Below are 57671 nucleotides of genomic sequence, written 5' to 3'. Positions count from 1 at the left end.
ACACCTACAATTTCAATATCTGTGATATTTCTTTCACGTAATAGGCTATCTAAAGGCGTACCGTAGAAAGAATCATAGCGACGTTTATCTAGATAATGAACATTCTCGCATTCTTTAAAATTATCATAAAATGTTTTAACCTTACCATACAGGTCGCGCCCTGATGTGCCCTCAATATTATGAGGAGGGAATAACTGCGTCTCAGGGTGGTAAGGATCATTTTCATAGTGTAAATCCATCATAAAGAAAATATCTTGGTCATGTGACTGAAACGTTTCAAGACGGTTTAGGATAAACGTTTCGATATCTTGACCAGGTTTACCACATGTTAAGCGGCCATCATCTGCAATAAAATCATAAGAATAATCTACAACGATAAGTGCTTTTTTAGTCATGAGCTATCATCCTCTCGAATAAATGTTTGAGGTATTTAAAAATTGTATAATTATATAGAAACGATTAAATGATTACCTCATTAATCATTACATATATTATAGCTAATCCCATTCTAAAATGGTACATAGCCTATAGATTTAAAGATTGGAAAGTTGAGATAGGGGATACGATATGTTAATTAATGCTCAAGATTATGGACTAAAAGGACATAATAAACGCAAAGACACGAAAGCAATACAGCGCGCATTGAATAAAGCAAGATATGGTGAACACACTGTGTTTATACCGAGTGGTACGTATCATATTTCGAAAGCACTCATTATTTACGGCGCAACGACACTATTACTTGAAGATGATACCACATTGCTAAGATGTGGTAAGGATGCCCTTTTAAAAAACGGACATCGCTTTGGCTTTTATAAAGGATATCAAGGAAATGGTCAGATTTATATTAAAGGTGGAACATTTGATATGAATGGTGGTCAATTTCCGTATAATAATACTGCAATGTCAATTGGACATGCGGAAGACATTCAACTGATTGGTGTTACGGTATTAAATGTCGTAGGTGGACATGCTTTAGATGCCTGTGGTATTAATGGCTTATATATCAAGAACTGTCATTTTAAGGGATTTAATGATTTTGATGGCGACCGCTCATTTTCAGAAGCGATTCAATTGGATATACAAGTCCCAGGTGCATTCCCTAAATTTGGCACGACAGATGGAACCATTACTAAAAACGTTGTTATCGAGAATTGTTATTTCGGTGATTCTGAAGACCAACACATGCGCCCATGGAATAGAGCGATTGGCTCGCACACAAGTAGATATAATAAATTCTATGACAATGTGCATATTAAAGATAATTGTTTTGATGGAATGGAAGATTATGCATTAACACCTCTTAAAGCTAAAAACATGATTATATCACGCAATGAATTCAAAAATTGTAAAGGTGGTATTCGATTTTTAGGTGTGAAAGATGGAAAGAATGCTGCTGACCCTAACACAGGCTTAGTTATGCCATCTCAAGCAGGTGAAAACTTCAGTGTAATTAGTAATCATTTTAGTGGAAAAATGAAAAAAGATGCCATTCATATTAGAAGTTATAATGATGTAAAACATCAGCAAGTATTTATTGCAGGGAATACGTTTGATGATGCATCACAAACGATACATTTAGAGGATATAGCTGACCTGACTTTAAATCAGGATGAGGACATCACAATTAGGAAAATAAATATAGAATAAAACAGTTTGCAAGTAGGACAAAATGGGAGTGGGACAGAATTCTTTTAAATTCGTCGTAACCCCAACTTGCTTAGCTTGTAAAATCACTTTCGTGATTTTTTGTGTTGGGGCCCCGACTCCCAGCTTGCTTTGCTTGTAGAATTTCTTAGTGAAATTCTCTTTGTTGGGGCCCCGACCCCCGCAAGGATGACTAGAACTGAAAAAAGCTTGATTTAAGCGCATTTTCAGTTCAGTCAGCTACTGCGAATTTGCAAAATAGCATCATCATATTATTTATGTCCCAGGCTCACGCCTAATTTCTATTGGCGATTGAATGCGCCTATAATTTTAACGCTGAAGTCCAATGTTTCTAAAATTGAAATAACTTTATCAAGTTCTTCACTTTTACCTATATCGGTTTGAACAAAGAAACGATACATTCCTAGTTGTGTCTTAAGCGGTCTAGATTCTATCCATGACAAATTAATATCAAATAATGCAAAAGTATTGAGTATACTAGCTAACAGGCCAGCTTTGTCATGTTTCGGTGTGATTAATAACAACGTGCTAGTAGCTGTTTCACTATAGTGTTCATCACTTTTAACAACTAAAAAACGCGTAACATTATGCGGATAGTCTTGAATGTGTGCATCAATTGGTTCGAAACCATACGCTTCGCCACTACCTAGTGGCGCAATAGCAGCAACATGTGTATCGATTTTCTCCAAACTTTGTATTGTACTGTCGACATAATCATATAAGAAATGATGTCGGTGTATATATTGGCTCGTCTGACTAATCGCAGGTGCGATAGAATATACCTTTTCAATGTCCTCCAGTGAAGTGCCTTTAAGCGCGTATAGGCCAAAATTTATATCTAAATGAATTTCACCATGAGCATAAATGTCTTCTTGCGCAAGCGCGTCTGCAACAATATTAATTGTTCCTTCAATTGAATTTTCAATAGGGACGATACCCACAGCATTGCTATGACTGTTAACTGCTTTAATTACCTCATAGAGATTGGATTTAGGAGAATATGTAACCTCTTCCTCTGATAAATAAGTTTTAGCTGCTAAGTATGAAAAAGTCTCTTTAGGGCCTAAATAATATAAACGCATCTTTGTTCATCACCTCGAATAATTGAACACTAGTGGAACGGACACTTCATTGACTGTGATGTCTTATAGTGAAAATTAGGATCCTTGATTTCATTATTATAACCATGATGATAGTTTGAAGTTAGGGTTGGTGAAAGTGGTGGTGCTAACCATGACCATTTTCCTGTAACATCACGATGATGTGCGTGTTCTTTTTCTTCAAATAATTGAAATTGTTTAGATGCAGTTAGATGATCTACAATTGAGACACCTTGAGATTTGAATGAATGATACACTGCATAATTTAATTCAACTAGCGTTCGATCTTTATTAAAAGAATTATTCTTAAGTGTACCAAATTCAAACGCTTCTGCAACACTTTCAAGTAAATTATAGCGGTAACGGTCTGTGAAATTGCGCACTGCAATTTCAGTTACCATATACCACCCATTAAATGGAGCAGTTGGATACGTGATACCACCAATTTTTAAATCCATATTCGAAATAATAGGAACACCGTACCATTTTAAATTTAGTTGTTTCAATTTTGGGTACTGATCATGTTCTATATTAACTTCTTTTACTAATTCATGGGGTAACTCATATAGTTTAATTGAATCATTAGGTAACTGGTATATGAGTGGTAGTACATCAAAGTCTGTGCCTGCACCTTTCCATCCTAAATGTTCGGCCAATTGTGTTACTTCTCGTTCAGATGGATCACCACAATGTTCATAGCCTGCATACCTAATAAGTTGATTATTAAATATACGTGGTGCTTGATCAGGTGAAAAAATCGTTATATAAGGTTTGATTTTACCATCATTCGTTGCATATTTTAGATGATGGTTGATAGCATTAATAAAATCATGCTCATTGTCAACATTTCTTGCATCTTCTACATGGAGAGAATCCCAGAATAAGCGCCCAATACAACGATTAGAATTACGCCAAGCAAGTTTTGCACCATACGCTAATTCGTCAAACGTATGTGTATATGTGCCTGTATGTTGGATCTCTTCTTCTATTTCTTTTAATCTATTATCCCGTTGCGATGCATTGTAATTAAGTTCGTGATACATCGTTTCGATAAAACGTCTCGCTTCTTCTAATAACATAAGACCACCTCGGTTCATATTATAATCTAGACAATCAATTAACTCATTCAATTACATATATTGTCACGAATTTGTCTAATTGATATATTTTTTATTTTAAAAGTATCAATAAGATGTGAATACGCACTTCTAATGAATTATGATAAAATGTACTAAAACATCGTTAGGAGAGATTATGGTGTATCGATACGAAGATGACAGTTTAATGTTACATAATGACTTGTATCAAATTAATATGGCAGAAAGCTATTGGAATGATGGTATTCACGAACGAAATGCAGTATTTGACTTGTATTTTAGAAATATGCCTTTTGAGAGTGGCTATGCAGTATTTAATGGATTAAAAAGAGTAATTCAATTTATAGAACATTTTCATTTTAGTGATTCTGATATTGCGTATTTACAGTCGATTGGTTATAAAAATGATTTCTTGAACTATCTAAAGAACTTAAAGTTCACTGGTAATATACGTTCAATGCAAGAAGGTGAATTGTGCTTCGGTAATGAGCCATTACTTCGAGTAGAAGCACCATTAATTCAAGCACAACTTATAGAAACAGTATTATTAAACATAATTAACTTCCATACGTTAATTTCAACTAAAGCAAGTCGAATCCGTCAAGTTGCACCTGATGATACTTTAATGGAATTCGGAACACGACGTGCACAAGAAATGGATGCAGCACTATGGGGGGCACGTGCTGCCTATATTGGCGGTTTTGATTCTACGAGTAATGTGCGATCAGGTAAATTATTTGGTATACCTGTTTCTGGTACGCATGCACATGCACTCGTTCAGACATATGGTGATGAGTATAAGGCGTTTAAAATCTATGCAGAACGTCATAAAAACTGCGTATTCTTAGTAGATACGTTCCATACACTGAAATCTGGTGTGCCTACCGCAATTAAAGTAGCTAAGGAATTAGGGGATAAAATCAATTTCATTGGGATACGTTTAGATTCTGGTGATATTGCTTATTTATCTAAAGAAGCGCGTAGAATGTTAGATGAAGCGGGATTCAAAGATGCTAAAATTATTGCATCTAATGACTTAGATGAACAAACAATTATGAGTTTAAAATCTCAAGGTGCTAAAGTTGATTCATGGGGTGTAGGCACTAAATTGATTACCGGTTATGATCAACCCGCTTTAGGTGCAGTGTATAAGCTTGTAGCAGTTGAAGATGATAACGGTCAATATATTGATCGAATCAAACTTTCTAACAATGCTGAGAAAGTAACTACACCAGGTAAGAAAAAGGTTTATCGCATCATTAATACAAAAACAGGTAAAGCTGAAGGCGACTATATTACGCTAGAACATGAAAATCCTAATACAGAGAAGCCTTTAAAAATGTTCCATCCAGTTCACACATACAAAATGAAACATATTAAACACTTTGAGGCGATCGATTTACATCACTCAATTTTTGAAAATGGTAAATTGGTTTATCAATTACCGAGTGAAAAAGAAGCACAAGACTATTCTAAGCATGCGCTATCTAAATTGTGGGATGAAAATAAACGCTATTTAAATCCTCAAGAATATCCGGTTGATTTAAGTACTGCTTGTTGGGATAACAAGCATAAACGTATATTCGAAGTTGCAGAACACGTGAAAGAAATGGAGGAGGACAATGACTAATTTACAAGATATCGTAGTCAAAGAAATGAAAGTGAAACCAACGATTGATAGTGAACAAGAGACGCGTGACATTATACAATTCATAAAAAATTATGTACAATCACATTCATTTATTAAATCTTTAGTATTAGGCATTTCCGGTGGTCAAGATTCAACGTTGACTGGTAAATTGGCACAGATAGCGGTTGAGGAATTACGTAAAGAAGGGCGAGCGTGTGAATTTATCGCTGTGAAATTACCTTATGGTGTTCAAAAAGATGCTGAAGAGGTCGAAGACGCGCTAGATTTTATTCATCCTGATGAAATCATAACCGTTAACATTAAACCAGCTGTTGATCAAAGTGTGCAATCGTTAAGCGAAGCCGGCATTACATTAACAGATTTTCAACGTGGTAATGAAAAAGCCCGTGAACGTATGAAAGTTCAATTTTCAATTGCATCGAATCGAAGTGGCATCGTCATAGGAACTGATCATTCAGCTGAAAATATTACCGGATTCTATACGAAGTATGGTGATGGTGCTGCCGATATTGCACCAATCTTCGGTCTGAATAAAAGACAGGGAAGACAATTATTGAAATATTTAGATGCACCAAAACATTTATACGAAAAAATCCCTACAGCAGATTTAGAGGATGATAAACCTCAACTACCTGATGAAGAAGCATTGGGTGTTACGTATGATGAAATAGATGATTATTTAGAAGGCAAGCACGTGTCAAGCGAAGCACGTGATACGATTGAAAATCATTATATCAAAAATGCCCATAAACGTGAATTAGCATATACACGTTACACTTGGCCTAAAAATTAAAAAACATTTTCTAGTGACAAAATAAACATTCACTGATAAAATTATTTCGATTTTAGATATCCATGTAAGAAAAGGGGATTAATATGTCAGTGATAACTTCAAATCCATGGTCAATGGTATTAGCGATATTCGTTATCAACGTTTTCTACGTCACATTTTTAACTATGCGTACGATATTAACGTTAAAAGGGTATCGTTATATGGCGGCGGCAGTCAGCTTCCTTGAAGTATTAGTATATGTAGTTGGTCTTGGTATGGTTATGTCTAGTTTAGACCAAATTCAAAATATTTTTGCTTATGCGTTTGGTTTCTCTATAGGGATTTTAGTTGGTATGAAAATTGAAGAAAAACTCGCTTTGGGTTATACAGTAGTAAACGTGACATCATCGGAGTATGAGATTGATTTACCAAATGAATTGAGAAATTTAGGTTATGGTGTTACACACTACGCAGCACACGGTCGTGATGGTAGTCGAATGGTAATGCAAATATTAACGCCAAGACGTTATGAACGTAAATTAATGGAAACAGTGCGCAATTTAGATGCGAAAGCATTCATCATAGCGTATGAACCAAGAGCGATTCATGGTGGCTTCTGGACGAAAGGTGTTCGTACTCGAAAAGTTAAAGCATATGAAGTTGAAGAAATTGAAAGTGTTGTGGAACATGATGAAATTCAAAGTAAATGACAATGAAACCATCTCAGAATGTCTATCACGTATGCGTGAAGAAGGGTATATGCCAGTTAAACGAATTGAAAAACCGATATATACTGAAGATGAAGAGGGTAATATCGTTGTTCTAAGACAAGATATTCAATTTGTTGGTAAGAAGCTTTAATATTAAAAATTAATGAAATATAGCTTGAATAAGAGTGAAAAGAAGGGTGTTCAAAACTTCTTTTCACTCTTTTCACTCTTTTTATAATTCTATTGTTAATAGAAGAGTGTATTATTTAAAAGAAATCTATTATACTAAGTTTGTAAAAAAAGATTTATACATTTGATATATAATCTGTTAAACTAAAATTGAAGTCTTAAAGACGAACTATTTTAGATAATTTACGTTTAATGTACAGTTTTGAATTATAAATTTTATACATAGAATAGGAGATTAGAAATGATTGATCGTTATTCAAGAGAAGAAATGGCAAATATTTGGACTGATCAAAACAGATACGAAGCTTGGTTAGAGGTTGAAATCTTAGCTTGTGAAGCTTGGAGTGAATTAGGCCACATTCCTAAAGAAGATGTACAAAAGATAAGACAGAACGCTAAAGTTGATGTGCAACGCGCACAAGAAATTGAACAAGAAACACGTCACGATGTTGTTGCTTTTACAAGACAAGTTTCAGAAACTTTAGGTGAAGAACGTAAATGGGTACACTATGGTTTAACTTCAACAGATGTCGTTGATACAGCACTAAGCTATGTAATTAAACAAGCTAACGAAATTATTGAAAAAGATATTGAGCGTTTCATAGATGTTTTAGAACAAAAAGCGAAAAAATATAAATATACATTGATGATGGGGCGTACTCACGGTGTACACGCTGAACCAACGACGTTCGGTGTGAAAATGGCATTGTGGTACACTGAAATGAAACGAAATTTAAAACGATTCAAAGAAGTTCGAAAAGAAATTGAAGTGGGTAAAATGAGTGGTGCAGTTGGTACATTTGCTAATATTCCCCCTGAAATAGAACACTATGTATGTGAGCACTTAGGTATTGATACAGCACCAGTTTCAACACAAACATTACAACGTGATCGTCATGCATATTATATCGCTACGTTAGCTTTAATAGCTACATCACTTGAAAAATTTGCTGTTGAAATTCGTAATTTACAAAAAACTGAAACACGAGAAGTTGAAGAAGCATTTGCAAAGGGCCAAAAAGGTTCATCAGCGATGCCTCATAAACGTAATCCTATTGGTTCAGAAAATATCACAGGTATTTCTAGAGTAATCAGAGGGTATATTACAACTGCATACGAGAATGTGCCATTATGGCATGAACGTGATATCTCTCACTCTTCAGCTGAACGTATCATGTTACCAGATGTTACAATTGCGTTGAATTATGCATTAAATCGTTTTACAAACATTGTAGATAGATTGACTGTGTATGAAGATAATATGAGAAATAACATCGATAAAACATTCGGATTAATCTTCTCACAACGAGTATTATTAGCATTAATCAATAAAGGCATGGTTCGTGAAGAAGCTTATGATAAAGTACAACCTAAAGCAATGGAATCTTGGGAAACGAAAACACCTTTCCGTCAATTGTTAGAGAAAGATGAAACGATCACAAATGTACTTTCTAAAGAAGAATTAGATGAATGTTTCAACCCTGAACACCATTTAAATCAAGTTGATACTATTTTCAAACGTGCAGGATTAGAATAATAAGTGACTGTTTTCATTTAAAATACTACACTTTAACTATTTAATGCGTTAAAATGAGAGTATATTGAAAACGGATTATAGGGGTTGTTTGAGATGCAAATAGAGAAATTACGAGGTCAAGCGTTAGATGAACTTTTTGATGCAATTCTTACACTTGAAAATAGAGAAGAATGTTATCAATTCTTTGATGATTTATGCACTGTTAATGAACTTCAATCGTTATCTCAAAGACTACAAGTTGCTAAGATGATTAAACAGGGCTATACCTATGCTACTATCGAAAAGGAATCTGGTGCCTCAACAGCAACAATTTCCAGAGTGAAGCGTTCATTACAATGGGGTAATGATGCGTATACGATGATTTTGGAACGACTAAATATAGAAACGAAAAAATAATATATTATAACGTTAAACGCTAAGTTATAACGTGAATTGCTCCCTTCGAAATGGTCATTCATTTGAATGTTTTGGAGGGAGCATTTTATCTGTACGTTCAATGCGAAGGGATAACTGTTTATAAATATAGGTTTAAAATTAATTTTTTTCACAAGTATATCTGCAAATAATTATAATTTGTTTTCCTTATAACCTGTATAAATTCCAATGATTCTATTTAGAATTGGCACCCTAAAAATGATATAATTTGGTGTATGTTAAAAAAAGGAGTTAAAGGATTATGTATGACATTAAAGCGTGGCAACATGTGTTCAAATTAGATCCTGCAAAAGAAATTAGTGATAACGATTTAGATACACTATGTATGTCAAATACAGATGCTATCATGATTGGTGGCACAGATAATGTTACTGAAGATAATGTCATTCATTTGATGAGTAGAGTAAGAAGATATCCATTACCATTAGTTCTTGAAATATCTAATATTGAAAGTATTATTCCGGGCTTTGATTTTTATTTTGTACCTACAGTGCTAAATAGTCAGGATACGACATATCATAACGGGATAATGCATCAAGCCTTGAAGCAATTCGGTTTTATGGTTAATTTTGACGAAGTCGTGTTAGAAGGTTATCTCGTACTTAATCCAGATAGTAAAGTAGCACAACTAACACAGGCTAATACGAATTTAGATATTGAAGATGTAGAGGCATATGCACAAATGGTAAATGAGATGTATAAATTGCCAATGATGTACATTGAATATAGTGGAAAATATGGTGATGTTGCGACGGTTGAAGCTGCATCACGTTTATTAACGAATACGCAATTGGTGTATGGCGGTGGTATTACGTCTATTGAACAAGCTAGAGAAATGTCACAACATGCAGACACTATTGTAGTAGGTAATATTATTTATGAAGACATTAAAAAAGCGATAAAAACAGTAAAAATAAAAAAGGAGTCTAATAAATGAATTCATTAGTTGATCATATGAATAAAGAGCAAAGTGAAGCGGTAAGAACGACAGAAGGTCCATTGTTAATTATGGCCGGCGCTGGTTCAGGTAAAACGAGAGTGTTAACACATCGTATCGCCTATTTATTAGATGAAAAAGACGTTTCTCCTTACAATATATTAGCGATTACTTTTACTAATAAAGCCGCTAAAGAAATGAAAGAACGTGTTGAACAATTAGTAGGTGAAGAGGCACAAGTGATTTGGATGTCTACCTTCCACTCTATGTGCGTAAGAATATTGCGACGTGATGCAGATAGAATAGGCATTGAACGTAATTTTACAATTATTGATCCAACCGATCAAAAATCTGTCATTAAAGATGTCCTTAAAAATGAAAATATCGACAGTAAACGTTTTGAACCAAGAATGTTTATTGGTGCAATTAGTAATTTGAAGAATGAACTCAAAACACCTGAAGATGCAATTAATGAGGCGAATGACTTTCATTCACAAATGGTTGCTACGGTTTATAGTGGGTATCAACGTCAATTGACGCGTAATGAAGCACTTGATTTTGATGATTTGATTATGAAGACAATTCAGCTATTTGAACGTATTCCAGATGCACTTGAATACTATCAGAACAAATTCCAATACATTCATGTAGACGAATACCAAGATACGAACAAAGCGCAATATACTTTAGTGAAGTTATTAGCTAGTAAATTCAAAAATCTTTGCGTAGTTGGTGACTCAGATCAGTCTATTTATGGTTGGAGAGGTGCAGATATTCAAAATATCTTATCATTTGAAGAAGATTATCCTAATGCTAAAACAATATTTTTAGAACAAAATTATCGTTCGACTAAGACGATTTTAACTGCAGCCAATGAGGTCATCAAACATAATTCAGAGAGAAAACCAAAAGGGTTATGGACAGCAAATACAGGTGGCGAAAAAATCAAATACTATGAAGCAATGACAGAACGTGATGAAGCTGAATATGTAGTTAGAGAAATTATGAAGCACCGTAAAGCTGGAAAAGATTATAGTGATATGGCAATACTTTATCGAACAAATGCGCAATCACGTGTCTTAGAGGAAACGTTTATGAAATCTAATCTTCCTTACACGATGGTTGGTGGTCAAAAGTTCTATGACCGTAAAGAAATCAAAGACTTACTAAGTTATTTAAGAATAGTTGCCAATAGTAATGACGATATCAGCTTACAACGTGTCATTAATGTGCCTAAACGCGGCATTGGCCCTTCATCTGTTGAGAAAATTCAACGCTATGCGATGGATAATAATATTAGTATGTTTGATGCTTTGGCAGAAGTAGACTTTATTGGTCTTTCGAAAAAGGTAACGCAAGAATGTATTAAGTTTTATGAACTGATTCAAAACTTAATCAAAGAACAGGAATTTCTAGAAGTAAGTGAAATTGTTGTTGAAATCTTAGATAAATCAGGATATAGAGACATGCTTGAACGTGAACAAACGATAGAGTCACGTAGTAGATTAGAGAATATCGATGAGTTTATGTCCGTACCAAAAGATTATGAAGAGAATACTCCTTTAGAAGAACAATCACTTATTAACTTTTTAACAGATTTATCATTAGTGGCGGATATTGATGAAGCGCAAATTGAAAATGGCGTAACACTTATGACAATGCACTCAGCGAAAGGGTTAGAATTCCCAGTCGTATTCTTAATGGGAATGGAAGAATCACTATTTCCTCATATTCGTGCAATTAAGAGTGATGATGACCATGAAATGGAGGAAGAACGTCGTATTTGTTATGTAGCCATAACTAGAGCTGAAGAAGTATTATATATTACGCATGCGACATCTCGTATGTTGTATGGTCGTTCACAATCTAATATGCCTTCAAGATTCTTACGTGAAATTCCTGAAGATTTATTAGAAACGCCAGCTAAGCAACAACGTCAAACGATTACGCCTAAAACATCAAAACAACCTAAACGCGGATTTAGCAAACGCACTACATCATCAAAAAAACAAGTTTCAGCTTCTGACTGGAATGTCGGAGATAAAGTGACTCATAAAGCATGGGGCGAAGGCATGGTAAGCAATGTCAATGAGAAAAATGGTTCTGTTGAATTGGACATTATATTTAAATCAGAGGGGCCTAAACGTCTCTTAGCACAATTTGCACCAATCGAGAAAAAGGAGGATTAATGTATGGACAATATCCAAAATCGTGTGAAAGCGTTACATGATTTATTAAATCAATATGGCTATGAATACTATGTACAAGATAATCCTTCTGTACCTGATAGTGAATACGATAAATTATTACGTGAATTAATTGATATTGAAGAAGCACACCCTGAATTAAAATCACCTGATTCACCTACCGTTCGTGTAGGTGGAGAGGTGCAATCATCGTTCGAGAAAGTGAACCATGATACACCAATGTTAAGTTTAGGTAATGCTTTCAATGAGCAAGAGTTGCGTCGATTTGATCAACGTATTCGTGAACAAGTTGGTAAAGTTGAATATATGTGTGAATTGAAAATAGATGGTCTAGCTGTATCACTCAAATATGTGGATGGTCGTTTCGTTCAAGGTTTGACACGAGGCGATGGAACGACGGGGGAAGACATCACTGAAAATTTACGTACCATACATGCGATTCCATTGAAAATTAATGAGCCACTTAGTTTTGAAGTGCGTGGTGAAGCTTATATGCCACGTAGTTCTTTCATAAGACTCAATGAAGAAAAAGAAAAAAATGATGAACAACCATTTGCGAATCCACGTAATGCTGCAGCAGGTTCATTAAGACAACTCGATCCGAAATTAGCTGCTAAACGTAAATTGAGCGTATTTTTATACAGTGTTAATGATTTTACAGATTTTAAAGCAACCACACAAAGTGGTGCGTTAGATGAGTTAGATCGCTTAGGATTTAAGACAAATCATGAACGTGCACGTGTTGATGATATTGAAGGTGTATTAGCATACATTGAGAAATGGACAAATCAACGTGAACAACTACCTTATGATATTGATGGTATTGTAATAAAAGTAAATGACATAGAGCAACAAGATGAAATGGGATACACACAGAAATCTCCAAGATGGGCTATTGCATATAAGTTCCCAGCTGAAGAAGTCGTTACAACGCTACAAGATATTGAGTTAAGTATTGGTAGAACAGGCGTTGTGACCCCAACGGCAATTCTCAATCCAGTACGAGTTGCTGGAACAACAGTTTCTAGAGCATCATTACATAATGAAGATTTAATACGTGAACGTGATATTAGAATTGGAGATAGCGTCGTAGTTAAAAAAGCTGGTGACATCATTCCAGAAGTTGTAAGAAGTATCACGGAGCGTCGTCCAGAAGGTACATTACCTTATTCTATGCCTACGCATTGTCCAAGTTGTGGTCATGAATTGGTAAGAATCGAGGGTGAAGTTGCATTACGTTGTATTAATCCAAAGTGTCAAGCACAACTAGTTGAAGGGTTAATTCACTTTGTATCACGTCAGGCAATGAATATAGACGGTTTAGGCACAAAAATAATCCAACAACTCTATCATCATGAAGTGATTAAAGATGTGGCTGACATTTTCTACTTAACTGAAGATGATTTATTACCACTAGAGCGCATGGGTTCTAAAAAAGTAGACAATTTACTTAAAGCTATTGATGATGCTAAAGCCAATTCATTAGAGCATTTGCTATTTGGTTTAGGTATTCGCCATCTGGGTGTAAAAGCGAGTCAAGTTTTAGCTGAGAAATATGAAACAATGGATCGTTTACTTGAAGTGACCGAAGAGGAACTTGTTAGTATACATGACATTGGTGATAAATTAGCACAATCAGTAGTGACTTACTTAGAAAATGAAGATATAAAAGCACTGATTGAAAAATTAAAAAACAAAGATGTCAATATGGTTTATAATGGAATTAAGACGTCGGACATAGAAGGTCACCCTGATTTTAAAGATAAAACCATCGTTTTAACAGGGAAATTACAACAGTTAACACGTAAAGAAGCATCCGCTTGGTTAGAATTACAAGGTGCGAAAGTTACAAGTAGTGTGACAAAAAATACGGATTTAGTAATTGCGGGTGAAGATGCTGGTTCTAAATTAACTAAGGCTGAAAAGTTTGGTACTGAAATTTGGACAGAAGAACAATTTGTGGCAAAACAAAATGAAATATCAAGTTAGAGGAGAACGGCAATGAAGCGGACCCTATTTTTAATTTTAACGTCGCTTGTGCTGTTAGCGGCATGTGGCAATGACAATGATAATAAAAATAATCAATCTGTAAATAAGCAAGAATCAAAATCAGACTCAAATAATGTTAAGACAATAGCAACAGATAAAAATGTACAAGGTGATAATTACCGTACGATTCTGCCATTTAAAGAAAGCAAGGCGCGTGGCGTATTACAAGATAATATGGCAAATAGCTACAATGGTGATGATTTTGAAAGTGGTTTATTGAAATTAAGTAAAGATGTCTTTCCAACTGACGACTATCTATATCAAGATGGTCAATATTTAGATAAAGATACGATTAATAGTTACTTAAATCCTAAATACACTAAAAAAGAAATAGATAAGATGAGTGATAAAGAGAAGGAATCAAACAATGCGAGTGAAAATTTAGGTTTGAATCCATCACATAAAGGTGAGGATGATCCGGAAAAAATCGCAGAACAATCACCTGCGTATTTATCTAACATACTTGAACAAGATTTCTATGATAGTGGTGATACTAAAGGTAAAAATATAAAAGGTATGACAATTGGTTTAGCCATGAATAGTGTCTATTACTATCAAAAAGAAAAAGATGGAGAGACTTATAGTAAGGAACTTGATGATAAGGAAATTGAAAAACAAGGTAAACAAATGGCTTCCGAAATCTTAACGAGATTAAGAGCCAATGATGACCTTAAAGATATTCCTATTCATTTTGCGATTTATAAACAATCAGATCAAAATTCAATTACTCCAGGTGAATTCATCGCCAATACTACAGTGGATGATGACCAAACTAAAATTAATAAATGGAATAAAATTGATCAAGTTTCAGCACTCTTACCTTCATCAACAGCTGAAAAGTATAATGAGAATTTAAATAATAATTTCAAGCAATTCAATAATAATCTACAATCTTACTTTACTAATTTTACGCAAGCAGTAGGTAAAGTGAAATTTGAAGGTAAGAAACCAACTCAATTAACAATAGACTTACCGATTGATTACTATGGTCAAGCTGAGACGATTGGTATTACGCAGTATGTTACAGAACAAGCGCAGAAATACTTTGATAATATCGATAGTTATGAAATTCGCATTAAAGATGGCAATACGCCAAGAGCTCTAATTAGTAAATCTAAAGAGGATAAAGAACCTCAAGTTCATATTTATAATAATTAATTAAAAAACTACGGATAATGCCTAAATGATAGGCTATCCGTAGTTTTTAATATAATCATGCTATTTTTCACGAACAATTGATTTAACTTTTTCAATGTCTCGTTCAACAAAGTCACCAGGATGTTGCGTTAACAAACTAACAACATAGGTAACAATAACACTAACTAAGAAACCTGGAATGATTTCATACATGCCAAAAATTTCATTGATACCAGCTAGAGGTTTAATCCATACAATCCATATTATGACCACGAGCGCACCAGCTACCATACCACTAATCGCACCAGCTCGAGTTAACTTCTTCCAGTAAAGTGAGAATAATACTAATGGACTGAAAGATGCGCCAAAGCCTGCCCAAGCATTACCAACCAAATTCAGAATCGTGTCATTAGGAGACCATGCAATTGCGATAGCAACAATGGCAACGGCTAATACAGAAAGTCTACCAACCAATACGAATTCTTTTTGATGTGATTTTGCGCGTTCTTCACCACGAATTAATTTATAGAAGTCTTCTGTTAAGGAACTTGAAGTAACCAATAATTGTGATGAAATCGTGCTCATAATTGCTGCAAGAATGGCAGCTAATAAGAAACCACCTACTAACGGGTGAAATAAAATTTGACTCATAATAATGAATAATGTTTCAGGATCATCCATCTTAACGTGATTGTCTGGTATAAACGCAATACCAGTTAAACCAACGCCTACAGCACCTAGTAGGCCAACTGTCATCCAACTAATACCTAATCGACGTGCTTTAGGTAACATTTTATGTGACTTTATAGACATAAATCTTACAATGATGTGAGGTTGACCAAAATAACCTAAACCCCAAGCAAATAGAGAAATAATACCAAGTGTAGTCGTACCTCTAAATAAGTCCATATTCGTTGGTTTCATTTCAGCTACTCGAGAAAAAGTATCCCAACCATTAAGTTGCAACATAGCAACGATAGGAACCATAACCATCGCGATTAACATAATGACGCCTTGGAAGAAATCGGTAATCGATACAGCCAAGTAACCTCCGAAGAAAGTATAGGCAATCACGATGACAGCAACGAGTAGTAATCCAAAGTGATAGTTTAATCCAAATGCACTTTCAAACAGCTTACCACCCGATACAAAGCCAGAGTGAGTATATAATGTGAAGAATACTACAATGATTAAACCAGAAATAATTTTAATAATATTTTCTTTATCATTAAGTCGATTTTTGAAGAAATCAGGAAGGGTGATTGCATCGCCTGCCACTTCTGTATACACTCTCAATCTTGGTGCCACAATAAGATAGTTGACATAGGCACCTAATGTAAGTCCGATCGTTATCCAAATTGCTGATAGGCCTGTGCTATAGACTGAACCTGGAAGCCCCATAATCATCCAACCGCTCATGTCTGATGCACCGGCAGACAATGCTGTAATATATGGTCCGATATTTCGACCACCAAGCATATATTCACTTAAGTTACCCGTAGCTTGTTTGTAGCCGTAATAACCAATAATAAGCAAAATAATAAAATAAATCGCAATCATTATGTATGTTTGCCAATTGGTATTCACTTGACTAGGCAAGCTTGCTCCTAAAATAAGCATATAGAAATACCCCCTTTGATTTTAACGAAGTAGATACATAGATGTTTAATAAACTTTGATAAATTTTAAATACATATGTATGCAACCTTTTTAATTAATTTAGTTACATGTAATATTATACAATGTGATGAATGGTTTAGAGAAGTGTTAATTTTTATTTTTAAAAAGAAAAACACTTTAAACACTTAATAATAAAGGGTTTTTAAAAAGTGAAATTTAACAATCTTATTGTGTGTGATGTGAATATTTAAATGTTTAATGTCCTTAAATGCAAATTATAGACCACATATATGTCAAAAATTATAATTGAGTTACATCAATTGTGGTGCAAAAAGATCTTTTTTTCTATCAATTAACCATTCACAATGCTTTACCGTTGTGTTGATTCAATAAATATTTAGATTTTTAGGTGAAAATTTGATACAATTTTATGATGAATGAGTAATAAGGAGGCTTTTAATAAATGACTAAAGTTACACGCGAAGAGGTTGAACATATAGCACATTTAGCAAGACTTCAAATTTCTGAAGAAGAAACTGAAGAAATGGCTAATACACTTGAAAGTATCTTAGATTTTGCTAAGCAAAATGATACAGCAGATACAGAAGGTATTGAACCAACGTATCACGTATTAGATTTACAAAATGTGTTACGTGATGATGAAGCAATCGAGGGCATTCCTCAAGAACTTGCATTAAAAAATGCTAAAGAGACAGAAAATGGTCAATTCAAAGTACCAGCTATCATGAATGAGGAGGAAGCTTAAGATGAGTATTCGTTATGAATCAGTTGAAAAATTATCAGAAATGATTAAAAACAATGAGATTAAGCCTTCAGAAGTTGTCAAAGACATCTATGATGCAATTGAAGAAACGGATCCTACAATTAAATCATTTTTAGCATTAGATAAAGATAATGCAATTAAAAAAGCTAAAGAATTAGATGAATTACAAGCAAAAGGCCAAATGGAAGGTAAATTGTTTGGTATTCCAATGGGAATCAAAGACAACATTATTACTAAAGACGTGGAAACAACATGTGCAAGTAAAATGTTAGAAGGATTTGTTCCTATTTATGAATCAACTGTAATGAATAAATTACATGATGAAAATGCTATTTTAATCGGTAAACTTAACATGGATGAGTTTGCTATGGGTGGTTCTACAGAAACATCATACTTTAAACAAACAGTTAATCCATTCGATCATAAAGCTGTACCAGGTGGTTCATCTGGTGGTTCTGCAGCAGCAGTTGCAGCGGGATTAGTACCGTTTAGTTTAGGGTCAGATACTGGTGGCTCAATTCGTCAACCAGCAGCATATTGTGGTGTCGTAGGAATGAAACCAACCTATGGACGTGTTTCACGTTTCGGATTAGTTGCATTTGCGTCATCACTAGATCAAATAGGACCAATTACACGTAATGTTAAAGATAACGCTATCGTGTTAGAAACGATTTCTGGCGTTGATAGAAATGACTCTACAAGTGCACCAGTTGAAGACGTTGACTTCACATCAGATATTGGTAAAGATATTAAAGGTTTAAGAGTAGCGTTACCAAAAGAGTATTTAGGTGAAGGTATCAATGAAGATGTTAAAGAAGCTGTTAAGAATGCAGTTGAGACACTTAAATCTTTAGGTGCAGAAGTTGAAGAAGTTTCACTTCCAAATACTAAATATGGTATTCCATCATATTATGTTATTGCGTCATCTGAAGCATCAGCAAACTTAGCTCGCTTTGATGGTATTCGTTATGGTTACCATTCTAAAGAAGCTCAAACATTAGAAGAATTATATAAAATGTCTAGATCTGAAGGTTTTGGCGCTGAAGTTAAACGCCGTATCTTCTTAGGTACTTTCGCGTTAAGTTCTGGATATTATGATGCATACTATAAAAAATCACAAAAAGTTAGAACATTGATTAAAAATGACTTTGATAAAGTATTTGAAAACTATGACGTAGTTGTAGGACCAACAGCACCAACGACTGCATTTAACTTAGGTGATGAAATTGATGATCCTTTAACTATGTATGCTAATGACTTATTAACTACACCTGTTAACTTAGCTGGTTTACCAGGTATTTCTGTTCCTTGTGGGCAATCAAACGGTAGACCAATCGGCTTACAATTTATCGGTAAACCTTTTGATGAAAAGACGTTATATCGTGTGGCATATCAATATGAAACACAATTCAACTTACATGACGCATATGAAAAATTATAAGGAGTGGAAATAATGCATTTTGAAACAGTTATCGGACTTGAAGTTCACGTTGAGCTAAAAACAGACTCAAAAATGTTCTCTCCATCACCAGCACATTTTGGAGCTGAACCTAACTCAAATACAAATGTTATTGACTTAGCATATCCTGGTGTATTACCAGTCGTTAATAGACGTGCTGTAGACTGGGCTATGCGTGCATCAATGGCTTTAAATATGGACATTGCGACAAATTCTAAATTTGACCGTAAAAACTATTTCTATCCAGACAATCCAAAGGCATATCAAATTTCTCAATTTGATCAACCTATCGGTCAAAATGGATATATTGATATCGAGGTAGATGGTGAAACAAAACGTATTGGAATCACACGTCTTCACATGGAAGAAGATGCTGGTAAATCAACACATAAAGATGGTTATTCATTAGTTGACTTAAACCGTCAAGGTACACCATTAATCGAAATTGTTTCTGAACCGGATATCAGATCTCCAAAAGAAGCATATGCTTACCTAGAAAAATTACGTTCAATCATCCAATACACTGGCGTATCTGACTGTAAAATGGAAGAAGGCTCATTACGTTGTGATGCCAACATTTCATTACGTCCTTATGGACAAAAAGAATTCGGTACTAAAACTGAATTGAAAAACCTTAACTCATTTAACTATGTAAGAAAAGGTTTAGAATATGAAGAAAAACGCCAAGAGGAAGAATTATTAAACGGTGGTACTATTGGACAAGAGACACGACGTTTCGATGAATCAACTGGCAAAACAATCTTAATGCGTGTTAAAGAGGGTTCAGATGACTATCGTTACTTCCCTGAACCTGATATCGTACCTTTATACGTTGATGATGAATGGAAAGCACGCGTACGTGAAACAATTCCTGAATTACCAGACGAACGTAAAGCGAAATACGTTAATGATTTAGGATTACCAGAATACGATGCCCACGTCTTAACACTTACTAAAGAAATGTCAGATTTCTTTGAAGATGCTATAGACCAAGGTGCCGATGTTAAATTAACATCTAACTGGTTAATGGGTGGCGTTAATGAATATTTAAATAAAAATCAAGTTGAGTTACAAGATACTCAATTAACGCCAGAAAACCTTGCTGGTATGATTAAACTTATTGAAGACGGTACAATGAGTAGTAAAATCGCTAAAAAAGTTTTCCCAGAGTTAGCTGAAAATGGTGGAGATGCTAAACAAATTATGGAAGACAAAGGTTTAGTACAAATCTCTGATGAGGCTACTTTAACTCAATTTGTTACAGAGGCGTTAGACAATAATCCACAATCAGTTGAAGATTATAAAAATGGTAAAGGCAAAGCGATGGGCTTCTTAGTTGGTCAAATTATGAAAGCATCTAAAGGCCAAGCTAACCCTCAAAAAGTAAACCAAATTTTAAAACAAGAATTAGATAAACGCTAATTAAATGATGCATTTGTATGTCATTCAATGATTAATTAACAGTCTGGGAAAAAATAATATAATAATGCTATTTTGCAAATTCGCAGTAGCTGACTGAACTGAGAAGGCGCTTAAATCAAGCTTTTCTCAGTTCTAGTCATCCTTGCGGGGGTGGGACGACGAATTCAAAAGAATTCTGTCCCGCTCCTTTTTAATTTTGGTACATTTTAAGCGCTAGCACCCGGTGTAATATAAGATTTACAATCACTATATGACTGAAAATATAGAGGATGTATTTTAAAGTTTATTGATTTAAATACTTCCAACTCTCTTATAAATCATTTAATATAAGAATATGTATAAAAAGATGAGGGATAATTTATGAGAAAACGTGCAAGAATCATTTATAATCCAACTTCTGGAAAGGAACTCTTCAAAAGAACTTTACCAGATGTTTTAATAAAATTAGAACGTGCCGGTTACGAAACAAGTGCTTATGCAACAGAGCGTGAAGGAGACGCAACACTTGAAGCGGAACGTGCACTTAAAAGAGATTATGATATTATCATAGCTGCTGGTGGAGATGGCACGCTTAATGAAGTGGTAAATGGTATCGCGGAGCAACCTAATCGCCCAAAATTAGGCATTATTCCTATGGGGACGGTGAATGATTTCGGTAGAGCCTTACATCTACCAAGCGATATTATGGGGGCGGTTGATGTCATCATTGATAATCATACAACGAAAGTTGATATTGGTAAGATGAATAACCGCTACTTTATCAATTTAGCAGCCGGCGGACAATTAACGCAAGTGTCCTATGAAACGCCAAGTCGCTTAAAGTCTATCGTGGGTCCTTTCGCGTATTACATCAAAGGTTTTGAAATGTTACCTCAAATGAAAGCGGTAGATTTAAGAATAGAATATGATAATCAAGTCTTTCAAGGTGAAGCATTATTATTCTTATTAGGACTTACAAACTCTATGGCGGGATTTGAGAAATTAGTTCCAGACGCGAAATTAGACGATGGTCATTTTACATTGATTATTGTTGAAAAGGCTAACTTGGCTGAATTAGGACATATCATGACATTAGCGTCTCGTGGAGAACACATCAAACATCCAAAAGTCATCTATGAAAAGGCAACATCTATTAATATTTCATCATTTACAGAAATGCAATTGAATGTAGATGGTGAATATGGCGGTAAATTACCAGCCAATTTCTTGAATTTAAAGCGTCATATCGAAGTATGCACACCAAAGGATATATACAACGAGGAGTTAACTGAAGATCAGCAAGTTGAAGATGGTATCATTGAAGAAAAACCATCAAATGAAGAGATTATAAGAAATAATGAAATATCAGAGTAATTTATACAGTTGAAGAGGTTGAGCAATAGTTTTAATGTCTTGGGTATGAAAAACAAACCTAGGTTAAACTACTCCAACCTCTTTTTATGTGGGGTGAAATAATGGAAACAATAAGTAAAAATGCAATTAACCATGGTAATGTTGTTGATTTAACGCACGAAGGGCATGGTGTTATCAAAATCGATCGTTACCCAATTTTTGTGCCAAATGCGTTAATTGGAGAAGAAATAGAATACAAAATTATCAAAGTAAAGAAAAATTTTGCGATAGGCAAACTACTTCAAGTTGTGAAACCGAGTGAGCATCGCGTTGAACCACCATGCAAATATTATTGGAAGTGCGGTGGTTGTCAATTACAACATATGACTTATGAAGCACAATTGGCAATGAAACAATCACAAGTGATTAATCTCTTCCATAGAAAAGCACAATTTACCGATACAACCATTCATAAAACTGTTGGAATGGATAATCCATGGCATTATAGAAACAAATCACAGCTGCCTATTGGTACCGATAAAAATGGACAAGCAGTCATGGGATATTATCGACAACGAAGTCACGATATTATTGATATGGATAGTTGTTTAATCCAAGATGGTATACATCAAGATATTATGAATCACGTTAAACAATGGATTAAAGAATATCATATCAGTATCTATAATGAACGTACTAAAAGTGGATTGTTAAGACATCTAGTTATTCGCACAGGCTATTATACCGATGAAATGATGGTTATCTTTGTAACCAATGGAAAACATTTTAGAGACGCTTCAATTCTAGTGGAAAAGTTAAAACAAACATTTCCTAACATTACGAGTATTAAGCAAAACATTAATAACAGCCATTCTAATGTTATTATGGGTCAACAATCGATAACACTATATGGTAAAGACAAAATTGTAGATCAACTTAGCGATACAACATTTAAGATTAGTGATCAATCATTTTACCAAATTAATTCATCTCAAACTGAGAAATTATATCAAAAAGCAATAGAGTATGCGCAGTTAACAGGAGAAGAAACAGTACTCGATACATACTGTGGTATTGGTACGATAGGTCTATACATGGCACCAGTAGCTAAACATGTGTATGGTGTTGAAGTTGTGCCATCTGCGATTAAGGATGCACAGCAAAATGCGACTTTAAATGGGTTTGAAAATACAACTTTTGTCTGTGGTAAAGCTGAAGAGGTCATTATAAAATGGAAACAACAAGGTATCAGACCGGATGTTGTAATGGTAGACCCACCGCGTAAAGGCTGTGATGAAACCTTCTTACAAACTTTACTGAAACTTAATCCTAAACGTATTGTGTATATTTCGTGTAACCCTTCAACACAACAAAGGGATGCACAAATTTTAGACACACAATATGAGCTGAAAGAAATTACACCGGTCGACATGTTCCCACAAACAACACATGTAGAAACAGTAGCATTGTTTGAAAGAAAATGATACGTGATATTTCATAATACGAATATTAAGAAATGATTACAGCGCATTAAATCTTATAGAAAAGGTTTTTTTCTCGATATAGACTGTGTATACTATGGTTGAAATTAAGAAAGATTGGAGGTCATTTTTGTGCAAAAATTTGATTTTTCGCCTAGTCGAATCAATTTACCTAAGTTTATTACAACCCAATTGGTCGTGGTTTTATTTATGATATTGTTTACATACAAGTGGGCGTTTATGTTTACAACTATACATGAGCAAACTTTTTTAGCTAATTTACTCTACGGATTTTTAGGTTTTGTCGTTATTTTAGGATTACATGAATTGATTCACAGACTTTCGTTTTTTATTTTTTCAAAGGGTGAACAGCCTAAATTAAAATATAAAAAAGGATTTCTATTAGTACATATTTCAAAAAAATGTTTTAACAAATGGCAATTTTGCACAATTATGTTAGCTCCAATGGTCATCATTACTGGTCTATTAATGTTGATATTTAGTTATTATACGTACTCTTCAATTATCATCATGTTAAGTATTCATTTCGGGTATTGTCTAATAGATTTATATTTAGTAGGTATTACGTTTACGAATAAATTTGAGTACATTCATCCATCCGATGAAGGATTAATTATGTATTATCAGCGTCCTATACAAGTTAATAATGAGTTTGAATAAATCATAAGTCTCAATATGATTATATATGTGCACATTTCATGAGTTTTGAAGGATTTCACATTATAATTACGTTGAGGCTTATTTTTTAAAGAGGTGAGACAATGGCTGAAAGAAGAATTATACATATAGATATGGATTACTTTTTTGCGCAAGTAGAAATGCGAGATAATCCTAAATTAAAAGGGAAACCAGTGATCGTTGGTGGGAAGGCGAGTACACGCGGCGTGGTTTCTACTGCATCATATGAAGCGCGAAAATATGGTGTTCATTCTGCAATGCCAATGTCTCAAGCCCATAAATTATGCCCCAATGGTTATTATGTCAGCGCAAGGTTTGATGCCTATAGAGAAGCTTCTGCTATTATTATGTCTATATTTAAAAGTTACACAGATATCGTTGAGCCAATGTCACTCGACGAAGCATATTTAGATATTACACATTTAGTCAGATCTGACTTACCGGCATCAAAAATTGCAAGTTTTATTCGTCGTGATATTTTTGAACAAACGGGTTTAACATCATCTGCAGGTGTTTCGTATAATAAATTCTTAGCAAAATTAGCAAGTGGTATGAACAAACCGAATGGCATGATGGTCATTGATTATAATAATGTAAATGATATTTTAATGAATTTAGATATTGGCGACTTTCCAGGTGTGGGCAAAGCCTCGAAAAAAGTAATGCATCATCATGATATCTACACAGGGAAAGATTTATATGACAAAACAGAATTTGACTTAATACGTTGGTTTGGAAAAAGAGGTCGTGGCTTATATCAGAAAGCCAGAGGTATTGATCATAGTGAAGTGAAAGCGAAAAGAGTGCGTAAATCCGTGGGAACTGAACGCACGTTTTCAACTGATGTCAATGATGATGAAGTCATATTGCAGAAGATATGGGAACTATCTGGAAAAACAGCAGAACGTTTAACTAAATTGCAAAAATCAGGTAGCACTGTAACAGTTAAATTAAAAACATATCAGTATGAAACATTTTCAAAACAAAGGAGCTTAAGAGAGCCGGTTAATAGTGATATTGATATATACAATGTTGCCTATGATTTATATAACGAATTAAAGGATCCCGATATTCCAATAAGATTAATTGGTGTCACAGTAGGGAATTTAGAACAATCAACATATAAAAATATGACAATCTATGATTTTATTTAAAGATAAAGGTCAATGCCGATAAAATGTACTTTGCTTATCAAAATACATTTCACATCATGCGTTAGCCTTTATCTTTTAAATTTTTACCATAAATTTGGAGCATACTTTGCAAATTATCATAATGCTTTAATAATCTAAATGTAATCATTGCACATGCTTTGGCATCATTGAGCGCATCATGATGACCGTGAAAGTCTAATTGATAATGATTCATTAAATGTTTAAGACCATAGCGGTATGCATCAATCGTACGTTTAGCAAGTTGATACGAACAAAAGTAAATCATTGACGGAGTTTCAATATTTAATTGCTTTAAACTTTGGTGAAGTACATTCATATCAAAGGCAGCATTATGTGCAACAACAGGTAAGTTATCAATAAATTGCATCATATAGGGATATACATAGTCAAAACTGGGCGCATTATTGACATCCTCAGGTGTAATACCATGAACATTTATATTCGTCTTTGAGAAATAATCAAATGGATTGACTAAAGTGTAAAAGGATTCAACAATCTCATTATTGACAACTTTAACCATACCAACAGAACAGATACTTGTACGTTTACCATTTGCTGTTTCAAAGTCCAATGCAATAAAAGCATTATCCATATTTACACCATCCTTTCATGTATAGATGTTTTCATTTTAGTAGTAGTATAAAAACATTTCCAGAATGTTGCACAACTAAAAAAGGGAGTGGACAGAATTCTTTTAAAATTCGTGTTCCACTCCCAGCTTGCTTAGCTTGTAGAATTTCTTAATGAAATTCTCTTTGCTGGGGCCCGCATGCAAGATTGACTAGAACTGAAAAAGCTTGAGTTAATTGCCTTTCCAGTAACAGTCAACTATCGATTATATTCAGATATAGTCTTATCTATATCGTGTCTGAATTTAATAAGGAAAGCATTATTCTTCATTAAATGAACGTGCTGCTAATTCTTTTTCATATAAATATAAAGTATTGCAGTCGTCGCCAATACGATTTAAATAATCAATGTGTGTTTCAAAAGTTGCTTCTTCTTCAACTTGTTCATCTAAGAACCAGTTTAAGAATGAAATAGTAGCATAGTCTTTATCTTTTTGAGCAATTTCAGATAAATTATAGAAACGACGTGTTACGTCTTGTTCTTGTGCTAATCCATCTTTAAATGTTTCAAGGATTGATTTGAATTCAGTTTTAGGTGCTGGAATTGATTTGAATTCAGCGTGTTCACCGCGGTCATTAATGTAATCATAGATTTTTTTACCGTGGAAACGTTCTTCTTTAGCTTGTTGAATGTAGAAATTAGCGAAACCTTCATATGAAGCGTCATCACAATAAGCTGCCATTGCCATATAAGCATGCGCTGCGAAATATTCATGGTTCATTTGATCATTAAGTGCTTCTAACAAGTCTTTACTTAACATAATTAAGTCACCTCTATTAAAAATTTGTCATTTATTTTGTCTTTGTTCATAAAGAGTATAACAAATCTATTCTCATTAGTAAATAATAATTATTATAATCTAGGATGTAACTTGTTATTTTTAATTGAGAATGTTTTTTGTTATACCCGTTACGTGTTATAATTATTCAAGTGATTTATATGAGGAGGAAGCACATGAGACAATGGACTGCAACGCACTTAGCGAAATTGGCACGTAAGGCTAGTATCGCTGCCGGGAAAAAAGGTACTGACTTACCTGGACAAGTTGCCCGCAAAGTGGATCAAAATATATTAAGAAAATTAGCTGCAAAAGTTGATGATATCGTTTTTATTAGCGGAACGAACGGTAAAACGACTACATCTAATCTTATAGGACATACTTTAAAAGCAAATCACATTGATATCATACATAATAATGAAGGTGCGAATATGGCGGCAGGTATTACATCTGCTTTTATCATGCAAAGCACTAAAGATACTAAAGTAGCTGTCATTGAAATTGATGAAGGATCAATACCACGTGTATTAAAAGAAGTGACACCATCAATGATGATTTTTACAAATTTCTTCCGTGATCAAATGGATCGCTTTGGTGAAATCGATATAATGGTAAATAATATTGCTAAGTCTATTAGTAATAAGGGAATCAAATTGTTACTAAATGCAGATGATCCTTTTGTTAGTCGACTCAAAATCGCTAGTGATTCGATTGTTTATTATGGCATGAAAGCACATGCACATGAATTTGAGCAAAGTACAATGAATGAGAGTAAATATTGTCCTAATTGTGGCAAACTATTAATATATGATTACATTCATTATAACCAAATTGGTCATTACCATTGTTCATGTGGATTCAAACGAGAATTACCGAAATACGAAGTAACATCATTCTCTGCATCTCCATTCTTAGGATTAAATATTGGTGATACTACGTTTAATATGAAAATTGCCGGTGACTTTAATGCGTATAATGCATTAGCGGCATATACAGTATTAAGAGAATTAGGTCTTAATGATGATTCGATTCGAAGAGGTTTTGAATCATACACATCAGATAATGGACGTATGCAGTATTTCAAACTCAATCATAAAGAAGCTATGATTAACCTTGCTAAGAATCCCGCTGGCATGAATGCAAGTTTATCTGTGGGCGAACAATTAGAAGGTAAGAAAGTGTATGTTATTAGTTTGAATGATAATGCGGCAGATGGTCGCGATACGTCATGGATTTATGATGCTGATTTTGAGAAATTAAGCGAACAAAATATAGAAACGATTATAGTAACAGGAACTCGAGCTGAAGAATTGCAACTACGTCTGAAATTGGCTGAAGTGACTGTGCCTATCATCCTTGAAAAGGATATCTATAAAGCAACAGCATTGACTATGAACTATGAAGGATTTACAGTCGCAATTCCTAACTACACGTCATTATCTCCGATGTTAGAACAACTTAATCGTTCATTTACAGGAGGGCAATAAATATGAATGAATTAACCGTTTATCATTTTATGTCAGACAAATTAAATTTATATAGTGATATTGGAAATATTATTGCACTCAAACAAAGAGCAAAGAAACGTAATATTCAATTAAATGTTGTTGAGGTTAACCAAACTGAAGGTGTGACGCTTGATAACTGTGACATCTTCTTTATTGGTGGTGGAAGTGATAGAGAACAAAGTATTGCGACTAAAGAATTAAGCAAAATGAAGACCACACTTAAAGATGCAATTGAAGATGGTATGCCAGGTTTGACAATTTGTGGTGGCTACCAATTCTTAGGAACAAAATATATTACTCCTGATGGCACTGAACTTGAAGGATTAGGTATATTAGATTTTTATACTGAATCACGTACTGAACGATTAACCGGCGATATCGTCATTGAGAGTGATACATTTGGTACAATAGTTGGCTTTGAGAATCATGGTGGACGTACACATCATCATTATGGTACGTTAGGACACGTTACAGTAGGATATGGAAATAATGATGAGGATAAACAAGAAGGTATCCACTATAAAAACTTACTAGGTACCTATTTACATGGACCTATTTTACCTAAAAATCATGAAATCACGGATTATTTATTAGAAAAAGCCTGTGAACGTAAAGGTATACCGTTTGAACCTAAACAACTAGATAACACTGAAGAAGAAGCAGCTAAGCGTGTTATTATTGAACGTTCATCTAAGAATAAATAATAGTTGACTATTATTTAGTAAAAAGGGAGTGGGACAGAATTCTTTTTAAATTCGTTGTCCCACCCCCGCAAGGGTGACTAGAACTGAGAAAAGCTTGAATTAAGCGCCTTCTCAGTTCAGTCAGCTACTGCAAATTTGCAAAATAGCTTCATTATATTATTTTTGTCCCAGACTCTTATTTATTTGTCATTGTATCTACTATCTAATAATTTATAAATTAAAAGTATTTCATAAATGATATGACTTTTTATTTGATTTTGATCAAACTCTTCTAATCGCTTAACAGAAGACTTAAGTGTTGATGCAGATGAACGATGCGGTTCGAAATGATCACTATTGACTATATTATTGACACTATGACTGATTTTAATAATTGCCATTTTTTCTTCGGGCGTAAATACTAAATGAATATGCTTAGGTAAATAAATGATATTTGACAGGTGGGTCGCAAGTAATCGGTCAATATATGAACGGTTCGAAATCTGTTTCAACCGTTTCCACTCATCTTCTTTATTCTTATGATAGCGTAATTCATCTTTTTGATATCCAGTTAAAGTCTCAGATTTGTTAATTACACCCATTAGCTTATTTAATAAATCATTACTAGCATCTGAATCAAATTTTCCTAATAATAATTCATTACATCTTGATGAAAATAACTCATACATTTTATATTCTGATTGTGTTAGATTATCCTCAATTTGTTGGTAATATTTGGGAGGGAGAACGACAAAATTAACTAATCCCGCTGTGACCAAACCAATTAACGCTGTTAATAATCTTGAGAAGAAGTTAAAGAAATAGGCATCGTGTATACCAGGTATCATAGCAACTGATGTTAATACCGCAACGGTCGTACCAACTTGTAAATTTAATTTTGTACAAGCTAAAATCGTGAACAGTGCACTAAATGTATAGGTTAATGCTGATTGATCTCCAAAAATAAATGTAAAAATAACAGCGAATAATGCGCCAATGACTGTCGCTGGCAATCTTCTGTACCCTTTTTTTAATGATGCTTTGGCTGTAGGTTCGATTGTTACAATAGCTGTTAATATCGCAAAGATAGGAGTTAAATTAAGCATCAAACAAAATAGCGATGTTAAAAAAGTGGCTAAACCAGTCTTAATGGTTCTAGCGCCAATAATTCTTTTGTACCATTTATCCATATGATAAATCCTCTCGTTGTACGAAAATAACATTAATATGTTTCTTTAATAAGTAAATTATTTTCACTTCATTTTTTGTATGTTTAGTATATCAAAATTTTTTTGGTATAATAAGATGTAATCACAATTAAAAAGGAACGGGATATTATGATTGTAAAAACAGAAGAAGAATTACAAGCCTTAAAAGAAATAGGTTACATTTGTGCTAAGGTTAGGGATACGATGCAAGAAGCTACTAAACCTGGCATCACAACTAAAGAATTAGACAATATTGCTAAAGATTTATTTGAAGAACATGGCGCTATTTCAGCACCTATTCATGATGAGAATTTCCCTGGACAAACATGTATTAGTGTAAATGAAGAAGTTGCACATGGCATTCCTGGTAAACGAATTATTCGTGAAGGCGATTTAGTTAATATTGATGTATCAGCATTAAAAAATGGCTATTACGCAGATACTGGTATTTCATTTGTTGTGGGTGAAGCAAGTGATCCGCTTAAACAAAAAGTATGTGACGTTGCATTAATGGCATTTGAAAATGCGATGGCAAAGGTTAAACCAGGAACTAAATTAAGTAATATTGGTAAAGCTGTGCATGCAACTGCACGTCAAAATGATTTAACTGTCATCAAGAATTTAACAGGACACGGCGTAGGTCAATCTTTACACGAAGCACCTAATCATGTAATGAATTATTATGACCCTAAAGATAAAACGTTGCTTAAAGAAGGGGTTGTAATCGCAGTAGAACCGTTTATTTCTTCTAAAGCAACATTCGTAACAGAGGGTAAGAATGAATGGGCATTTGAAACAAGAGATAAAAGTTATGTAGCCCAAATTGAACATACGGTTATTGTTACTAAAGATGGTCCATTATTAACGACTAAAATAGACTAATTTTAGAAGTAAATCTTTAATTGGCTAAACGTGAATAGATAAGTAAAAAGACAATTTCTAGTGAGTTTTGATATGCATCTTGATAGTTAATCTTAAAATTTAACTTTATGAGTGCATTCACTATAGAAATTGTCTTTTTTATATTTACTTTGCTTCTTAAAATGCAAACGGGTTTGTTCATTTTCTCAAGTGCGTTTAAATGCCACTTAACAATGACTAGTATAAACGTGTGTGTTTATCCGTTTGTATGTACCTGTATCGTTCATTAAGAGATGGATAATGTGACTACCAATTAAAGATATGTTAACTATGCGACCTTCACTTGTCGCAGGTAATTTAAACAGAGTCTGGGACATAAATAATATAATAATGCTATTTAGCAAATTAGCAGTAGTTGACTGAACTGAGAAGGCGCTTAAATCAAGCTTTTCTCAGTTCTAGTCACCTTTGCAGGGGTGGGACGACGAATTTAAAAGAATTCTGTCCCACTCCCATTGAAACATGCTTACTTGGTCCATCGTTGTTCAACTTTGCCAAATTTCCATATTAAAGAGGAAATGAGCCAACTTGTTAAGAACAAAACGACCAGAATATAACCAAAATAATCAAACTGAATATTTGCGATGAATGTCCAGAAAGTACCACTTAATTGGCATTTTTCTGCTATGATTTGAAGCAACTCTGTAGTACCGATTAACAATGCAGCGATAACTGAGATGGCAGTAATTGTAATGTTGTAATAAATTTTCCGAATAGGATTGAAAAACGCCCAATTATAGGCAGAGGTCATCAATATACCATCTAACGTATCAAGTAAACTCATGCCTGCAGCAAATAGTATAGGCAAGGATAAGATACCTATAAATGAAATTGCTTGTTGAGACGCACCAGAAGATAACGCAAGTAAAGAAATTTCACTTGCAGTATCAAATCCTAAGCCAAATAAAAAACCAAGGGGCAAGACATGCCAACTACTACTTATGAGTTTAAAGTAAGGGCCAACTATACGAGAAATCAATCCACGTGCCTCTAATAAATTATTTAATTTATTATCATTTATACGTTCATTTTTTAATTTTGTGAAAAGTGTAATTAAGGATACTAATATGATTAGATTCAATATACCAATTAGAATTAAAAAGCTGCCTGAAACAATTGTACCAATCATACCACCAATTTCTTGAAAATGTGGCAACGCGTCTTTTGCCCATTTTATAGAAATACCTAAGAAAACAGACATAAGAAAGACGACTGTAGAGTGTCCTATTGAGAAATAAAAGCCTACGCCGACAGGACTACGTTGTTGCTGTAATAATTTACGTACAGTATTGTCTATCGCGGCAATGTGATCGGCATCAAATGCATGACGCAATCCCAGCGTATATGCGAGGATACCCATACCTAGAAGTAGATGGTTAGAATTTGCTAACCAAAGGAAACTGAATCCTAAAATGTGCAGAAAAATAACGATAAGAATGTAGGGGAGCCAATTCAGATGATGATGTGCTTGAGTCATTGATGTTACCTTCTTTCTAGAATAAATATACTTAATCATACACTTAAAAATGGTAAATATAAAATTAAGTTTATAATGAAATGAAGCAACATCGTACTAAAGTATGAGAACAAGATGGTCCCATAGCCTATGGGCGTTTATACCACTTTGAACTATAATTAAGCTTAATCAAGGACGAGGTGGTTCTATGAATTATATGGACTTATATTTAAAACATTTTCTTAAAGTGATTATTAAACGAAACATTAGTGATTATCAAATTAGTTTAGATGAAAAATTAAAAAACATTGAAAATTATATTGAATATTTAAAAGCTAAGAAAACGCAAATGAATAGGTTGATTGACAGTTTATCTGCAACATTAGAAAATAAATATATTGATATAACTAACACTTATAACATTAAACATGCTCAGGAAATTAATAATTATGAAATTGAAAGCCTTAAAAAACAACTGGATCTATTCGAAGCGTATTGTGCAAGAATTGAAGCAGATATTCATCGCTGTTCTAAAGAAAAAATTACAACTCAAGGCGAATGTGACATAATTGAACAAATGAGTATAGTAGCTTAATTAAGAGGGATAGGAGGCGACACATTGACTCGAAAATATATTTCGACAGAATTATTAATTATATTTACCGCTTTAATGATTATTGCAAATTTTTATTACATCTTTTTTGAAAAAATAGGTTATCTATTCGTATTACTTTTAGGATGTATATTAGTTTATGTAGGCTACCTTTACTTTCATAAAGTAAGGGGTCTCTTAGCGTTTTGGATTGGCGCCTTGCTTATAGCGTTTACTTTACTTTCAAATAAATATACTATTATTATTTTATTTGTCTTTCTGGTTATTGTTATTATAAGATATCTTATTTTTAAATTTAAACCATTGAAAGTAATTGCTTCAGAGGATGAAGTAACATCTCCTCAGTTTATAAAGCAAAAATGGTTTGGTGAGCAACGTACGCCAGTGTATGTGTATAAATGGGAAGATGTGCAAATTCAACATGGTGTTGGGGATATTCACATTGATATGACCAAAGCTGCGAATATTAAAGAAAATAATACAATTGTTGTAAGACATATTTTAGGGAAAATTCAGTTAGTGGTACCATTGAATTATAATATTAACTTGCACATGGCTGCTTTATATGGAAATGCATACTTAAATGGCCAATCTTATAAAGTTGAGAATAACCATATCCAGGTTGAAGAGAAGCCCAAAGAAGAAAATTATAACGTCAATATTTATGTTTCAACATTTATCGGAGATGTTGAGGTGATTTATCGATGAATCACTATTTAAGAGCTATCGGTTCAATGCTTATACTCGTCTATAGCATGTTAACCGCGTTCTTATTTATAGATAAAGTATTTGTTAATATTATCTATTTTCAAGGTATGTTCTATACACAAATTTTTGGTATACCTGTATTCTTATTTTTAAATTTAGTTATCATTTTACTTTGTATCATCGTAGGTTCAATTCTCGCATACAAAATTAATCAACAAAATACGTGGATTAAATCACAAATTGAACATGCTATAGAAGGTGAAACGGTAGGTATTAACGATCAAAATATTGAGCTTTACAATGAAACGATTGATATCTATCAAACGTTAGTTCCTTTAAACCAAGAACTACATCGTTTACGAATGAAAACACAAAATTTAACTAATGAAAATTACAATATGAATGACGTTAAAGTTAAAAAAATCATTGAAGATGAACGTCAAAGGTTAGCTCGAGAGTTACATGACTCCGTTAGTCAACAACTTTTCGCTGCAAGTATGATGTTATCTGCAATCAAAGAGACAAAATTAGAGGCACCACTTGACCAACAGATTCCAGTCTTAGAGAAAATGGTTCAAGAATCACAATTAGAAATGCGTGCACTGCTACTTCATTTAAGACCTTTAGGCTTAAAAGATAAATCTTTAGGTGAAGGTATTAAAGACTTAGTCATCGATCTACAGAAGAAAGTGCCTATGAAAGTGATTCACGATATACAAGATTTCAAGGTGCCTAAAGGCATAGAAGATCATTTGTTTAGAATAACGCAAGAAGCGATTTCTAATACATTGAGACATTCTAATGGTACAAAAGTGACGGTTGAATTATTTAACCAACAAGATTATTTATTACTTCGAATTCAAGACAATGGTAAAGGTTTTAATGTTGATGAGAAATTAGAACAAAGCTATGGATTGAAAAATATGAGAGAACGTGCATTAGAAATCGGTGCGACATTCCATATCGTATCATTGCCAGATTCTGGAACAAGAATAGAAGTAAAGGCACCATTAAATAAGGAGGATGATAATTATGGCAATTAAAGTTTTGTTCGTGGATGACCATGAAATGGTTAGAATTGGGATATCAAGTTATTTATCAACACAATCTGACATTGAAATAGTTGGAGAAGGGGCGTCAGGTAAAGATGCAATTGCGAAAGCGCATGAACTTAAACCAGATTTAATTCTCATGGATTTATTAATGGATGACATGGATGGGGTAGAAGCTACTACTCAAATAAAAAAAGATTTACCTCATATTAAAGTCGTTATGTTAACAAGTTTTATTGAAGATAAAGAGGTATACAGAGCCTTAGATGCTGGTGTAGATAGTTATATTTTAAAAACAACCAGTGCGAGCGATATTGCAGATGCAGTACGTAAAACGTATAATGGAGAATCTGTATTCGAACCTGAAGTTTTAGTTAAAATGCGTAATAGAATGAAAAAACGTGCAGAGCTATATGAAATGTTGACTGAACGAGAAATGGAAATTTTATTATTAATTGCTAAAGGCTATTCTAACCAAGAAATTGCAAGTGCTTCTCATATCACAATTAAAACTGTAAAAACACATGTAAGTAATATATTGAGTAAATTAGAAGTGCAAGATAGAACGCAAGCTGTAATTTATACATTCCAACATAATTTAATTCAATAAAAACATATAAATACAAAGTATTTTAACGAGACGCTTGCGTTGATTATTAATGAGGGAGCGGGACAGAATTCTTTTGAATTCGTCGTCCCGCCCCCGCAAGGATGACTAGAACTGAGAAAAGCTTGATTTAAGCGCCTTCTCAGTTCAGTCAGCTACTGCGAATTTGCTAAATAGTATTATTATATTATTTATGTCCCAGACTGAAGTAGCTCTAAAATGGGTAATGGAACGTAGTTGAGCGACGCCTGAGGGAGTTAGAACGATTGATGAACGTAAGTGCTCACACACTTACGTAAATAGTTCTAAGATAGATTACGAAACAGAGTTGCGGAGACTCCTAGGGGAGCAGTGCTAGTCGAAGACTACAGGCTGAGACAGCACCCCAGGAACGCGAAGCAACTTATGTGAGTGATTATCTATCTAAGAACTATTTTACAAGACCGCGGCTCGACCCAGCCCCCTAGGCAAGCGTCTCAACTTAAGTGAAATGAAAATCCATTTAAGAGCTACTTTAGAGGCAGCACCCCAGGCAAGCGAAGCAACTTATGTGAGTGAATATCTATCTAAGATCGCCTTTAGAGGACTACAGGCACGAGCCTTGCGAGCCAACAATTCGGAGTATTGTAAATAAAGAAGCCAGTAAATGAATTTTTTTAAAACTCATTTACTGGCTATTTCTCTAGGCATGATGTCCCATGCTCTTTTTATTTAATAAATATTACTTCTTAGTATCATCGTCGTTGTTAGTGAATTTATCTTTGATTTTCTCAGTTAATGAAGCGTCTTCTTCATTTTTATCTTCTGGATCTTTATCAACTTTGTAGTTTTCATCTTTACCAATTGTTGTTTGTTTATATTCATAAGTTGTATCTTCGTTGTAGTGGTTTTGGTTATTATCATCATGGTCTAATGCTGCTTCTTCAGGCGTTTGGCCTTTAATCACGTGTCTTTGATGTATAATTGCATTAATTTCAGCACCTATGATGATGATGAAACTTGTTAAATATAACCAAATTAAAAGGATAATAATCCCTGCGATACTGCCGTATGTTTTAGAATAGTTTCCAAAATTAGAAATATAGAAACCGAATGCGAAAGATCCAATTAACCAGATAACCGATGTAAATATCGCCCCTGGTAATACAGATTTTAATTTCGTTTTAACATTTGGCGCTACTGAGTATAGAATTGTAAAAAGAATCAAAATAATGATTAATGGAAGTACAACTCTAATTAAACTGAAAACCCATTTGACTTGATCATCTAATCCTAGGGGACCAAATAAGAAATGAGCGATAACTGAACCCATTGTTGGTAGTGCCATAGCTACTAAAAATACTACACCTAACACAATTGTAAATACAACACTTAATAACTTTAATAGAATACCGTTTCTATTATCTTCTACATCATAAGCAACATTAAATGAGTTCATGATTGAAGTCATACCATTAGAAGCTGACCAAATTGCTAAGATTAACCCGATAGATAGTAAACCACCACTTGAATTTTTAGTGACATCGCTAATGACACCTTGAATTAGACTAGACGTGTCAGCGGGTGCGTTACTTAGTAAACCAGTAATTTGGCTTTGATCTAAGTTGAATAGTGGTAATAAAGTTAATAAAAAGATCAGCATAGGGAACATAGCTAATACAAAATGATAAGTCATTTGTGCAGCCAAACCTGATGCATCATCTTTTCCTATACGATAGATTAAATATGAGAGAAAATTAGATTTCTTTGTATATTTAGCTGGTTTATTTAATCGTGATACAAAAAAGACTTGATTATCTTTTTTGGGTTCTTTAGATTGAAATTCTTGTGGTTCGACATATGTACGATCAACATTTATTTTATCTTGATTCTTCTCTTGTTCTTCTTTAATAGAGTTAAGATATTTTGAGTTCGATTTATTTTCTTTTGACATAACAATCTCCTTTGCTTTAACCACATACATAAATAAAAAGTAAAAGAAGCGAGACAGAAACCTGTTATATTAGAAGATTTCATTGTCCCGCTTTACTATGAGTGAAAATCAAAATTGATATGATTCACTTTTAGTTATTGCTTATGATCACTAACATGTTAGACGATGTAGCAATCGTAAGCAACCAATTATTGACCAATGCGGTTATTCTTACGGTTAACGAAAGTATCTTTCGCATCTTTAATTGATTTTTCTAATTCTGGATTATTACGACGAATTTCTTCAATTGTATCTTTCCAATATAAAACTTCGTCTTTAATAGAATTAAATTTAGAAGGTTTACGTGAACGATTACCTTCTTTAATATCTTTTACAGATTGAACTAATGCATTACGTGTTGATTTGTCTGCTAACGTAGCAGCGCCACCAACAAGTGCACCTATTAGAATACCAGGAATTAATTTGTTTTCCATTTCATTTACCCCTCTTTCAAATTTGCATCTTTAACGATGAAATCAATTAGATTATCACAAGATGATTGTACCATTTCATATACACCTTCAAAATTATTTGTGTAGTAAGGATCTGGTACATCACTCTCTTCCATATTACTAAATTCAAGTAATTTGAACAATTTTCCTTTTAGGTTAGGATTGATGTTTTTAATATTATCAACATTACTTTGATCCATGGCAATAATATAATCAAAATCATCACTCGGTTCAAACAACTCACTAATCATACCATCAAAAGGTATATTATGGCGATTAAGAATATCTTGAGTACCTTCATGAGGAGGTTCTCCAAGGTTCCATTTGCCAGTGCCTCTTGAATAAACATTAACACCTGAAACATGTCTATCTTTCAAGCGTTGACGCATGATTGCTTCAGCCATAGGAGAGCGACATATGTTTCCAAGACATACAAATGCTATATCTACCATACTCTATTCCCCCTAATCTGTTATATATAAACCATTTTATAGTTATTTTAAAATTTTATAAAGACATAATATTACTTTATTCGATAAAAGTTTGTTAAATCGTCATACTTTGATAAAATATTGTATTAAAGAGGTGATAACGTGACTCAAAATAATAATAAAGAAATGATTGCAGAGATTAGAAAAAAGTTAAACATCGTTAATCAAGGATTATTAAATCCCGATAAATTTGAAGAAGCCAATCAACAAGATGTAGAGGAAATATACAATTTTGTAATGTCTAAAGATTCTTTTTCACCAAGTGAAGTGACAGCGATTGCTGACGAATTAGGCAACTTACGTCAAGATTAAGGAGGATGCGCATATGACTTCATTAAGTTATAACGAGAAATTACAACAATATGCAGAATTATTAGTAAAAATTGGCATGAACGTACAACCTAAACAACCTGTGTTTATTAGATCTTCAGTGGATGCTATCGAGTTGACGCGATTAATTGTTGAAGAATCTTATAAAGCAGGGGCTTCCGACGTTAAAGTTGTATATGCTGATTCTAGATTAAATAGACTTAAGTTCGAATATGAATCGGTCGATTATTTTGAACATCAAGCTGTAAAATCATATGAAGTAGAAGAACGAATGGATTATGCCAATCGTGGTGCAGCTAATTTAGCCTTATTAAGCGGAGATCCTAATTTATTAAACGGTATAGATGCAGAAAAACTGAAAGCATATCAAATGAGTTATAGTCATGCATTCAAAGGTTATATGGAAGGAAGTCAAAAGAATCAATTTCCATGGGTAGTTGCAGCCTTTCCTTCTAAAGATTGGGCGAAACGTGTTTATCCAGAATTAGACGAAACAGCTGCACTGGAGAAATTTATTAATGAAGTATTTGATATCGTAAGAATTGATGGCAATGATCCTATTGAAAATTGGAAGCACCATATCGAAAACTTAAGTGTACATGCTAAACAAATGCAAGACGAAAATTATAAAGCCTTACACTATCAATCAGAAGGAACAGACTTAGTCGTTGGTCTTCCTAAAGGGCATATATGGGAGGATGCTACAAGCTATGTAAATGGTAATCAACAAGCATTTATAGCGAATATACCAACTGAAGAAGTCTTTACAGCTCCTGATCGTAATAATGTCAATGGATTCGTGACGAATAAATTACCACTAAGTTATAATGGAACAATTATTGATGGCTTTACATTAACATTTAAAGATGGACAAATTGTAGATTTCAAAGCGGAAAAAGGCGAAGAGGTACTTAGAGATCTGATTAACACAGATGAAGGGTCTAAACGATTAGGTGAAGTTGCCTTAGTACCTGACGATTCTCCAATTTCAAATCGTAATACTATTTTTTACAATACACTTTTTGATGAGAATGCATCGTGCCATTTAGCTATTGGTTCGGCATATGGTTTCAATGTTGAAGGTGGTACAGAAATGACGACTGAAGAAAAAGTTGCCAGTGGCTTAAATGACTCAAATGTGCACGTTGATTTCATGATAGGTAGTGCTGATTTAACGATTTATGGAATTAAACAGGATGGCTCTAAAGAATTAGTGTTTAAAAATGGTAATTGGGCACAATAAAAATAGAAATTAATATAAAAGAGGTATAACGCATGTCAAATTCTCAAGATAATCGAAAATCAATGTCTGAATCGAAAAGTTTTAAAGCTAAGCAAGTATTTCCTCAAGACACCAATCATCATCACACAATGTTTGGTGGATCATTGATGGCTAATATAGATGAAATAGCAGCTATTACAGCGATGAAACATGCTAACGCACAAGTAGTAACAGCTTCAACAGATTCGGTTGATTTCTTAAGACCAATCAAAACAGGAGATATAACTTCTTATGAAGCAATGGTCAGTTATGCAGGTACGAGTTCAATGGAAGTTTGTGTACAAATTATCATTGAAGATGTTTTAAATAAAGAAAAGCATTTAGCAGCCTTAAGTTTCCTTACTTTCGTTGCATTAGATGATAATGGGAAACCAGTCAAAGTACCAGATGTTTATCCAGAAACAAAAATTGAAAAATGGTTTTACGAAAGTGCACCTAAACGTGTTCAACGTCGTAAAGATAGAAGAGAAGAAAGTAAAAGTACTATCGAATTTTTATCAAACGCGCAACATATTGAAGAAATTTAAACTTTGTGAAGCGGCTTGTAATATAGATAGTATAGTTTAAAAGAGTGAAAATAAGCACCACATAAAATAATGTTAGAGTAAATTTATTTTATGTGGTGCTTATTATATTTGCTTGAAATGATTTAACTGAAAATATTTTCAGTATGCATTTCAATCTCATTTTTTCTGAAATCAGTGTTTGGATAGTACATGTTTTTAACTAGAACGTTAGGACCTAAACAGTGAAATGCCTCACAATGACAATTGAGTGATTGCGCTAAATCCGATGTAAGCCATTTATTAAATACGTCTGTTAATTTGTCAGTTTTAATATTTGAAATTGTACCATTTTCATCTCCGAAATCAGTCACAATCACATCGCCACTAAAGACATTAACATTCAGGCGACTACGTCCATCTGGATCATTACGTGTCGTAACATTTTTAGCATCGCGTAAATGCTGTAACAATGCTTGGTCATTGTCATCATTAATACATGGATAAATAGGTAATGTACCAAATAACATCCATACATTTTCATCTCTAATGTCTAATAAATGATGAATCGCTTGTTTCATTTCTTTTAAAGAAAGCACATTTAATTGACTTGCAAAATCTGCAGGGTACATTGGATGAACTTCATGACGACTGCATTTCATGTCATTGACGATTTCATTGTGAATTTTATCTAAATAAGGTAATGTACTTTGATTTAACATCGTTTCAGCTGAAACAAACATACCTTGACTTGATAATGTACTTGCATTCTCTAACATCTGTTCATATAATTTTAATTTTGCTTTTAAAGGAGGTTGCTTCTTCATTGCGCCGAAACCTACATCAGTAAATTCTTGAATTGTACCCCAGTTATGAGAGATATGCATAACGTCTATGTATTCAGCTATATCTAAATAACGATCTTGCGGTAGTGTTAAATTAGAATTCATTTGAACATATATACCACGATCTTGTGCATATTTTAACAGAGGTTTAACAATGTTTTTAATTGATTTTTTTGAGAACATTGGTTCGCCACCTGTTATTGACATAGTTCGTAAGTGAGGTATTTCATCTAAACGACGATAAATGATTTCCATAGGTAAAGCATCTGGATCTTTAGTTTGTAAAGTATAGCCAACAGCACAGTGACTACATCTCATATTACATAATGTAGTAGTAGTGAACTCTATATTACTTAGTGTTAACTGACCGTGTGTTTTAACATCGTTGTATGCTTCCCATGGATCGTTGTTAATTGAAATGGGTTTTTTCTGATTTGTCATCCACATATTTATTACTCCTAAACTTAAAAAAATTCCTTAATCCGTTGCAAAAGTACAGTAAACATTATTAAGATTATATCGCTTTTTGTCAAATTCTGTTAGGATAAAACTAACGTATAGTTTAATAAATATATATTAATAAGGAGAAATCGTTATGAATGAACAACAAACAATGGAACAAATTAAAACAAGATTATCAAAATTTTTAGAAGATATTGACCATGTAAATCCCGATGAAGTAAGCGTTGAAGATATAGATGAATGGATTGGATTACTAGACCAATTAGAAGAAAAAGTTAAACAAGTTTCTAAATAAATTGAAACACTTCAATCTATGTATGTTTAATATCACTTAATTTCGTCTATATAATTAGTATAATTCGAACAAGAAAGGTGATTGACTAATGGCTAAAAAAGTAGCAATTATTTTATCAAATGAATTCGAAGATATCGAATTAACTAGCCCTAAAGAAGCAATTGAAGAAGCTGGTTTCGAAACTGAAATTATTGGTGATATTGCAAATGCAGAAGTAGTAGGTAAACACGGTGAAAAAGTTACTGTTGATGTAAGTATTGCAGATGCAAAACCAGAAGATTACGATGGCCTACTTATTCCTGGTGGATTCTCACCAGACCATCTTCGCGGTGATGCTGAAGGTCGTTATGGCACATTTGCTAAATACTTCACTAAAAATGATGTGCCAGCCTTTGCGATTTGCCACGGCCCTCAAATTTTAATCGATACAGATGACTTAAATGGACGCACACTTACTGCTGTATTAAATGTACGTAAAGATTTATCAAATGCAGGTGCAAATGTCGTAGACGAATCAGTTGTAGTTGATAATAATATCGTTACAAGTCGTACACCAGACGACTTAGATGATTTTAATAGAGAAATTGTTAAACAACTTCAAGCATAAAATTTATTGTTTCTAAGACTTAAAACTAATTTAAACCATGCATGTTGCTTTAAAGCAAATGTGTAAGTTATAGAACTGAGAAGAGGCTGTAAAGCTTCTCTTAGTTCTTTTTTTATTGCGATTAGAATGTTATTCAACGATTGATCTAAAATGGCTTTAAACAATCTTTTCTCATACACCTTGGGACTGATTTTTCATGATAGGTATAGCTTAATCTAAAAACTACTGTTAAACTCACAGTTATAGAGTGAGTTTTAGTAAAGGAGCTACCACATGAAAAGAAGCCAAAGAATGAACAACTCGCCTGAGAGACATTCACATTACCGTAATGAACCTCATTACAATACGTATTATCAACCTGTAGGAAAACCACCTAAAAAGAAAAAAAGTAAACGTATATTTTTAAGAATATTTATTATATTTATCATCATATTTGCATTGTTTATTGGGTTAATGTATTTCTTATCTTCGAGAGCAAATGTTGATGACCTTAAAACAATTGAAAACAAAAGTAATTATGTTTCTTCAGACAATATGCCGGATTATGTAAAAGGTGCTTTTATTTCGATGGAGGATGAACGTTATTATAAACACCATGGATTTGACGTCAAAGGAACAACACGAGCATTATTCTCAACGATAGGTGATAGAGACGTTCAAGGTGGAAGTACAATTACACAACAAACTGTGAAGAATTATTATTACGACAATGAGCGTTCCTTTACTCGGAAATTAAAGGAATTGTTTGTAGCACATAAAGTAGAACAACAATATAGTAAAAATGAAATATTGAGTTTCTACTTAAATAACATATATTATGGTAGTGATCAATATACAATTGAGGGTGCTGCGAACTATTATTTTGGAACAACAGTAGATAAGAATAATAGCAATATGCCTCAAATCACTGTCTTACAAAGTGCGATATTAGCAAGTAAAGTCAATGCACCGAGTGTTTATGATATAAGTAATATGTCTGACAATTTTAAAAATAGAATTAAAACCAATCTTGAAAAGATGAAACAGCAGGCGTATATTTCAGATAGTCAATATCAAGAAGCGTTAAGTCAATTAAATAACTATTGATTGTACATCTTGAAAAAATAAATTGTATATTTGTGTAAGTCCTCATAAAGGAGCCATTTTAATAATAGCCTTTATGAGGTTTTTTTATGGGTAAAACATTTTGTGTAATGCGTTAAGTGATATAAAATAATGTGTGTTAGATAAATCAAGATAGTTTGATTTTTAATATAAATCAAAGTAAAGGTGGTGGAGGAATTGCCTAAAATTACTAAAATAGAAGTACAGAAGAACAATAAAGAGCGATTTAACTTATTCTTGGACGGCGCTTTTGAAATGGGAATCGATATTAATACACTTGTAAAATTTAATTTAAAAAAAGGGCAAATGGTTGAGCCATCAGATATGGAGAAGATTCAGAAGTATGAGCATTACCGTTTAGGTATTAATATGGCTATACAATACTTATCTTATAAAAAGAGAACTGAAAAAGAAGTGCGACAACATTTACAAAAAAACGAGATTAGTGCATCCGCGATTCAACAAGTTATAGATTATTGTTATAAAGAGGCATATATTAATCATGAAGATTATGCTGAAAGCTTAAAAAATACAATGATACATACTACTGATAAAGGTCCTGAAATTTACAAACAAAAATTATATCAAGTTGGAATTGAACCTAAGATTATCAATACATATGTTCAAATTTATGAAGAAGAACAACCATTTGAAGCGGTTATAAATGTTGCAAATAAAATTATGAGAACGAAGAAAGGTCCTGAAATTAAAGTACGTCAAAAAGTACTTCAAAACTTAATTCAAAAAGGCTATTCTATGGATATCGCACAACAAGCAATATCTGAATTAGATTTTGAACAAGATGAAGCTTTGTTGGAGGATCTGTTACAAAAAGATCTTGAAAAAATATATACAAAGCAACAACGTAAATATGATGGGCAACAATTAGTAATGAAAACGATAGAGTCGCTTATGAGAAAAGGCTATAAATATGATAAAATTAAAGCAAAATTAGAAGAAAGTGGTATTTCAGATGAATGATAAAAAGCTAAGTGAAATGTCTGAACAGGAATTAAGACATGAAATACAGATATATAAAGAAAAGATGCGTAAAGCTGAAATGAACGGCATAATGAATGAATATGATGTTTATCAAAGTAAGGTCATTATTGCAGAAAGTTACTTAGTTGATCGTACCAAAGTTTTACTTGGTAGAATGTATAAACTTAATGATGGAAGCGAGCAATACTTTAAAGTTGAACGATTAAAAGGTGTGTTTGCATGGGGCTATAGAATTAATAGTAAGACCCCTGAAGAAGGATTGCCACTCGCTTTATTAAAAATTTAGAAGGAAGTAACACGAATGGGAAGTTCAATAATCTTAAAAATGCTCAATGTCACGCATTATTATAGAAGTAAAAAAAACAGAAAGTGGTATCTACCATTTGGCTATGCCGCTGAAGACATAGAATTAAACAATATATCGCTACATATATACCAAGGGGAAGCATTAGCTATCATTGGTGAACCAGGATCTTCAAAAACTTTAATAGGCAGAATTATGGCTGGTGACATTAAGCCAGATAGAGGTAAGATTAATCAATCGGTTTCTACGTATTATGGTGACATAAAAGATAAACATTTAATACATATGACTGTAAGACAGTATGTAACTGAAGTTCAACGATTATTTTCTTATGAAACAACCTCTCATAATGTTGATCAAATCATTAAGTTCGCACATTTAGATGATAAATCTTCGGTTCATATTAATGCACTTAGCCATTCAGATTTTGCACAGTTAATTTTGAGTATTGCACGCGTATGTCGAAAGGATTTAATCATTTTAAATCATATCATCGAACATCTTGATGAAGCCTTTTTAGAAAAAGCAAAAAAATTATCCAAAGACTATATTAGTGAAAATAAGTCATTAGTATTTATAGATAATGACTTGGCAAAAGTTGAAAAAGTAAGTAACTATGTTGCTTGGATTTCACATGGACAAGTACGTATGGAAGGTTCACTAAACCAAGTTTTGCCTGTATTTAAAGAGCACGAGCAAGATAGAATGAGCATAGCATATGATGAAGAACAACTTAATTTTGATTTAGATTGGAAAGAAAGTCGTAGTAGACTTCCGGAAATGAGCTATAATTTCAAAAGAGTTGAACGATATAGACATGCGAAAGTACCTGATTTTGTTGTAAGATTTTGGACGATTTTAATTACGAGTTTAATTTGCTTATTCATTGTAGGCGCATTAGTGATTAATAATGTAGGACGTTTTGACGTTCCAATTATTGAAGCGCAAAAGAAAGTAGAGAATAAAGACCCATTTGAAGAAAAGCTTGCATATGGCATTGTGTTAGAGGATTCAATTACTTTAAAAGGGGATTCTAATATCAACGTCCCTAAATATACGTTTTTAACAATCACAGGTGAAAACTCAAAAAGTTATCGTGTCAGCAGTGATGATAAAGATTATGTGGTAGCAAAACATAAATTAGAATATTTTAACCCGGCGGCACTATATGAGTCACATTCTTTCAAAACGCTATCTCCATATATGAAATCAAATTACAGTAATTATGTAGATTATTTTAATAGCCACTTACATAAGAAACACGATCAAGTTAAAAAGACATTGGTTCCAGATAAAGATTCGAGATATGTTGTTGAAGTAACACAACAACCAATCGATATGTTATTTAATGATCAAAATAAATTAACTGGATTTGTTTTTCCGATAGTCAATAAAGATGAGCTCAAAGATAAATATCATATTACACAGGATTTATGGATTGTTAAGTCGGGGGATGGATATTTAATCGCAGACATGAAAAATAGCAAGTGGATATACATTGAATTGTAGGTGTAAAAATGATAGATAACTTTTTATTATATATTAAACGCTTTCCATCACTAATTGAGTTTACAAAACAACGCATCATAGATACTTGGAAATGGTTTGCTATGCTTTTAATTGCGCAATTAGGTGTAATAGTGATTGCACTAATAACATTATCTTTTATAGGGATTGAGGATATTAGCAAAGCAAGATGGCTATATAGACTCATTGCTATGATGACATTTATCACTCTATTAGCAACGATATTTAAATCTTTTAAAGCGTACAGCCAAGATTATTTAATAACAAAATCATTCCAAGCAACACCATTAGTTACAGCCATTGCAAATGCAATTCTTGGAAGTTTTATTTGTTGTATATTGACGTTGATCGTCGTACTGTTTAAGCCAGTGAATTTCGATGAGTCATTGATTGCATTTATCGTATTTTTTATCATGATGGTTTTATTTATTGTATTTATATCCGTTACTCTAGGATTATTAGATATTATATACAAGAATATGACAAAGTTATATTTTTTAATTGGAATTATTTGCTTTTTCATTATACCTGTCATATTTATTCCATCTGCAAATGAGAATTTAATGATTCAAATTCTAAAATTGAATCCACTATTTTATTTAATTGACGGTATTGCGACTTCTGCAATATATGGTGTAGTAAATTTGTACAACATTACTTACCATATCTATTTTGTTATTATTTTGGTAATTATAGGTACGGTTAATTTTATGTTAATGAGATATGTTGCACACTCAAAATATAAATATTCATCTCATGCAATAGCTACAAAAAATAAATAAAAGAGTGAACCAGAATCATAGATAAGATTATGACTCTGGTTCACTCTTTTTAAAAGTTTATTTAGAATATAATTTCTTTTGTAATTTTTCTTCTGTGAAAACCCATCCAATGTATGAATGATCAATATTGTTGTCATTATCGACATGTGCAATCGCTGCAAAGCTATAATGGCCTTTATTTAAATAACGTAAATCAACCAGACGAACTTCTGTAGTATCATCGTCTAGCTTTCGAGTTTGCCAACGATAAATAGACGAAAAGTTTAAAAATGTTCTAATATCCTTATTACCTTTGATTTGCCACAATAACGTATCTGGTGAAAACGGTTGTCGCTTAACTTTATCACTAAAAACAACATTTCTACCAAATGATCGACCTACATAATCATGTTCTTCAGTTTGAATCGCAACACGCCATTCCATAAATTTCATAGTTGGTGCTACAAAAATTTTAACAGGATTGTGTTGTTCTTTAATTTGACTTAATGCTTGTTTCTTAATAATACTTTGCATTTTGAAACGAACAATGTAATAAATGATGAGTACACCTATAATTGGAAAGAACACTGCAAATGGATGAACACCTAGAAGCCAAATCACAATACCTAAACAAAGTATGATAAAAATGATTGGATCAAAGGTATTAATAACACTTAGTTGAATCCATTTGTTTGTTAGTGGGCGTAGTGCTTGGGTACCATATGAATTAAATATATCTACAAAGACATGTAAAAATACCGCTAACTGTGCCCATAACCATATGTGCGTAGTATCTACGCCTGGAAAGATTACGTAAATCAAAAATGTAATCAATATCGGCCATAAAATTGTAAATGGTATAGAATGAGTGATACCACGATGATGTGAAATATATGTGGCGTTATTTTTTAATTTTAAAACGGTGTCGCCATCTGGAATTAATGACCCTGCAATTAAGGTCGTGGCTGTGGCTGCCATTGTATTTGCCATAGCTGGGTCTTGACTTGCTAAAGCAGTTAATCCAACACCGATTGCAATATGCGTGGCTGTATCCATAACGTTCACTCTTTTCATGTTAATTTAATATATATTATAATCTAAAAATTGGAATAACGAAATTAAGAAACATATTAAAATACTGTTCATTTAATATAAAGTGCTCTTAGTGAAGTAAATAAAGCGTATTGAAAGGAAATAATTATGATAAACGATTCTACTTTTAAAAGGAATTTAATACAATGGTTTAATAAGAATCAGAGAGAAATGCCATGGCGTGAAACTTCGAATCCATACTATATCTGGTTAAGTGAAGTAATGCTTCAACAAACACAGGTTAAAACAGTTGTGGATTATTATCACAGATTTATTCAACGTTTTCCAACAATAGAGGACTTAAGTCAGGCAGATGAAGAAGAAGTTCTTAAATATTGGGAAGGATTGGGCTATTATAGTCGCGCACGTAACTTTCATACTGCTGTGAAAGAAGTAGCATCAGAATATCATGGTGTCGTTCCTTCTACACCAGAACAATTTGGGAAATTAAAAGGGGTAGGTCCTTATACTCAAGCAGCAGTTCTAAGCATCGCGTTTAATCAACCATTAGCAACCGTTGATGGCAATGTCTTTAGAGTATGGTCTAGATTGAATAATGATTCAAGAGATATAAAGTTGCAAAGCACGAGAAAAAGTTATGAACAAGAATTACAGCCTTATGTGCATCAAGAGGCGGGTACATTTAACCAAGCAATGATGGAATTAGGTGCGTTAGTTTGTACACCTAAGAAACCGCTATGTTTATTTTGTCCAGTTCAAGAGAACTGTCGTGCTTTTAAAGAAGGCACTGTATTAGAATTACCAGTAAAAACGAAGAACACTAAGAAAAAAACTATTCAACAAGCGGTATTCTTAGTTAGAAATGCCAAAGGTCAATATTTAATGACGCAACGTCAAGAAAGATTGTTAAATGGCATGTGGCAATTTCCAATGTTTGAAACACCAAATGCTTTAGAACAATTGCAAGAAAAATTAGGATTGTCGTTATCGATAGCTGAGGGAATTGTATTTAAGCTTAAACACCAATTCACACATATGACTTGGGATATTAGTGTCTATAGTACCATTGAGACCGTGTCACTGTCAGAATCATTTATGGAAGATAACCATCTGGAATGGATGGATTTAAATCAGCGACAAGCATATACGTTACCAGTTTCTATGGATAAGATATACCAATACATTAACGGCTAAGACATTCTAATTTGTGATTAACTTAAGTGGAAATAACAACGCATCTGTAAAGACTTATTTAAAAATATGATATAATCTAAAGTGCGAAAATTACTAAAAGGGTGGTGTGGAGTATGGTAAAAGAATCCATACCTAAAGAAGGCGAAAATATAAAAATTCAAAGTTACAAACACGACGGTAACATCCATAGAGTATGGTCTGAAACAACAATCTTAAAAGGCACAGACCATGTGATTATTGGCGGGAATGATCACACTTTAGTTACTGAAAGTGACGGACGTACATGGATTACAAGAGAACCAGCTATCGTGTATTTTCATTCAGAATATTGGTTTAATGTCATTTGTATGTTTAGAGAGGATGGCATTTATTACTACTGTAATCTATCATCGCCTTTCGTTTGTGACGAAGAAGCTTTGAAATACATTGATTATGATTTAGATATAAAGGTATATCCTAATGGAAAATATCATTTATTAGATGAAGATGAGTATGAACAGCACATGAATCAGATGAATTATCCACATGATATAGATGTTATTTTACGCCGTAATGTAGATATTTTACAACAGTGGATTGAACAGAAAAAAGGACCATTCGCTCCAGATTTTATAAAAGTTTGGAAAGAGCGATATAAAAAAATCCGTAATTATTAAGCATAAAAGATGTAATTGTTACATATTTGTTTTATAGTACTTGAGTGATAATAACAAGAGGTTGAATTTACTTTGATGATACAAACGTATTGTTTTGAATCAAAGTTTCAACCTCTATTAATTTTTAAAAAATATAATTGTGATCATCATAGGGGGGAGTAGTATGATACGACGCTATTTAGAATTTGTTAAACCATACAAATATCGAATAATAGCTACGATAATTATTGGGATTATCAAATTCGGCATTCCTATGTTAATTCCTCTACTTATCAAATATGCAATTGATGGCGTTATTAATAATAGTGCACTTTCAACGAATGAAAAGTTTCAACATTTAAGTGTAGCTATCGGCTTAGCGTTATTTATTTTCTTAATTGTCAGACCACCAATAGAATATCTACGACAATATCTTGCACAATGGACGAGTAACAAAATTCTATATGATATTAGAAAACGTCTATATGATCATTTGCAAGCGCTAAGTGCAAGATTTTATGCAAATAATCAAGTTGGACAAGTTATATCGAGAGTTATTAATGATGTTGAGCAAACGAAAGACTTTATATTAACTGGTTTAATGAACATTTGGCTAGATTGCATAACAATCATCATTGCACTATCTATTATGTTCTTCCTAGATGTGAAGTTAACTTTCGCAGCAATCATTATTTTCCCATTCTATATTCTCACTGTCTATTTCTTCTTTGGACGCTTAAGAAAATTGACACGTAAACGTTCGCAAGCATTAGCTGAAGTACAAGGATTTCTACATGAACGTGTACAAGGGATGTCAGTAATTAAAAGCTTTGCAATTGAGGATAATGAAGCTAAAAATTTCGACCATAAAAATAAACATTTCTTAAACCGTGCATTTCAACATACGTCATGGAATGCATACTCATTTGCGGCGATTAATACAGTTACAGATTTAGGACCTATAATTGTTATTGGCTTTGGGTCATATCTAGCAATCAATGGTTCAATTACTGTTGGTACACTTGCAGCTTTTGTTGGCTATTTGGAACAATTATTTGGACCGTTAAGAAGACTAGTTGCTTCATTTACAACATTAACTCAAAGTTTTGCGTCAATGGATAGGGTATTTCAGTTAATGGATGAAGATTATGATATAAAAAATGGTATTGGTGCTCAGCCTATTGAAATAAAACAAGGTCATATAGAATTGAAAAACGTTAGTTTCAAATATAATGAAAATGAATCAACAATATTAAAAAATATCAATCTCAATATAAATAAAGGAGATACCGTAGCTTTTGTTGGTATGAGTGGTGGTGGTAAATCAACTTTAATTAACTTGATACCACGCTTCTACGATGTAACTGAAGGTGAAATACGAATCGATGATCACAATGTTAAAGACTTTTTAACCGGTAGTTTAAGAAATCAAATTGGTTTAGTACAGCAAGATAATATTCTTTTTTCAGACACAGTTAGAGAAAATATATTATTAGGACGCCCAGATGCTACTGAAGACGAAATAATTGAAGCGGCTAAAATGGCCAATGCACATGATTTTATTATGAATCTTCATGACGGCTACGATACTGAAGTAGGGGAACGTGGCGTTAAACTATCTGGTGGACAGAAACAACGTCTTTCAATTGCAAGAATCTTTTTAAATAATCCACCTATATTAATATTAGATGAAGCTACATCAGCTTTAGATCTAGAGAGTGAAGCGATTATTCAAGAAGCGTTAGATGTGCTTAGTAAAGATAGAACAACACTTATTGTTGCACATAGACTCTCAACGATTACACATGCGGATAAGATAATTGTAATGCAAAACGGTCAAATCGTTGAAACAGGCACACATCAGGAATTAATAGATAAAAAAGGTGCTTATGAGCATCTCTATAGTATACAAAATTTATAATAATAATAAATAAGCGTTCACTGAACTTTATCTATTCAGTGAACGCTTATTATTATAAGTCAAAATCTTCATCGGCTATATCTATTTCAGTATCATTTCGATGATACGTGAAGAAACTTAATCTTAAACGATCTAAATGTTCTAGATAATAACGATATTCTTCAATTGTGGCAATAATTTGCATAATATTAGAATAAGAATAGTCGACTTGGTAAGGATTTTGAATTAATTGTTGTTGAAAAGCATCCATTAGGTCTTTCTTTTGAGGATTCATGATTTGATTATCAAAATGTTCTACATTATATCGCGCCTTTTTCGACAAACTCTTTAGAATTTGTTCATGATACGCTGTTAAAGAATCTAATTCTAATTTGATTTGAAAAATCAAATTGTAATTTAAGTTATGAAGATCATTCTGATATCTAGCCATTCGATTAAGCACTTCATATGCTTGTCTGGTTGTACCTACAACTTCTTTAAATAAAATTTTCTTTCTATTTTGTTGAAAGGCTGCTTTTCTAGTTAGTGCTTTCTCTTCATTGTAATAATTAAAAATCTGTTCAAGTTTTGAAATACGTGATTCAATTTGTTCTCCATCTTCTTTTATCTGATGATAGTCAGAAGCGTCATTTAATACAAGCTTAAACCAAATAAATATATCAGAAGCAATATTTACCGAGTTGTGATATATCTTGGTTTCAAATTTAGGTGGTAAAAATATTAAGTTAACTACAGAAGCACTTACGACACCAATCATTACTAGAATAAATCTAAAAGCGGCTGTTACATAGAATGATCCGGTATGTTGTCCCATTATAATGAGGGCAGTGACACCTGCAAGTGTAGCAACATGAGCTAAATTTATTTTATATAAAATAGCAATTAATAAAATAACAGTGACGCCCATAATCACAATATTTTTACCGAAAATGGTTACCATGATGACTGCTAATAAAGCACCAATGACATTACCTGTAGCCTGTTCTGAAATCGTTTTGATGGAACGATATATATTAGGTTGCATAGCAACAATCGCACTAATGCCCGCTACAGATTTTAATCCGACATTATCAGGTAAGAAAGAAGCTATAAACAAAGCGAGAATAATTGCAATACCAGTCTTTAGTATACGAGCTCCTAGCCTCAACTATAACGCTCCTTTAAATATAATTTTGATAATAATATTTTAAACTAGTATACACTTGAAGACTGAAATGATACAAGTTTTTGTTTCTAATAAAAAAACTACAATAAAACTGTTCTTCACATTTGAACAGCTTTATTGTAGGTCATCAGTTGATTATTTCATTTGACTAAATGCATAATCAGCAGCTTTTAATGTCTCATCAATATCTTCTTCAGTGTGTTCTGTAGTTAAGAACCACGCCTCAAATTTAGAAGGTGCTAAATTAATACCTTGATTTAGCATTAATTTAAAGAATTTAGCAAATGCTTCGCCATCTGAATTTTCAACTTGTTCATAGTGCGTAATCGTTTCATTAGTAAAATAAAGCGTCAATGAACCGTATACACGATTTATAGTAGCGGTGATATGATGTTTCTCTATCAATTTTAATAAGCCATCTTCAAGTCTTTTGCCTAATTTGTCTAATCTTTCATAAACGCCTTCTTGCTCTAATACTTCCAATAATGCAATACCAGCTCTCATAGAAAGTGGGTTGCCGGCCATTGTACCTGCTTGGTATGCAGGACCTAAAGGTGCAACATGTTCCATAATATCTTGTCGACCACCATAGCCTCCAATTGGAAGACCGCCGCCAATGATTTTTCCGAAAGCTGTTAGATCAGGATATACATTTAATAAGTCTTGTGCAGCACCATAATGGAAACGGAATGCTGTAATAACCTCGTCATAAATCACCAATGCACCATAATCATGTGTGATTTTATTTACTTCTTCTAAAAAACCAGGTTGTGGTTCTACCATGCCAAAGTTACCAACAATAGGTTCTACTAATACTGCTGCAACTTCATTTCCCCAGTGTTTCATAGCTTCTTTATATGATTCAATATCATTAAATGGAACTGTAATCACTTCTTTTGCAACACTTTCGGGAACACCCGCTGAGTCAGGTGAGCCTAATTGTGATGGGCCACTTCCTGCAGCAACTAACACTAAGTCTGAGTGACCATGATAAGAGCCCGCAAACTTAATAATTTTATCTCTCTTTGTATAAGCACGTGCAACACGTATTGTTGTCATTACTGCTTCAGTACCAGAGTTAACGAATCGTATTTTTTCAAGTGATGGGATTGCTTCACGTAATTTTTTACTGAATTCAATCTCTAACTCTGTTGGGGTACCATACAATACACCTTTAGCTGCTTGATCTTGAATTGCTTTTGTAATGTGAGGGTGCGCATGACCAGTAATAATTGGGCCATAAGCTTGTAAATAATCAATAAATTTATTGCCATCTACATCATATAAGTATGCGCCATGACCTTCGCGCATAACTACAGGTGCACCTCCACCTACCGCTTTATATGAACGTGATGGTGAATTAACGCCACCTAAAATATATTCATTTGATAATTGTTGCAGACGTTCACTCTCAGTGAATTTCATCTTATTTCAACCTCTCTTATTTTAATATTATTCATTACTATCGTATCATATAATTAATACGATTAAGAAATAGGTGATAGGATGTTTAAAAAAGGTGACAAATTTCCAGAATTCAAATTAGAGAATCAAAATGGAGAATGTATTACAAACGAAACAATAAAAGGAAGCAAAACAATTTTATATTTTTATCCACGTGATAATACGCCAACTTGTACGACTGAAGCATGTGATTTTAGAGATAATTTAGATAGATTTAATGAATTAGATGTTCAAGTTTATGGTGTTAGTGCAGATACTAAGAAAAAACATCAAAACTTTATTGCTAAACATAATCTTAATTTCGACTTATTAGTAGATGAAGATTATGTATTATCTGAAAAAGTTGGTGTTTACCAATTGAAAAAGTCATTCGGTAAAGAATCCATGGGAATTGTACGAACAACTTTTATAATAGATGAAGAAGGAATCATCATTGATGTGATTGAAAAAGTTAAAGTTAAAACACAAATGGAAGAATTAAATCGAATTTTGGGGTGAAAACATGAAAATAGTTAGTTTAAAGCGACTTGGAGAAATAGAATCAGTACTTAAAAGTGACTATCCAGAATTAGAATTTTACTTTTTCAAAAAAGCCGAAGACATACCTAAAACATTAAAGGAAGAATTAAATATATTGATTGGTTATGATGGTGGGGTAGATGCAAACTTCATTAATGAATGTCCAAATTTAAAATGGATTGCTTGGTACGCAACAGGCGTAAATAGTTTACCCTTAGAAACAATTAAGAAAAGAAAAATTATTTTAACCAATAGTAGAGGCGTGCAAGCAAAACAAGTTTCAGAGTTTGTTCTTGCATTCATACTTGATGACTATAAGAAAATGCGTACATCATACATTAATCAAATCAATAAAGTATACGACTCTAGACTAACTGGTAAGCGATTGAGCGGAGAACGTGTTTTAATATTAGGGACAGGATCATTAGCTCAACAGACCGTTAAATTACTTAAGCCATTTAATATGACTATAGTTGGAATTAGTAGGTCAGGTAAATCCAAAGAAGGATTTGACTGTATTTATAAAATAGAAGAACTTGAAAAGCATCTAAATAAAGCTGATATCATTATTAACACCTTACCTGAAACTAATGAAACGTATCATTTATTATTAGAGAAACATTTTGAGCTTATGAATGATGAATGTTTATTTATTAATGTAGGTAGGGGAACTGTTGTAAATGAAAAAACACTCATAAAGGCTTTATCACAGAATCAAATTCGACATGCTTATATTGATGTATTTGAAAATGAACCATTGAAACCAGACAATGCGCTATACAAGTTAGATAATGTAACGCTAACTGCGCATATCAGTGGTAACGATAAAAACATTAAACGAGATGCAACGAAACTTTTTAAGAAGAATTTAGATTATTTTCTCAATAAGAATGATGTAATTGAGAATAAAGTCGATTTATATCATGGTTATTAAAGGAAAAGGTTCGTACTTATTGACATTATACTTTCTAAACAGTTATATTAATATCAAGTAATAATTATTATTAACTAGAAAGTGGTGAAAACAATGAGTGCAGAAGTAGAGTCCATTGATCATGAACTAGAAGAATCAATTGCAGCGCTTAGAAGAGCTGGTGTTAGAATTACACCACAACGTCAAGCTATCATTCGTTATCTTATTGCATCTCATTCACATCCGACGGCGGATGAAATTTATCAAGCACTTTCACCTGATTTTCCAAATATTAGTGTTGCGACAATATATAATAATTTAAGAGTGTTTAAAAGTATTGGCATAGTTAAAGAATTAACATATGGAGATGCATCAAGTCGATTTGATTTTAATACTCATAATCATTATCACGTTATCTGTGAGAAATGTGGCAAGATAGTAGATTTCCACTATCCACAACTTGATGAAGTTGAACAACTTGCTCAACACATTACAGAGTTCGACGTAACACATCACCGTATGGAAATATATGGTATCTGTAAAGAATGCAAAGATAAAGAAGAATAATAAGTAGAAGTTTTAATGGAGTAGATCAGAAAGAATTAAACTTCTTGTATACTCCTAGTAAAGATGACTAGGAGTGCAAAAGTTTGATATAAGCACTTTTCAAATTAGTAATCTACTACCTAAATGATAAAGAGGCTGGAACATTTTATTATGTCCCAGCCTCTTTCCTATATTGATCTTAATATGTAGTAGCAATTTGAAAGTAGTGACTTTAATATATAGTAAATATAAGGAAGTATTGGCATTATAGTTGAATATTCGAAATGGAATTAACAATAAAATGCGTAAATTATACCCTTAATTCAAAACAATACATTAGATGTGAAAAATTAGTCATTATTCTTATGAAGAAATGATTGACGTTCATTTCTAAACTTGATATTATATAAAAGTCGTCAAAAACGAATGTAAACTTTCTTTTCCGGCAAATTAATATCATTAATTTAATGTTAAGAAAGTGTAATTTTGACTATTGAAAAACTTAGCAAGACATTATAAGATATTATTTGTTGAAATAATCAATTAAGTTTTGAACAGAAAAATTTAAAAAATAAATTAAAAAAGTTCTTGACATTAGATATTGATTGTTGATATAATTAATAAATGTAATTGATTTAAATGAACATTGAAAACTGAATGACAATATGTCAACGTTAATTCCAATAAACAGTAACTTAA

Annotated in this window: 56 protein-coding genes (1 of these 56 running past the window's edge); 41 read left to right on the top strand and 15 right to left on the bottom strand. The window is 33.1% G+C overall.

Going from position 1 to position 57671, the window contains the following annotated elements; all coding sequences use genetic code 11:
• On the bottom strand, window positions 1–395 hold the 5' portion of the coding sequence (locus tag AK212_RS09275) for a cysteine hydrolase family protein (protein WP_053030397.1). The gene continues 166 nt to the left of window position 1, outside the view; 395 of the gene's 561 nt are visible here — the first part of the coding sequence; its start codon is at window positions 393–395; its stop codon lies beyond the left edge, outside the window.
• 172 nt (window positions 396–567) lie between these two features.
• Here AK212_RS09275 and AK212_RS09270 point away from each other — a divergent pair, with 172 nt between their 5' ends.
• Complete coding sequence (locus AK212_RS09270; protein ID WP_053030396.1) at window positions 568–1650, top strand: glycosyl hydrolase family 28-related protein; 1083 nt, start codon at window positions 568–570, stop codon at window positions 1648–1650.
• Window positions 1651–1949: 299 nt separating this feature from the next.
• Here the strand turns inward: AK212_RS09270 and AK212_RS09265 are convergent, their stop codons facing one another.
• Both AK212_RS09265 and AK212_RS09260 read right to left on the bottom strand, forming a co-directional pair.
• Window positions 1950–2750, bottom strand: coding sequence for a prephenate dehydratase (locus AK212_RS09265; RefSeq protein WP_053030395.1), 801 nt, complete (start codon window positions 2748–2750; stop codon window positions 1950–1952).
• Between the two features lie 29 nt (window positions 2751–2779).
• The gene (locus tag AK212_RS09260) at window positions 2780–3847 is read right to left on the bottom strand and encodes a nitric oxide synthase oxygenase (protein WP_053030394.1); all 1068 of its coding nucleotides are present in this window, start codon (window positions 3845–3847) and stop codon (window positions 2780–2782) included.
• A 178-nt stretch (window positions 3848–4025) separates the two neighbouring features.
• On the opposite strand from AK212_RS09260, the gene AK212_RS09255 reads away from it, so the two are divergent.
• The 10 genes from AK212_RS09255 (at window position 4026) to AK212_RS09215 (ending at window position 15510) form a co-directional block, all read left to right on the top strand.
• The gene (locus AK212_RS09255; RefSeq protein ID WP_053030473.1) at window positions 4026–5495 is read left to right on the top strand and encodes a nicotinate phosphoribosyltransferase; all 1470 of its coding nucleotides are present in this window, start codon (window positions 4026–4028) and stop codon (window positions 5493–5495) included.
• A complete protein-coding gene (nadE, locus tag AK212_RS09250; RefSeq protein ID WP_053030393.1) occupies window positions 5488–6309 on the top strand; it encodes an ammonia-dependent NAD(+) synthetase in 822 nt (273 codons plus the stop codon). The genes AK212_RS09255 and nadE overlap by 8 nt, the downstream gene beginning before the upstream one ends.
• Window positions 6310–6392: 83 nt before the next feature.
• The gene (locus tag AK212_RS09245) at window positions 6393–6998 is read left to right on the top strand and encodes a DUF2179 domain-containing protein (protein ID WP_053030392.1); all 606 of its coding nucleotides are present in this window, start codon (window positions 6393–6395) and stop codon (window positions 6996–6998) included.
• Window positions 6979–7149, top strand: coding sequence for an NETI motif-containing protein (locus AK212_RS13105; protein WP_070855045.1), 171 nt, complete (start codon window positions 6979–6981; stop codon window positions 7147–7149). The genes AK212_RS09245 and AK212_RS13105 overlap by 20 nt, the downstream gene beginning before the upstream one ends.
• A gap of 279 nt (window positions 7150–7428) precedes the next feature.
• Window positions 7429–8724, top strand: coding sequence for an adenylosuccinate lyase (purB, locus tag AK212_RS09240; protein ID WP_053030391.1), 1296 nt, complete (start codon window positions 7429–7431; stop codon window positions 8722–8724).
• Between the two features lie 93 nt (window positions 8725–8817).
• On the top strand, window positions 8818–9120 hold the full coding sequence (locus AK212_RS09235) for a YerC/YecD family TrpR-related protein (RefSeq protein WP_011275350.1): 303 nt from the start codon (window positions 8818–8820) through the stop codon (window positions 9118–9120).
• 280 nt (window positions 9121–9400) lie between these two features.
• Window positions 9401–10096 carry a heptaprenylglyceryl phosphate synthase gene (pcrB, locus tag AK212_RS09230; RefSeq protein ID WP_053030390.1) on the top strand — a complete coding sequence of 232 codons (696 nt, stop codon included), beginning with the start codon at window positions 9401–9403 and terminating at the stop codon, window positions 10094–10096.
• Entirely contained in the window at window positions 10093–12285 is a 2193-nt protein-coding gene (gene pcrA / locus AK212_RS09225) for a DNA helicase PcrA (RefSeq protein ID WP_053030389.1), read from the top strand. Before pcrB ends, pcrA begins: the two co-directional genes overlap by 4 nt.
• Window positions 12286–12288: 3 nt before the next feature.
• A complete protein-coding gene (ligA, locus tag AK212_RS09220; RefSeq protein ID WP_053030388.1) occupies window positions 12289–14292 on the top strand; it encodes an NAD-dependent DNA ligase LigA in 2004 nt (667 codons plus the stop codon).
• A gap of 12 nt (window positions 14293–14304) precedes the next feature.
• Complete coding sequence (locus AK212_RS09215; protein ID WP_053030387.1) at window positions 14305–15510, top strand: CamS family sex pheromone protein; 1206 nt, start codon at window positions 14305–14307, stop codon at window positions 15508–15510.
• 60 nt (window positions 15511–15570) lie between these two features.
• Here AK212_RS09215 and putP read toward each other — a convergent pair whose 3' ends face one another.
• Entirely contained in the window at window positions 15571–17109 is a 1539-nt protein-coding gene (gene putP, locus AK212_RS09210; RefSeq protein WP_053030386.1) for a sodium/proline symporter PutP, read from the bottom strand.
• Window positions 17110–17572: 463 nt separating this feature from the next.
• On the opposite strand from putP, the gene gatC reads away from it, so the two are divergent.
• From gatC to dinB, 7 genes are all read left to right on the top strand, one after another.
• Entirely contained in the window at window positions 17573–17875 is a 303-nt protein-coding gene (gatC, locus tag AK212_RS09205; RefSeq protein ID WP_011275356.1) for an Asp-tRNA(Asn)/Glu-tRNA(Gln) amidotransferase subunit GatC, read from the top strand.
• Between the two features lies 1 nt (window position 17876).
• Window positions 17877–19334, top strand: coding sequence for an Asp-tRNA(Asn)/Glu-tRNA(Gln) amidotransferase subunit GatA (gene gatA, locus AK212_RS09200; RefSeq protein WP_053030385.1), 1458 nt, complete (start codon window positions 17877–17879; stop codon window positions 19332–19334).
• Window positions 19335–19346: 12 nt separating this feature from the next.
• Entirely contained in the window at window positions 19347–20774 is a 1428-nt protein-coding gene (gatB, locus tag AK212_RS09195; RefSeq protein ID WP_053030384.1) for an Asp-tRNA(Asn)/Glu-tRNA(Gln) amidotransferase subunit GatB, read from the top strand.
• A 360-nt stretch (window positions 20775–21134) separates the two neighbouring features.
• Window positions 21135–22127: a diacylglycerol kinase gene (locus tag AK212_RS09190; RefSeq protein ID WP_053030383.1), complete on the top strand. Its 993-nt coding sequence runs from the start codon at window positions 21135–21137 to the stop codon at window positions 22125–22127.
• A gap of 101 nt (window positions 22128–22228) precedes the next feature.
• Window positions 22229–23590 carry a 23S rRNA (uracil(1939)-C(5))-methyltransferase RlmD gene (rlmD, locus tag AK212_RS09185; RefSeq protein WP_053030382.1) on the top strand — a complete coding sequence of 454 codons (1362 nt, stop codon included), beginning with the start codon at window positions 22229–22231 and terminating at the stop codon, window positions 23588–23590.
• 129 nt (window positions 23591–23719) lie between these two features.
• Complete coding sequence (locus tag AK212_RS09180) at window positions 23720–24268, top strand: DUF3267 domain-containing protein (RefSeq protein WP_053030381.1); 549 nt, start codon at window positions 23720–23722, stop codon at window positions 24266–24268.
• Window positions 24269–24369: 101 nt separating this feature from the next.
• Window positions 24370–25440, top strand: a complete 1071-nt coding sequence (gene dinB / locus AK212_RS09175; protein ID WP_053030380.1) for a DNA polymerase IV — start codon at window positions 24370–24372, stop codon at window positions 25438–25440.
• Between the two features lie 61 nt (window positions 25441–25501).
• On the opposite strand, the gene AK212_RS09170 is transcribed toward dinB, so the two are convergent.
• Together AK212_RS09170 and ftnA are read right to left on the bottom strand one after the other, a co-directional pair.
• Window positions 25502–26053, bottom strand: a complete 552-nt coding sequence (locus tag AK212_RS09170) for a 3'-5' exonuclease (protein WP_053030379.1) — start codon at window positions 26051–26053, stop codon at window positions 25502–25504.
• A 297-nt stretch (window positions 26054–26350) separates the two neighbouring features.
• Complete coding sequence (gene ftnA / locus AK212_RS09165) at window positions 26351–26851, bottom strand: H-type ferritin FtnA (RefSeq protein WP_053030378.1); 501 nt, start codon at window positions 26849–26851, stop codon at window positions 26351–26353.
• Window positions 26852–27045: 194 nt separating this feature from the next.
• On the opposite strand from ftnA, the gene murT reads away from it, so the two are divergent.
• Both murT and gatD read left to right on the top strand, forming a co-directional pair.
• Window positions 27046–28356, top strand: a complete 1311-nt coding sequence (gene murT / locus AK212_RS09160) for a lipid II isoglutaminyl synthase subunit MurT (RefSeq protein ID WP_053030377.1) — start codon at window positions 27046–27048, stop codon at window positions 28354–28356.
• Between the two features lie 2 nt (window positions 28357–28358).
• A complete protein-coding gene (gene gatD, locus AK212_RS09155) occupies window positions 28359–29081 on the top strand; it encodes a lipid II isoglutaminyl synthase subunit GatD (protein ID WP_053030376.1) in 723 nt (240 codons plus the stop codon).
• A gap of 179 nt (window positions 29082–29260) precedes the next feature.
• On the opposite strand, the gene AK212_RS09150 is transcribed toward gatD, so the two are convergent.
• On the bottom strand, window positions 29261–30250 hold the full coding sequence (locus AK212_RS09150) for an FUSC family protein (protein WP_053030375.1): 990 nt from the start codon (window positions 30248–30250) through the stop codon (window positions 29261–29263).
• Between the two features lie 147 nt (window positions 30251–30397).
• Here AK212_RS09150 and map point away from each other — a divergent pair, with 147 nt between their 5' ends.
• Complete coding sequence (gene map / locus AK212_RS09145) at window positions 30398–31150, top strand: type I methionyl aminopeptidase (protein WP_053030374.1); 753 nt, start codon at window positions 30398–30400, stop codon at window positions 31148–31150.
• Between the two features lie 505 nt (window positions 31151–31655).
• On the opposite strand, the gene AK212_RS09140 is transcribed toward map, so the two are convergent.
• The gene (locus AK212_RS09140) at window positions 31656–32666 is read right to left on the bottom strand and encodes a HoxN/HupN/NixA family nickel/cobalt transporter (RefSeq protein ID WP_154392024.1); all 1011 of its coding nucleotides are present in this window, start codon (window positions 32664–32666) and stop codon (window positions 31656–31658) included.
• Between the two features lie 187 nt (window positions 32667–32853).
• Here AK212_RS09140 and AK212_RS09135 point away from each other — a divergent pair, with 187 nt between their 5' ends.
• Genes AK212_RS09135 through vraR form a run of 4 tightly spaced genes read left to right on the top strand, consistent with a single transcriptional unit; the run spans window position 32854 to window position 35628 of the window.
• Window positions 32854–33240: a hypothetical protein gene (locus tag AK212_RS09135; protein ID WP_053030372.1), complete on the top strand. Its 387-nt coding sequence runs from the start codon at window positions 32854–32856 to the stop codon at window positions 33238–33240.
• A gap of 24 nt (window positions 33241–33264) precedes the next feature.
• Window positions 33265–33966 (top strand): cell wall-active antibiotics response protein VraT, encoded by a 702-nt coding sequence (vraT, locus tag AK212_RS09130; protein WP_053030371.1) that lies wholly within the window; start codon window positions 33265–33267, stop codon window positions 33964–33966.
• Window positions 33963–35009, top strand: a complete 1047-nt coding sequence (gene vraS, locus AK212_RS09125) for a sensor histidine kinase VraS (RefSeq protein ID WP_053030370.1) — start codon at window positions 33963–33965, stop codon at window positions 35007–35009. Before vraT ends, vraS begins: the two co-directional genes overlap by 4 nt.
• A complete protein-coding gene (vraR, locus tag AK212_RS09120) occupies window positions 34999–35628 on the top strand; it encodes a response regulator transcription factor VraR (RefSeq protein ID WP_053030369.1) in 630 nt (209 codons plus the stop codon). The genes vraS and vraR overlap by 11 nt, the downstream gene beginning before the upstream one ends.
• A gap of 718 nt (window positions 35629–36346) precedes the next feature.
• On the opposite strand, the gene AK212_RS09115 is transcribed toward vraR, so the two are convergent.
• The 3 genes from AK212_RS09115 to AK212_RS09105 all read right to left on the bottom strand — a co-directional run bounded on the left by AK212_RS09115 (window position 36347) and on the right by AK212_RS09105 (window position 38501).
• The gene (locus AK212_RS09115) at window positions 36347–37558 is read right to left on the bottom strand and encodes a YihY/virulence factor BrkB family protein (protein WP_053030368.1); all 1212 of its coding nucleotides are present in this window, start codon (window positions 37556–37558) and stop codon (window positions 36347–36349) included.
• 188 nt (window positions 37559–37746) lie between these two features.
• Window positions 37747–38031, bottom strand: a complete 285-nt coding sequence (locus AK212_RS09110) for a YtxH domain-containing protein (RefSeq protein ID WP_053030367.1) — start codon at window positions 38029–38031, stop codon at window positions 37747–37749.
• Window positions 38032–38036: 5 nt separating this feature from the next.
• Complete coding sequence (locus tag AK212_RS09105) at window positions 38037–38501, bottom strand: low molecular weight protein-tyrosine-phosphatase (RefSeq protein WP_053030366.1); 465 nt, start codon at window positions 38499–38501, stop codon at window positions 38037–38039.
• 141 nt (window positions 38502–38642) lie between these two features.
• Here AK212_RS09105 and AK212_RS09100 point away from each other — a divergent pair, with 141 nt between their 5' ends.
• From AK212_RS09100 to AK212_RS09090, 3 genes are read left to right on the top strand one after another with little or no spacing between them, the layout of a single operon-like run.
• On the top strand, window positions 38643–38852 hold the full coding sequence (locus tag AK212_RS09100; protein WP_075108584.1) for a DUF1128 domain-containing protein: 210 nt from the start codon (window positions 38643–38645) through the stop codon (window positions 38850–38852).
• A 13-nt stretch (window positions 38853–38865) separates the two neighbouring features.
• Complete coding sequence (locus AK212_RS09095) at window positions 38866–40113, top strand: aminopeptidase (RefSeq protein WP_053030365.1); 1248 nt, start codon at window positions 38866–38868, stop codon at window positions 40111–40113.
• A 32-nt stretch (window positions 40114–40145) separates the two neighbouring features.
• Complete coding sequence (locus tag AK212_RS09090; RefSeq protein WP_053030364.1) at window positions 40146–40679, top strand: acyl-CoA thioesterase; 534 nt, start codon at window positions 40146–40148, stop codon at window positions 40677–40679.
• A gap of 122 nt (window positions 40680–40801) precedes the next feature.
• Here the strand turns inward: AK212_RS09090 and yfkAB are convergent, their stop codons facing one another.
• Window positions 40802–41941, bottom strand: a complete 1140-nt coding sequence (yfkAB, locus tag AK212_RS09085; RefSeq protein ID WP_174841470.1) for a radical SAM/CxCxxxxC motif protein YfkAB — start codon at window positions 41939–41941, stop codon at window positions 40802–40804.
• 154 nt (window positions 41942–42095) lie between these two features.
• Here yfkAB and AK212_RS13405 point away from each other — a divergent pair, with 154 nt between their 5' ends.
• The 7 genes from AK212_RS13405 (at window position 42096) to AK212_RS09055 (ending at window position 47583) form a co-directional block, all read left to right on the top strand.
• The gene (locus tag AK212_RS13405; protein ID WP_107630250.1) at window positions 42096–42257 is read left to right on the top strand and encodes an SE1561 family protein; all 162 of its coding nucleotides are present in this window, start codon (window positions 42096–42098) and stop codon (window positions 42255–42257) included.
• An 88-nt stretch (window positions 42258–42345) separates the two neighbouring features.
• Window positions 42346–42864, top strand: a complete 519-nt coding sequence (locus AK212_RS09080; protein WP_053030362.1) for a type 1 glutamine amidotransferase domain-containing protein — start codon at window positions 42346–42348, stop codon at window positions 42862–42864.
• A gap of 273 nt (window positions 42865–43137) precedes the next feature.
• On the top strand, window positions 43138–43950 hold the full coding sequence (gene sgtB / locus AK212_RS09075) for a monofunctional peptidoglycan glycosyltransferase SgtB (protein WP_053030361.1): 813 nt from the start codon (window positions 43138–43140) through the stop codon (window positions 43948–43950).
• A gap of 195 nt (window positions 43951–44145) precedes the next feature.
• The gene (recX, locus tag AK212_RS09070; RefSeq protein WP_053030360.1) at window positions 44146–44949 is read left to right on the top strand and encodes a recombination regulator RecX; all 804 of its coding nucleotides are present in this window, start codon (window positions 44146–44148) and stop codon (window positions 44947–44949) included.
• On the top strand, window positions 44942–45256 hold the full coding sequence (locus AK212_RS09065) for a YfhH family protein (protein ID WP_053030359.1): 315 nt from the start codon (window positions 44942–44944) through the stop codon (window positions 45254–45256). Before recX ends, AK212_RS09065 begins: the two co-directional genes overlap by 8 nt.
• 15 nt (window positions 45257–45271) lie before the next feature.
• A complete protein-coding gene (locus AK212_RS09060; protein ID WP_053030358.1) occupies window positions 45272–46783 on the top strand; it encodes an ATP-binding cassette domain-containing protein in 1512 nt (503 codons plus the stop codon).
• Window positions 46784–46791: 8 nt separating this feature from the next.
• Entirely contained in the window at window positions 46792–47583 is a 792-nt protein-coding gene (locus AK212_RS09055; protein WP_053030357.1) for a teichoic acid transporter, read from the top strand.
• Between the two features lie 57 nt (window positions 47584–47640).
• Here AK212_RS09055 and AK212_RS09050 read toward each other — a convergent pair whose 3' ends face one another.
• Window positions 47641–48618 carry a metal-dependent hydrolase gene (locus AK212_RS09050; protein WP_053030356.1) on the bottom strand — a complete coding sequence of 326 codons (978 nt, stop codon included), beginning with the start codon at window positions 48616–48618 and terminating at the stop codon, window positions 47641–47643.
• Between the two features lie 144 nt (window positions 48619–48762).
• On the opposite strand from AK212_RS09050, the gene mutY reads away from it, so the two are divergent.
• From mutY to AK212_RS09035, 3 genes are all read left to right on the top strand, one after another.
• Complete coding sequence (gene mutY, locus AK212_RS09045) at window positions 48763–49809, top strand: A/G-specific adenine glycosylase (RefSeq protein ID WP_053030355.1); 1047 nt, start codon at window positions 48763–48765, stop codon at window positions 49807–49809.
• 113 nt (window positions 49810–49922) lie between these two features.
• The gene (gene ntdP, locus AK212_RS09040; RefSeq protein ID WP_053030354.1) at window positions 49923–50465 is read left to right on the top strand and encodes a nucleoside tri-diphosphate phosphatase; all 543 of its coding nucleotides are present in this window, start codon (window positions 49923–49925) and stop codon (window positions 50463–50465) included.
• Window positions 50466–50628: 163 nt separating this feature from the next.
• Entirely contained in the window at window positions 50629–52365 is a 1737-nt protein-coding gene (locus tag AK212_RS09035; protein ID WP_053030353.1) for an ABC transporter ATP-binding protein, read from the top strand.
• A gap of 52 nt (window positions 52366–52417) precedes the next feature.
• Here AK212_RS09035 and AK212_RS09030 read toward each other — a convergent pair whose 3' ends face one another.
• Both AK212_RS09030 and AK212_RS09025 read right to left on the bottom strand, forming a co-directional pair.
• Window positions 52418–53512 (bottom strand): FUSC family protein, encoded by a 1095-nt coding sequence (locus tag AK212_RS09030; protein WP_053030352.1) that lies wholly within the window; start codon window positions 53510–53512, stop codon window positions 52418–52420.
• Between the two features lie 153 nt (window positions 53513–53665).
• The gene (locus AK212_RS09025) at window positions 53666–54955 is read right to left on the bottom strand and encodes a glutamate-1-semialdehyde 2,1-aminomutase (protein ID WP_053030351.1); all 1290 of its coding nucleotides are present in this window, start codon (window positions 54953–54955) and stop codon (window positions 53666–53668) included.
• Window positions 54956–55036: 81 nt separating this feature from the next.
• Between AK212_RS09025 and bcp the strand changes: the two genes are divergently transcribed.
• The 3 genes from bcp (at window position 55037) to perR (ending at window position 56993) form a co-directional block, all read left to right on the top strand.
• Window positions 55037–55492, top strand: a complete 456-nt coding sequence (gene bcp / locus AK212_RS09020) for a thioredoxin-dependent thiol peroxidase (protein ID WP_053030350.1) — start codon at window positions 55037–55039, stop codon at window positions 55490–55492.
• 4 nt (window positions 55493–55496) lie between these two features.
• A complete protein-coding gene (locus tag AK212_RS09015; RefSeq protein ID WP_053030349.1) occupies window positions 55497–56447 on the top strand; it encodes an NAD(P)-dependent oxidoreductase in 951 nt (316 codons plus the stop codon).
• Between the two features lie 93 nt (window positions 56448–56540).
• The gene (perR, locus tag AK212_RS09010) at window positions 56541–56993 is read left to right on the top strand and encodes a peroxide-responsive transcriptional repressor PerR (RefSeq protein ID WP_053030348.1); all 453 of its coding nucleotides are present in this window, start codon (window positions 56541–56543) and stop codon (window positions 56991–56993) included.
• The last annotated feature ends 678 nt before the right edge of the window (window positions 56994–57671 follow it).

The organism is Staphylococcus borealis, assembly GCF_001224225.1.
In the GTDB taxonomy this organism is placed as follows: Bacteria; Bacillota; Bacilli; order Staphylococcales; family Staphylococcaceae; genus Staphylococcus; species Staphylococcus borealis.
This window is presented reverse-complemented; position numbering and strand designations above follow the sequence as displayed.

Excerpts from the sequence above, each read along its gene's own strand:
- AK212_RS09270 (WP_053030396.1), top strand. The coding sequence starts at position 568 with ATGTTAATTAATGCTCAAGATTATGGACTAAAAGGACATAATAAACGC.
- AK212_RS09265 (WP_053030395.1), bottom strand. The coding sequence starts at position 2,750 with ATGCGTTTATATTATTTAGGCCCTAAAGAGACTTTTTCATACTTAGCA.
- AK212_RS09260 (WP_053030394.1), bottom strand. The coding sequence starts at position 3,847 with ATGTTATTAGAAGAAGCGAGACGTTTTATCGAAACGATGTATCACGAA.
- nadE (WP_053030393.1), top strand. The coding sequence starts at position 5,488 with ATGACTAATTTACAAGATATCGTAGTCAAAGAAATGAAAGTGAAACCA.
- AK212_RS09245 (WP_053030392.1), top strand. The coding sequence starts at position 6,393 with ATGTCAGTGATAACTTCAAATCCATGGTCAATGGTATTAGCGATATTC.
- AK212_RS13105 (WP_070855045.1), top strand. The coding sequence starts at position 6,979 with ATGAAATTCAAAGTAAATGACAATGAAACCATCTCAGAATGTCTATCA.
- purB (WP_053030391.1), top strand. The coding sequence starts at position 7,429 with ATGATTGATCGTTATTCAAGAGAAGAAATGGCAAATATTTGGACTGAT.
- AK212_RS09235 (WP_011275350.1), top strand. The coding sequence starts at position 8,818 with ATGCAAATAGAGAAATTACGAGGTCAAGCGTTAGATGAACTTTTTGAT.
- pcrB (WP_053030390.1), top strand. The coding sequence starts at position 9,401 with ATGTATGACATTAAAGCGTGGCAACATGTGTTCAAATTAGATCCTGCA.
- pcrA (WP_053030389.1), top strand. The coding sequence starts at position 10,093 with ATGAATTCATTAGTTGATCATATGAATAAAGAGCAAAGTGAAGCGGTA.
- ligA (WP_053030388.1), top strand. The coding sequence starts at position 12,289 with ATGGACAATATCCAAAATCGTGTGAAAGCGTTACATGATTTATTAAAT.
- AK212_RS09215 (WP_053030387.1), top strand. The coding sequence starts at position 14,305 with ATGAAGCGGACCCTATTTTTAATTTTAACGTCGCTTGTGCTGTTAGCG.
- putP (WP_053030386.1), bottom strand. The coding sequence starts at position 17,109 with ATGCTTATTTTAGGAGCAAGCTTGCCTAGTCAAGTGAATACCAATTGG.
- gatC (WP_011275356.1), top strand. The coding sequence starts at position 17,573 with ATGACTAAAGTTACACGCGAAGAGGTTGAACATATAGCACATTTAGCA.
- gatA (WP_053030385.1), top strand. The coding sequence starts at position 17,877 with ATGAGTATTCGTTATGAATCAGTTGAAAAATTATCAGAAATGATTAAA.
- gatB (WP_053030384.1), top strand. The coding sequence starts at position 19,347 with ATGCATTTTGAAACAGTTATCGGACTTGAAGTTCACGTTGAGCTAAAA.
- AK212_RS09190 (WP_053030383.1), top strand. The coding sequence starts at position 21,135 with ATGAGAAAACGTGCAAGAATCATTTATAATCCAACTTCTGGAAAGGAA.
- rlmD (WP_053030382.1), top strand. The coding sequence starts at position 22,229 with ATGGAAACAATAAGTAAAAATGCAATTAACCATGGTAATGTTGTTGAT.
- dinB (WP_053030380.1), top strand. The coding sequence starts at position 24,370 with ATGGCTGAAAGAAGAATTATACATATAGATATGGATTACTTTTTTGCG.
- AK212_RS09170 (WP_053030379.1), bottom strand. The coding sequence starts at position 26,053 with ATGGATAATGCTTTTATTGCATTGGACTTTGAAACAGCAAATGGTAAA.
- ftnA (WP_053030378.1), bottom strand. The coding sequence starts at position 26,851 with ATGTTAAGTAAAGACTTGTTAGAAGCACTTAATGATCAAATGAACCAT.
- murT (WP_053030377.1), top strand. The coding sequence starts at position 27,046 with ATGAGACAATGGACTGCAACGCACTTAGCGAAATTGGCACGTAAGGCT.
- gatD (WP_053030376.1), top strand. The coding sequence starts at position 28,359 with ATGAATGAATTAACCGTTTATCATTTTATGTCAGACAAATTAAATTTA.
- AK212_RS09150 (WP_053030375.1), bottom strand. The coding sequence starts at position 30,250 with ATGGATAAATGGTACAAAAGAATTATTGGCGCTAGAACCATTAAGACT.
- map (WP_053030374.1), top strand. The coding sequence starts at position 30,398 with ATGATTGTAAAAACAGAAGAAGAATTACAAGCCTTAAAAGAAATAGGT.
- AK212_RS09140 (WP_154392024.1), bottom strand. The coding sequence starts at position 32,666 with ATGACTCAAGCACATCATCATCTGAATTGGCTCCCCTACATTCTTATC.
- AK212_RS09135 (WP_053030372.1), top strand. The coding sequence starts at position 32,854 with ATGAATTATATGGACTTATATTTAAAACATTTTCTTAAAGTGATTATT.
- vraS (WP_053030370.1), top strand. The coding sequence starts at position 33,963 with ATGAATCACTATTTAAGAGCTATCGGTTCAATGCTTATACTCGTCTAT.
- vraR (WP_053030369.1), top strand. The coding sequence starts at position 34,999 with ATGGCAATTAAAGTTTTGTTCGTGGATGACCATGAAATGGTTAGAATT.
- AK212_RS09115 (WP_053030368.1), bottom strand. The coding sequence starts at position 37,558 with ATGTCAAAAGAAAATAAATCGAACTCAAAATATCTTAACTCTATTAAA.
- AK212_RS09110 (WP_053030367.1), bottom strand. The coding sequence starts at position 38,031 with ATGGAAAACAAATTAATTCCTGGTATTCTAATAGGTGCACTTGTTGGT.
- AK212_RS09105 (WP_053030366.1), bottom strand. The coding sequence starts at position 38,501 with ATGGTAGATATAGCATTTGTATGTCTTGGAAACATATGTCGCTCTCCT.
- AK212_RS09095 (WP_053030365.1), top strand. The coding sequence starts at position 38,866 with ATGACTTCATTAAGTTATAACGAGAAATTACAACAATATGCAGAATTA.
- AK212_RS09090 (WP_053030364.1), top strand. The coding sequence starts at position 40,146 with ATGTCAAATTCTCAAGATAATCGAAAATCAATGTCTGAATCGAAAAGT.
- yfkAB (WP_174841470.1), bottom strand. The coding sequence starts at position 41,941 with ATGACAAATCAGAAAAAACCCATTTCAATTAACAACGATCCATGGGAA.
- AK212_RS13405 (WP_107630250.1), top strand. The coding sequence starts at position 42,096 with ATGAATGAACAACAAACAATGGAACAAATTAAAACAAGATTATCAAAA.
- AK212_RS09080 (WP_053030362.1), top strand. The coding sequence starts at position 42,346 with ATGGCTAAAAAAGTAGCAATTATTTTATCAAATGAATTCGAAGATATC.
- sgtB (WP_053030361.1), top strand. The coding sequence starts at position 43,138 with ATGAAAAGAAGCCAAAGAATGAACAACTCGCCTGAGAGACATTCACAT.
- AK212_RS09065 (WP_053030359.1), top strand. The coding sequence starts at position 44,942 with ATGAATGATAAAAAGCTAAGTGAAATGTCTGAACAGGAATTAAGACAT.
- AK212_RS09060 (WP_053030358.1), top strand. The coding sequence starts at position 45,272 with ATGGGAAGTTCAATAATCTTAAAAATGCTCAATGTCACGCATTATTAT.
- AK212_RS09055 (WP_053030357.1), top strand. The coding sequence starts at position 46,792 with ATGATAGATAACTTTTTATTATATATTAAACGCTTTCCATCACTAATT.
- AK212_RS09050 (WP_053030356.1), bottom strand. The coding sequence starts at position 48,618 with ATGGATACAGCCACGCATATTGCAATCGGTGTTGGATTAACTGCTTTA.
- mutY (WP_053030355.1), top strand. The coding sequence starts at position 48,763 with ATGATAAACGATTCTACTTTTAAAAGGAATTTAATACAATGGTTTAAT.
- ntdP (WP_053030354.1), top strand. The coding sequence starts at position 49,923 with ATGGTAAAAGAATCCATACCTAAAGAAGGCGAAAATATAAAAATTCAA.
- AK212_RS09035 (WP_053030353.1), top strand. The coding sequence starts at position 50,629 with ATGATACGACGCTATTTAGAATTTGTTAAACCATACAAATATCGAATA.
- AK212_RS09025 (WP_053030351.1), bottom strand. The coding sequence starts at position 54,955 with ATGAAATTCACTGAGAGTGAACGTCTGCAACAATTATCAAATGAATAT.
- bcp (WP_053030350.1), top strand. The coding sequence starts at position 55,037 with ATGTTTAAAAAAGGTGACAAATTTCCAGAATTCAAATTAGAGAATCAA.
- AK212_RS09015 (WP_053030349.1), top strand. The coding sequence starts at position 55,497 with ATGAAAATAGTTAGTTTAAAGCGACTTGGAGAAATAGAATCAGTACTT.
- perR (WP_053030348.1), top strand. The coding sequence starts at position 56,541 with ATGAGTGCAGAAGTAGAGTCCATTGATCATGAACTAGAAGAATCAATT.